The 55,481-nt window shown below is 70.4% G+C and carries 56 protein-coding genes (2 of these 56 only partly in view); 29 read left to right on the top strand and 27 right to left on the bottom strand.

From position 1 onward, the window contains the following. Positions 1 to 90, top strand: the 3' end of a protein-coding gene (locus PV734_RS20800; RefSeq protein WP_319290773.1) for a hypothetical protein. Its footprint begins 426 nt before the window's first position; 90 of the gene's 516 nt are visible here — the last part of the coding sequence; the start codon falls outside the window, past its left edge; the stop codon is at positions 88 to 90. A gap of 9 nt (positions 91 to 99) precedes the next feature. Here the strand turns inward: PV734_RS20800 and PV734_RS20795 are convergent, their stop codons facing one another. Further along, entirely contained in the window at positions 100 to 912 is an 813-nt protein-coding gene (locus PV734_RS20795) for a VOC family protein (protein ID WP_319094456.1), read from the bottom strand. 302 nt (positions 913 to 1,214) lie between these two features. Next, positions 1,215 to 2,075 (bottom strand): SigB/SigF/SigG family RNA polymerase sigma factor, encoded by an 861-nt coding sequence (locus tag PV734_RS20790; RefSeq protein ID WP_319290771.1) that lies wholly within the window; start codon positions 2,073 to 2,075, stop codon positions 1,215 to 1,217. 509 nt (positions 2,076 to 2,584) lie between these two features. Here PV734_RS20790 and PV734_RS20785 point away from each other — a divergent pair. Further along, the gene (locus PV734_RS20785) at positions 2,585 to 3,142 is read left to right on the top strand and encodes a hypothetical protein (protein ID WP_319290769.1); all 558 of its coding nucleotides are present in this window, start codon (positions 2,585 to 2,587) and stop codon (positions 3,140 to 3,142) included. Positions 3,143 to 3,244: 102 nt separating this feature from the next. Here the strand turns inward: PV734_RS20785 and hemC are convergent, their stop codons facing one another. Further along, positions 3,245 to 4,180: a hydroxymethylbilane synthase gene (gene hemC, locus PV734_RS20780; protein ID WP_319094453.1), complete on the bottom strand. Its 936-nt coding sequence runs from the start codon at positions 4,178 to 4,180 to the stop codon at positions 3,245 to 3,247. A gap of 173 nt (positions 4,181 to 4,353) precedes the next feature. Then, positions 4,354 to 5,397: a zinc-dependent alcohol dehydrogenase gene (locus PV734_RS20775; protein ID WP_319290766.1), complete on the bottom strand. Its 1,044-nt coding sequence runs from the start codon at positions 5,395 to 5,397 to the stop codon at positions 4,354 to 4,356. Between the two features lie 685 nt (positions 5,398 to 6,082). Here PV734_RS20775 and PV734_RS20770 point away from each other — a divergent pair. The 6 genes from PV734_RS20770 to PV734_RS20745 all read left to right on the top strand — a co-directional run bounded on the left by PV734_RS20770 (position 6,083) and on the right by PV734_RS20745 (position 11,674). Further along, positions 6,083 to 6,646 carry a MarR family transcriptional regulator gene (locus tag PV734_RS20770; protein ID WP_319290765.1) on the top strand — a complete coding sequence of 188 codons (564 nt, stop codon included), beginning with the start codon at positions 6,083 to 6,085 and terminating at the stop codon, positions 6,644 to 6,646. After that, on the top strand, positions 6,643 to 7,368 hold the full coding sequence (locus tag PV734_RS20765) for a response regulator transcription factor (RefSeq protein ID WP_319290764.1): 726 nt from the start codon (positions 6,643 to 6,645) through the stop codon (positions 7,366 to 7,368). Before PV734_RS20770 ends, PV734_RS20765 begins: the two co-directional genes overlap by 4 nt. A 124-nt stretch (positions 7,369 to 7,492) precedes the next feature. Then, positions 7,493 to 8,014, top strand: a complete 522-nt coding sequence (locus tag PV734_RS20760) for a MarR family transcriptional regulator (protein ID WP_319290762.1) — start codon at positions 7,493 to 7,495, stop codon at positions 8,012 to 8,014. A 340-nt stretch (positions 8,015 to 8,354) separates the two neighbouring features. Continuing rightward, positions 8,355 to 8,735 carry a hypothetical protein gene (locus tag PV734_RS20755; RefSeq protein ID WP_319094449.1) on the top strand — a complete coding sequence of 127 codons (381 nt, stop codon included), beginning with the start codon at positions 8,355 to 8,357 and terminating at the stop codon, positions 8,733 to 8,735. Continuing rightward, entirely contained in the window at positions 8,732 to 9,196 is a 465-nt protein-coding gene (locus PV734_RS20750; protein WP_319094448.1) for a peroxiredoxin, read from the top strand. The genes PV734_RS20755 and PV734_RS20750 overlap by 4 nt, the downstream gene beginning before the upstream one ends. 114 nt (positions 9,197 to 9,310) lie before the next feature. Continuing rightward, positions 9,311 to 11,674, top strand: a complete 2,364-nt coding sequence (locus tag PV734_RS20745; RefSeq protein WP_319290759.1) for a SpoIIE family protein phosphatase — start codon at positions 9,311 to 9,313, stop codon at positions 11,672 to 11,674. 51 nt (positions 11,675 to 11,725) lie between these two features. Here PV734_RS20745 and PV734_RS20740 read toward each other — a convergent pair whose 3' ends face one another. Next, positions 11,726 to 12,160, bottom strand: a complete 435-nt coding sequence (locus PV734_RS20740; protein WP_319094446.1) for a cupin domain-containing protein — start codon at positions 12,158 to 12,160, stop codon at positions 11,726 to 11,728. A 246-nt stretch (positions 12,161 to 12,406) separates the two neighbouring features. Further along, positions 12,407 to 12,829 carry a DUF3291 domain-containing protein gene (locus PV734_RS20735; RefSeq protein ID WP_319094445.1) on the bottom strand — a complete coding sequence of 141 codons (423 nt, stop codon included), beginning with the start codon at positions 12,827 to 12,829 and terminating at the stop codon, positions 12,407 to 12,409. A 108-nt stretch (positions 12,830 to 12,937) separates the two neighbouring features. On the opposite strand from PV734_RS20735, the gene PV734_RS20730 reads away from it, so the two are divergent. Further along, the gene (locus PV734_RS20730; RefSeq protein WP_319094444.1) at positions 12,938 to 13,567 is read left to right on the top strand and encodes a MerR family transcriptional regulator; all 630 of its coding nucleotides are present in this window, start codon (positions 12,938 to 12,940) and stop codon (positions 13,565 to 13,567) included. A 194-nt stretch (positions 13,568 to 13,761) separates the two neighbouring features. Here the strand turns inward: PV734_RS20730 and PV734_RS20725 are convergent, their stop codons facing one another. Continuing rightward, a complete protein-coding gene (locus tag PV734_RS20725) occupies positions 13,762 to 14,580 on the bottom strand; it encodes an AraC family transcriptional regulator (RefSeq protein WP_319094443.1) in 819 nt (272 codons plus the stop codon). A 210-nt stretch (positions 14,581 to 14,790) separates the two neighbouring features. Between PV734_RS20725 and PV734_RS20720 the strand changes: the two genes are divergently transcribed. Next, entirely contained in the window at positions 14,791 to 15,579 is a 789-nt protein-coding gene (locus PV734_RS20720) for an IclR family transcriptional regulator (protein WP_319290755.1), read from the top strand. 6 nt (positions 15,580 to 15,585) lie between these two features. Here PV734_RS20720 and PV734_RS20715 read toward each other — a convergent pair whose 3' ends face one another. Continuing rightward, positions 15,586 to 16,215 carry a hypothetical protein gene (locus PV734_RS20715; protein WP_319094441.1) on the bottom strand — a complete coding sequence of 210 codons (630 nt, stop codon included), beginning with the start codon at positions 16,213 to 16,215 and terminating at the stop codon, positions 15,586 to 15,588. A gap of 269 nt (positions 16,216 to 16,484) precedes the next feature. Here PV734_RS20715 and PV734_RS20710 point away from each other — a divergent pair, with 269 nt between their 5' ends. Next, the gene (locus PV734_RS20710; RefSeq protein WP_319290753.1) at positions 16,485 to 17,486 is read left to right on the top strand and encodes a TauD/TfdA dioxygenase family protein; all 1,002 of its coding nucleotides are present in this window, start codon (positions 16,485 to 16,487) and stop codon (positions 17,484 to 17,486) included. A gap of 14 nt (positions 17,487 to 17,500) precedes the next feature. Here the strand turns inward: PV734_RS20710 and PV734_RS20705 are convergent, their stop codons facing one another. The 3 genes from PV734_RS20705 to PV734_RS20695 are packed head-to-tail and all read right to left on the bottom strand — an operon-like array spanning position 17,501 to position 21,015. After that, positions 17,501 to 18,532, bottom strand: a complete 1,032-nt coding sequence (locus tag PV734_RS20705; RefSeq protein ID WP_319094439.1) for an LLM class flavin-dependent oxidoreductase — start codon at positions 18,530 to 18,532, stop codon at positions 17,501 to 17,503. Between the two features lie 30 nt (positions 18,533 to 18,562). Next, positions 18,563 to 20,113 carry a metallophosphoesterase family protein gene (locus tag PV734_RS20700; RefSeq protein ID WP_319290750.1) on the bottom strand — a complete coding sequence of 517 codons (1,551 nt, stop codon included), beginning with the start codon at positions 20,111 to 20,113 and terminating at the stop codon, positions 18,563 to 18,565. Positions 20,114 to 20,133: 20 nt separating this feature from the next. Further along, complete coding sequence (locus tag PV734_RS20695) at positions 20,134 to 21,015, bottom strand: MHYT domain-containing protein (RefSeq protein WP_319094437.1); 882 nt, start codon at positions 21,013 to 21,015, stop codon at positions 20,134 to 20,136. Between the two features lie 268 nt (positions 21,016 to 21,283). Here PV734_RS20695 and PV734_RS20690 point away from each other — a divergent pair, with 268 nt between their 5' ends. The 6 genes from PV734_RS20690 to PV734_RS20665 all read left to right on the top strand — a co-directional run bounded on the left by PV734_RS20690 (position 21,284) and on the right by PV734_RS20665 (position 28,836). Beyond that, a complete protein-coding gene (locus PV734_RS20690) occupies positions 21,284 to 22,414 on the top strand; it encodes a substrate-binding domain-containing protein (RefSeq protein WP_319094436.1) in 1,131 nt (376 codons plus the stop codon). A 123-nt stretch (positions 22,415 to 22,537) separates the two neighbouring features. Next, on the top strand, positions 22,538 to 23,887 hold the full coding sequence (locus PV734_RS20685) for an ABC transporter substrate-binding protein (RefSeq protein ID WP_319094435.1): 1,350 nt from the start codon (positions 22,538 to 22,540) through the stop codon (positions 23,885 to 23,887). 82 nt (positions 23,888 to 23,969) lie between these two features. Further along, positions 23,970 to 24,959 (top strand): sugar ABC transporter permease, encoded by a 990-nt coding sequence (locus PV734_RS20680; protein WP_319094434.1) that lies wholly within the window; start codon positions 23,970 to 23,972, stop codon positions 24,957 to 24,959. Beyond that, positions 24,956 to 25,819 carry a carbohydrate ABC transporter permease gene (locus PV734_RS20675; RefSeq protein WP_319094433.1) on the top strand — a complete coding sequence of 288 codons (864 nt, stop codon included), beginning with the start codon at positions 24,956 to 24,958 and terminating at the stop codon, positions 25,817 to 25,819. The genes PV734_RS20680 and PV734_RS20675 overlap by 4 nt, the downstream gene beginning before the upstream one ends. 72 nt (positions 25,820 to 25,891) lie before the next feature. Continuing rightward, positions 25,892 to 26,923 (top strand): hydroxyacid dehydrogenase, encoded by a 1,032-nt coding sequence (locus PV734_RS20670; protein WP_319094432.1) that lies wholly within the window; start codon positions 25,892 to 25,894, stop codon positions 26,921 to 26,923. Next, the gene (locus PV734_RS20665) at positions 26,920 to 28,836 is read left to right on the top strand and encodes a DUF2264 domain-containing protein (RefSeq protein ID WP_319290747.1); all 1,917 of its coding nucleotides are present in this window, start codon (positions 26,920 to 26,922) and stop codon (positions 28,834 to 28,836) included. Before PV734_RS20670 ends, PV734_RS20665 begins: the two co-directional genes overlap by 4 nt. Positions 28,837 to 28,940: 104 nt before the next feature. Here the strand turns inward: PV734_RS20665 and PV734_RS20660 are convergent, their stop codons facing one another. After that, entirely contained in the window at positions 28,941 to 29,153 is a 213-nt protein-coding gene (locus tag PV734_RS20660; RefSeq protein WP_319094430.1) for a hypothetical protein, read from the bottom strand. A gap of 108 nt (positions 29,154 to 29,261) precedes the next feature. Then, complete coding sequence (locus PV734_RS20655; RefSeq protein WP_006376425.1) at positions 29,262 to 29,882, bottom strand: L-threonylcarbamoyladenylate synthase; 621 nt, start codon at positions 29,880 to 29,882, stop codon at positions 29,262 to 29,264. A gap of 195 nt (positions 29,883 to 30,077) precedes the next feature. Between PV734_RS20655 and PV734_RS20650 the strand changes: the two genes are divergently transcribed. The 4 genes from PV734_RS20650 (at position 30,078) to PV734_RS20635 (ending at position 32,625) form a co-directional block, all read left to right on the top strand. Next, positions 30,078 to 30,461 (top strand): DUF6479 family protein, encoded by a 384-nt coding sequence (locus PV734_RS20650; protein ID WP_319290745.1) that lies wholly within the window; start codon positions 30,078 to 30,080, stop codon positions 30,459 to 30,461. 45 nt (positions 30,462 to 30,506) lie between these two features. Continuing rightward, positions 30,507 to 31,334, top strand: coding sequence for a methyltransferase domain-containing protein (locus PV734_RS20645; protein ID WP_319094428.1), 828 nt, complete (start codon positions 30,507 to 30,509; stop codon positions 31,332 to 31,334). Positions 31,335 to 31,463: 129 nt separating this feature from the next. Continuing rightward, on the top strand, positions 31,464 to 32,093 hold the full coding sequence (locus PV734_RS20640; protein ID WP_319094601.1) for a DUF6629 family protein: 630 nt from the start codon (positions 31,464 to 31,466) through the stop codon (positions 32,091 to 32,093). A gap of 208 nt (positions 32,094 to 32,301) precedes the next feature. Further along, positions 32,302 to 32,625: a YkvA family protein gene (locus PV734_RS20635; RefSeq protein ID WP_319290742.1), complete on the top strand. Its 324-nt coding sequence runs from the start codon at positions 32,302 to 32,304 to the stop codon at positions 32,623 to 32,625. Between the two features lie 78 nt (positions 32,626 to 32,703). Here the strand turns inward: PV734_RS20635 and PV734_RS20630 are convergent, their stop codons facing one another. Continuing rightward, complete coding sequence (locus tag PV734_RS20630) at positions 32,704 to 34,068, bottom strand: FAD-dependent oxidoreductase (protein WP_319094426.1); 1,365 nt, start codon at positions 34,066 to 34,068, stop codon at positions 32,704 to 32,706. A gap of 318 nt (positions 34,069 to 34,386) precedes the next feature. On the opposite strand from PV734_RS20630, the gene PV734_RS20625 reads away from it, so the two are divergent. Then, on the top strand, positions 34,387 to 36,336 hold the full coding sequence (locus PV734_RS20625) for a DUF1996 domain-containing protein (RefSeq protein WP_415924240.1): 1,950 nt from the start codon (positions 34,387 to 34,389) through the stop codon (positions 36,334 to 36,336). A 19-nt stretch (positions 36,337 to 36,355) separates the two neighbouring features. Here PV734_RS20625 and PV734_RS20620 read toward each other — a convergent pair whose 3' ends face one another. Beyond that, positions 36,356 to 36,646, bottom strand: a complete 291-nt coding sequence (locus PV734_RS20620; protein WP_319290738.1) for a zinc-ribbon domain-containing protein — start codon at positions 36,644 to 36,646, stop codon at positions 36,356 to 36,358. A gap of 105 nt (positions 36,647 to 36,751) precedes the next feature. Between PV734_RS20620 and PV734_RS20615 the strand changes: the two genes are divergently transcribed. Next, complete coding sequence (locus tag PV734_RS20615; protein WP_319094424.1) at positions 36,752 to 37,795, top strand: 2-oxoglutarate and iron-dependent oxygenase domain-containing protein; 1,044 nt, start codon at positions 36,752 to 36,754, stop codon at positions 37,793 to 37,795. Positions 37,796 to 37,963: 168 nt separating this feature from the next. Here PV734_RS20615 and PV734_RS20610 read toward each other — a convergent pair whose 3' ends face one another. Both PV734_RS20610 and PV734_RS20605 read right to left on the bottom strand, forming a co-directional pair. Beyond that, complete coding sequence (locus PV734_RS20610) at positions 37,964 to 38,833, bottom strand: helix-turn-helix transcriptional regulator (RefSeq protein ID WP_319094423.1); 870 nt, start codon at positions 38,831 to 38,833, stop codon at positions 37,964 to 37,966. Between the two features lie 73 nt (positions 38,834 to 38,906). Next, the gene (locus PV734_RS20605) at positions 38,907 to 39,293 is read right to left on the bottom strand and encodes a hypothetical protein (RefSeq protein WP_319290735.1); all 387 of its coding nucleotides are present in this window, start codon (positions 39,291 to 39,293) and stop codon (positions 38,907 to 38,909) included. A 631-nt stretch (positions 39,294 to 39,924) separates the two neighbouring features. On the opposite strand from PV734_RS20605, the gene PV734_RS20600 reads away from it, so the two are divergent. After that, positions 39,925 to 40,779, top strand: a complete 855-nt coding sequence (locus PV734_RS20600) for a LuxR C-terminal-related transcriptional regulator (protein ID WP_319290733.1) — start codon at positions 39,925 to 39,927, stop codon at positions 40,777 to 40,779. Between the two features lie 66 nt (positions 40,780 to 40,845). Here PV734_RS20600 and PV734_RS20595 read toward each other — a convergent pair whose 3' ends face one another. Together PV734_RS20595 and PV734_RS20590 are read right to left on the bottom strand one after the other, a co-directional pair. Then, a complete protein-coding gene (locus PV734_RS20595) occupies positions 40,846 to 41,559 on the bottom strand; it encodes a DUF2993 domain-containing protein (RefSeq protein WP_319290730.1) in 714 nt (237 codons plus the stop codon). Between the two features lie 192 nt (positions 41,560 to 41,751). Next, positions 41,752 to 42,609, bottom strand: coding sequence for an aldo/keto reductase (locus tag PV734_RS20590; RefSeq protein ID WP_319094419.1), 858 nt, complete (start codon positions 42,607 to 42,609; stop codon positions 41,752 to 41,754). Positions 42,610 to 42,835: 226 nt separating this feature from the next. Between PV734_RS20590 and PV734_RS20585 the strand changes: the two genes are divergently transcribed. Then, on the top strand, positions 42,836 to 44,221 hold the full coding sequence (locus PV734_RS20585) for a DEAD/DEAH box helicase (RefSeq protein ID WP_319290728.1): 1,386 nt from the start codon (positions 42,836 to 42,838) through the stop codon (positions 44,219 to 44,221). Positions 44,222 to 44,228: 7 nt separating this feature from the next. On the opposite strand, the gene PV734_RS20580 is transcribed toward PV734_RS20585, so the two are convergent. Genes PV734_RS20580 through PV734_RS20555 form a run of 6 tightly spaced genes read right to left on the bottom strand, consistent with a single transcriptional unit; the run spans position 44,229 to position 50,227 of the window. Next, entirely contained in the window at positions 44,229 to 44,801 is a 573-nt protein-coding gene (locus PV734_RS20580; protein ID WP_319290726.1) for a hypothetical protein, read from the bottom strand. Between the two features lie 33 nt (positions 44,802 to 44,834). After that, complete coding sequence (locus PV734_RS20575; protein ID WP_319094416.1) at positions 44,835 to 45,761, bottom strand: STM4011 family radical SAM protein; 927 nt, start codon at positions 45,759 to 45,761, stop codon at positions 44,835 to 44,837. 10 nt (positions 45,762 to 45,771) lie between these two features. Beyond that, a complete protein-coding gene (locus PV734_RS20570) occupies positions 45,772 to 47,163 on the bottom strand; it encodes an STM4012 family radical SAM protein (RefSeq protein WP_319290724.1) in 1,392 nt (463 codons plus the stop codon). Further along, the gene (locus tag PV734_RS20565) at positions 47,160 to 47,966 is read right to left on the bottom strand and encodes an STM4013/SEN3800 family hydrolase (protein WP_319094599.1); all 807 of its coding nucleotides are present in this window, start codon (positions 47,964 to 47,966) and stop codon (positions 47,160 to 47,162) included. Before PV734_RS20565 ends, PV734_RS20570 begins: the two co-directional genes overlap by 4 nt. A 31-nt stretch (positions 47,967 to 47,997) precedes the next feature. Next, a complete protein-coding gene (locus tag PV734_RS20560) occupies positions 47,998 to 49,200 on the bottom strand; it encodes an STM4014 family protein (protein ID WP_319094414.1) in 1,203 nt (400 codons plus the stop codon). Positions 49,201 to 49,258: 58 nt separating this feature from the next. Next, a complete protein-coding gene (locus PV734_RS20555; RefSeq protein WP_319094413.1) occupies positions 49,259 to 50,227 on the bottom strand; it encodes an STM4015 family protein in 969 nt (322 codons plus the stop codon). Positions 50,228 to 50,463: 236 nt separating this feature from the next. Between PV734_RS20555 and PV734_RS20550 the strand changes: the two genes are divergently transcribed. Then, positions 50,464 to 50,790, top strand: a complete 327-nt coding sequence (locus PV734_RS20550) for a hypothetical protein (protein ID WP_319094412.1) — start codon at positions 50,464 to 50,466, stop codon at positions 50,788 to 50,790. A gap of 80 nt (positions 50,791 to 50,870) precedes the next feature. Next, complete coding sequence (locus PV734_RS20545; RefSeq protein ID WP_319094411.1) at positions 50,871 to 51,899, top strand: DUF6745 domain-containing protein; 1,029 nt, start codon at positions 50,871 to 50,873, stop codon at positions 51,897 to 51,899. A gap of 18 nt (positions 51,900 to 51,917) precedes the next feature. Here PV734_RS20545 and PV734_RS20540 read toward each other — a convergent pair whose 3' ends face one another. After that, positions 51,918 to 52,658, bottom strand: a complete 741-nt coding sequence (locus PV734_RS20540; RefSeq protein WP_319094410.1) for a hypothetical protein — start codon at positions 52,656 to 52,658, stop codon at positions 51,918 to 51,920. 106 nt (positions 52,659 to 52,764) lie between these two features. Next, positions 52,765 to 53,619 carry a PaaX family transcriptional regulator C-terminal domain-containing protein gene (locus tag PV734_RS20535; RefSeq protein ID WP_415924234.1) on the bottom strand — a complete coding sequence of 285 codons (855 nt, stop codon included), beginning with the start codon at positions 53,617 to 53,619 and terminating at the stop codon, positions 52,765 to 52,767. A 326-nt stretch (positions 53,620 to 53,945) separates the two neighbouring features. Here PV734_RS20535 and PV734_RS20530 point away from each other — a divergent pair, with 326 nt between their 5' ends. Both PV734_RS20530 and PV734_RS20525 read left to right on the top strand, forming a co-directional pair. After that, positions 53,946 to 54,923 carry an ABC transporter substrate-binding protein gene (locus PV734_RS20530; RefSeq protein WP_319094409.1) on the top strand — a complete coding sequence of 326 codons (978 nt, stop codon included), beginning with the start codon at positions 53,946 to 53,948 and terminating at the stop codon, positions 54,921 to 54,923. A gap of 80 nt (positions 54,924 to 55,003) precedes the next feature. Beyond that, positions 55,004 to 55,481, top strand: the 5' portion of a protein-coding gene (locus PV734_RS20525; RefSeq protein ID WP_319094597.1) for an ABC transporter permease. The gene runs 278 nt beyond the window's last position; the window shows 478 of its 756 coding nt (coding positions 1-478); its start codon is at positions 55,004 to 55,006; the stop codon falls past the right edge of the window.

Below are 55,481 nucleotides of genomic sequence, written 5' to 3'. Positions count from 1 at the left end.
CGGTGCCACGGCCTGCTGCTCTGGATCGGCCCGGTACACACCCGGCTCCAGAAAGGCGGCGACCGGCACCTGTACTCGTCGGTCCGGTAGCCGCCGGGCTCAGCGCGGGATGCGTGAGGTCACCGTGAACTGCGCCCCGTCCGGATCGCGCAGCACTGCCTCGTAGGGGACGGAACCGGAGTCGTGCCGCAGCACGCTGCCGCCGTTGTCCTGCGCGGCCTTGACGCAGGCCGTCACGTCCTCGACCGCGAAGTGGACCTGCCAGTGCGGCCGGATCGTGGGGTCGGGCGCGGCCTCCAGCGCGCCCGACACGATGCGGGCCACGACATCGCCCCGGCTGCGCAGCACGACCTCGTTTCCCTCGTAGTGGACCTGGCAGCAACCGGGCCGGTCCGAGGCCCACTCCAGGATCTCGCCGTAGAAGATGGCCGCGTCGAACGCGTCACGGGTGTGCAGCCGTACGAACGTCGGCGCCGACCGCCGCCAGGCCTCCCAGCCGGCCAGCAGCTCTCCCTCCCAGACTCCGAAGATCGCGCCGTCGCGGTCGGCCAGCAGGGCCGCCCGGCCGGGCGGGAGGGAGAGCGGCCCGACCGCCGCCGTGCCCCCGCGCTCGCGGACCCGGGCCACCGCGTCGTCCGCGCTCGGCACGGCGAAGTACGGGGTCCAGGCGACCACCATCTGCCATACGGAGGCCACCGCGGCGATCCCCGCGACCGGTGTGCCGTCCACCAGGGCGACCCGGAAGCGGTCGCCCAGCCTGGCCGGACGCCACCTCCAGCCCAGTACGGCGCTGTAGAACGCCTCGGTGGCCCGCAGATCGCGGCTGGTCAGACTCACCCAGCAGGGGGCGCCGAACACGGAATGGGTCGAGACGACGTCCGTCGCGCCGCGGGGATGTGTCGGGTGGTTCATGGCACTCGCGTCCTGACTTCGTCGACCGGCGGGCACCGGTCCGACACCAGTCTCCGACCGAACCCCGTCCCGGTGCCTGTCGAGTACCCCGAACGGGCCTGTTGCCACCTGGGGGGGCACCGGCGACGAGCGATGTCCCGCGAGGGGAGTGTGTTTCAACTCCGGCCCTCCGGTGCAACCGGGAGGGGTGGGTGCGCTGGTGAACCATTCCCGGGAGGGTTCGGCAGTGAGCCCGTCCCCCAGTCGCCCGGCGTTGACGCAATCGCCCGGGCGACTGTGGTGTGTGCGGGTCCGGCCGGCCTTCAGCAGGCGTCGGCGAGCATGCTCCCGTGCCGCGTCCGGCTCCTCCCGGCGTGTTCGACGGACGGCTCGGCGGCGGACTCCTCGTCGAGCTCCTCGCGGATGCGCGCACAGCAGGTGCTGAGCAGCCGGGAGACGTGCATCTGTGAGATGCCGAGTTGCGACGCGATCCGGCTCTGTGTCATCCCGCCGAAGAACCGCAGGTAGAGGATGGTGCGCTCGCGCTCGGGCAGAGCCCGCAGACAGGGACCGACGGCTGTTCGGTCGACGATCAGGTCGAAGCCGGGGTCGGCTCTGCCGATGGTGTCCGTGAGCGCGTATCCGTCGGTCCGCGGCATCTCCGCCTCCAGCGACAGTACGGAGAAGCACTCCAGGGCCTCCATGCCGGTACGCACCTCGCTCTCGCTCAGTTGCGTGTAAGCGGCGATCTCGGCGATGGTCGGAGGCCGTCCCGGGACGGTGGCGGCGAGCTCCCTGGAGGCGGTGCGCACCCTATTGCGCAGTTCCTGGACCCGGCGCGGCACGTGCAGTGCCCACAGATGGTCGCGGAAGTGGCGTTTGATCTCACCGGTGACCGTCGGTACGGCGTAGGCCTCGAAGGCGGCGCCGCGCTCGGGGTCGTAGTGGTCGACCGCCTTGACGAGTCCGACGGCGGCGACCTGGTAGAGGTCCTCCAGGGCCTCACCGCGTCCCCGGAACCGGACGGCGATCCGTTCCGACATGGGCAGCCAGGCCCGTACGAGGTCGTCCCGGAGCGTCTGACGTTCCGGTCCTTCGGGGAGTCGGGCGAGCCGCTCGAAGTCGGCGGTGGTGTCGGGGGCGTCGTCGTGCGGATGTTGCCTCGTTCTGGTGGCGATACGCATCGCGCGCACCTTCCTCGGTTGGTGCTGGATGGACAGACACCGGGGAGGGTGCGCTCACGGACCGGACGGAGGTCGGCCGGAGTCCGGCGAACCGGCTCCCAGGGCGTGCCTCCAGTCCGAAGCACTGAGTGACCAATTCCCGCTCCAGGTGATATGGAAACAAATGGGCATAAAATATGACTCTCTGTTTCCGCTTGGTCGCGAGGTGAATTCACGAAATTCCGAAATGTCACGTGCCGCACAGATGAACGCCCTGCGCGGACTGCTACCGCTCGGACCTCGGCCGACCTCGCCGCCCGGTCCGCTGAACGCCGGTCACCACCATGCACCGGAACGTGATGTGCGGCACGCGTCCACCTGGTGCGGGAAGGCCCTTCGGCGGATTTCCGCTGCACACCGCTTGATCAGTGATCAAGGGGGCGAATTCGCTGGCCACAGCGCATTCTGCTCATTTGACTGTGCGCCGGGCACAAGGATAGGAAGCAGCCATCCGAGTCGAGAGGTGGACTGTGCGCGAGCCGAACGTGGTCGGGGACTGGCACGAGTACGGCGAGCATGCCGGCCTGCGTGTCCGCGTCCACCGTCTGGTGGCTGCCGAACCGCCGCGCGGGCGGGACGACGCAGCCGAGGGACTGACCTATTTCAGCCTCCGGGTGACGGTCGAGAACCGCGGCGACCGGCATTTCGGCGTCCATCTGGAGGACGGTCAGATCGACGTCCGACTCGGCCCCGACGGGGAGGGCGCCTTCATCGACTGGCGGAACTCGCAGTTCATCGAGGGCTTCGACGTGCATCCGCTGCGTCGCGCCACAGCCGTTCTCTACGCGGCCGGTCCGGAAGCCTCGCTGGCGCAGGTGGACGTACAGATCCAGCTGCGGGTCGAGGAGGAGTGGACCTCCCGCCACCTCTGGGCGGGCGGGATCGGGCTGCCCGAGGACTTCACCGGCACCGGCGCGCACCACGGCCCGGCCCGCGACGGGGTGGCCCACCAGGCGAGCGACTTCCTCAAGGAGCAGCGAGAGCTGACGGAGCAGCGGGACCAGAAGGGTCAGACGGAACCCACCTGAGCCGGTGGCCGAACCGGCGGTCCGCCTTCACCGCCGCCGGACGGCCCGCACTCCCGTGAATCGATCTCCGTAGCCGATCTCCTTGCCCTGTTCCCCGGGGCCTCAGTGCGCGATGTCGTCGATCAGCTCGCGCGCGCCCTGCCGCAGCAGCGTCACCGCCACAGACGTGCCGAGGGTGGCCGGGTCGAGGCGGCCCGCCCATTCGTGGGCGTTGAGCTGGACCTTGCCGTCCGGAGTGAACACACAGGCGCGCAGCGAGAGTTCACCGTTACGGTCCACCTTCGCGTACCCGGCGATCGGGCTGTTGCAGTGCCCCTGGAGAACATGCAGGAACATGCGCTCGGCCGTCGCCTCCCGATGTGTGTCCGGGTCGCCGAGGTCGCTGACGGCGTCGATCAGCTCGGTGTCGCCCTCGCGGCACTGGAGGGCGAGGATGCCCGCGCCGATCGGCGGCATCATCGTCTCCGGGGAGAGAATCTCGCTGACCACGTCCATCCGGCCGATGCGCTCCAGGCCGGAGACGGCGAGAAGCAGCGCGTCCGCCTCCCCGGCAGCGAGCTTCTCCAACCGCCGGTTGGCGTTGCCGCGGAACGGCACGCATTCCAGGTGCGGGTGGGACGCGGCCAGTTGGGCGATCCGGCGCACCGAGGACGTACCGATCCGGGTACCGTCCGCCAGTTCGTCGAGGGTGCGGCCGCCCGGGTGGATCAGGGCGTCACGGATGTCGTCCCGCCTGAGGAACGCGGCGAACATCGTGCCGGCCGGGAGCGGCCGGTCGGCGGGTACGTCCTTCACGCAGTGCACCGCGAGATCGGCCTCACCGGCCAGCAGCGCGGCGTCGACCTCCTTGGTGAACGCCCCCTTGCCCTCGACCAGGGACAGATCGCCCATCCACTTGTCGCCGGTCGTCTTCACGGGGACGACCTCGGTGCGGACGTGCGGGTGGGCGACGGCGAGCTCGGCGCGTACCCGCTCCACCTGGGCCAGTGCCATGGGCGAGTCGCGGGAGACGATACGAATCAGTTCAGGGACGGACATGCCGACACGATAGACCCTCGCGACCCCCCTCCTTCTCCGAACCGGTTGCTTCGCCCAGGCGGTGCGCACCCCGCACGCAGGCCCCAGGAGCCCCGCCGTCGACGCTCACCGCAGGTAGGGACGCCTGCTCGACTTCCCGGCTCCCGCCCGCCGGACCGACCGGTCTGTTCGTCCTACTCGGTGTCCTCTTCGTCGAAGGTGACGACGATCTTCTCGGCGGCTCCGGGAGTGAGCGCGAGGTCGAAGGCGGTGTCGACGTCACTGAAGGGGATGCGGTGGCTGATGAGCTTGGCGAAGGTCTCGTGGTGCTCGACGAGTTCGGGAGTGACCTCGAAGATCTCGGTCGGGTAGCCCTGGGAGGCGATGAGGGTGAGTTCGCTGCGGAGCATGCCGCCGAGGTCGATCTGGTCGGACTTCTTCTGGACGGCGACCATGACGAGCTTGGCGCCCCATTTCGCCGAGTCGACGGTGGTGTTGAAGACGGCGGGTGCGCCGGCGGCGTCGATGTAGATGTCGGTGCCGGGGCGGGGCTGCCCGAGGGCGTTGGCGGCCTGGCCGTGGAGTTCGGTGAGCCGCTCGGTGACGTTCTCGGTGCGGGAGTCGATGACGGCGTCGGCGCCGACGGCCAGCGCGGTTTCGAGGCGCTCGGGGATGACGTCGGCGACGACGACGTGCCTGACGCCGCGGAGTTTGAGCCAGATGGTGGCGCCCAGGCCGATGGGTCCGGCGCCGAAGACCACCACGGTGTCGTCGGGGTTCGCCGCGGAGCGGTTGACGCAGTGCCGGGCGACGGCCATCGGTTCGTTGAGGGAGGCCACGTCGAAGGGGACGGTGTCGGGGAAGACGGCGACCGTCCTGCCGACCTCACAGTCGTCGAGGAGCAGGTACTGGCTCATGGCGCCGTGCGCGCCGCCGCAGCCGATGATGCCCGAGGACACACCCTGGGGGTTGACCACGACACGGTCGCCGACCTTCAGGCCCTTCACCTCGGCGCCGAGTTCGATGATCTCGCCGGCGGGCTCGTGGCCCAGGGGGATGGACCGGGTGCCGTCGGCGCCGGGAATGCCGCCGAGGTGGAGGAAGAAGGTGTCGGTGCCGCAGATGCCGCAGGCGCGGACGCGCATGAGGGCGTCCTTGGGGCCGGGCACCGGGCGTTCGACATCGAGGACCTCGACCTTGTCCTTCGCGGTGTGCACGGACCTCATCGTGATGGACATGGGTGACTCGCCTTCTGTGTAGGGGTGTTGCCGGCGGGATGGGTGGGTTCCCGGGGTGCCGGTCGGGCGGCTGGAGGCTTGTCCGCCTCATGAGACACGAGTGCTCGTCCCGTGCCCTTCAGGGCGCGCAGCACGGCGTCGGCCATGCCGCGCTCACCTCGCTCGTTGGGGCGAAGTGGGGCCGCGTCCGCCGTCGGCAGCAGGGGTTCGATCCAGCGGGTGTCCCCGGCCGCGCAGGCGTCACGGCCGACCGACGCCCGTAGGTGTCGACGCACCGCCGTCGAACCGGGGTGGATGTGTCCCCGGACTCGGCGCCGGACGGGGGGAGTTGTCCGGCGCCGAGCCTGGGGAGCGCGCCGGTCCCCGTCCCCACGGGTTCGGCGCGGCGGGGCCTCCTCCGCTCAAAGGCGGCCCCGGTCAGGGTGCCCGCGGCTGTCGCGGCGCGGGCTCGGTGACCTGGTCGGTCACCGGGAGGGTGGTCAGGTGGTGCGGGTCATGGGAACTCCTGCGTTCGTCGAGCGGGGTCCATGAGCCGCCGGGGTGTTGCCGACGCCGATGAACTCCGTTTTGCTTGAGTAAGGCAAGCACATTGAATTACTTGAGTCAAGCAAGCTAATGTGGATCGAGGTCGAGCACGGAAAGGGCGTGGGTGGTTTTGCTCGAGTCGCCTGAGCGGGATGTGGACATGGCGGGCAGGCCCGCACCGCTGTCGCCGGAAGCCCCCGCTCCGGCGGAGAGGGAGGTGGCCGAGGCGGAGAGGGATGTGGCCGAGATCGACCGGAATCTCAACCGGATCGCTCACCTGGCTTACCACGCCAGACAGCACGGGCGGCTGAGAGAGCTGGCGGGTGTCCCTCTGGACCGGGCAGCCGTGGTGCTCCTGCGGCAGTTGGCCGACTCCGAACCCCTGCGCCCGGGGGAGTTGGCGAACCTGCTGGCCGTGGAGGCCTCCCACGTCACCCGGCAGCTGCAGCACCTTCGGAAGTCCGGCTATGTCACCCGGGTCCCCGATCCCGACGACCGGCGCGCACAGCTCGTCCGGCTCACCGTCGAGGGCGCGGAGGCGGTCGCCCGTATCCGTGAGGTCAAGTGCCGCACCATGCGGATGTCGCTGACGGGCTGGTCGTCCCAGGACCTCCGGCGCCTGACCGGCTTCGTGGACCGGTTGGTCGACGACCTGCTCGCCGCCATCGAGGCGGACGACGGCCGTGAGGCCGCCGAGGCACACCGCACCTTGGATCCGATGTGAACGGCCTCTCCCAGGTCGGCAGTTGCGAGAAACTGGCGCAGGCCGACGGCAGCGGTCGGCACATCCTGGTCATCGCCGGTGATCCAGTGATCGCCGAACTGCTGTCGACGACACTGGAGTTGGCGGGCTACCCGGTCGTCATGGCGTGCTCGGGAGCCGAGGCGCTGACCCGGCTCGGAGGCTTCCGGTTCGACCTGGTGGTGCTCGACCTGGCCCTGCCGGACCTGGACGTGCTGGCGCGTCGGCATCGCGTCACCGGCGAGCGTCCGGCTGTGCTCTTCATGGCCGCCCCCGACTCCCTGGGCGCGTTGCTGTCGGCGATGGGGCCGGCCGGGCGGGACTACGTGACCACGCCGTTCCGGATCGCCGAAGTCCTGGTCCGCGTCCAGGTGCTGCTGCGCGGTCGGCGCCCCGCTCAGCGGCCGACGGCACTGTCGTACGGCGATCTGGCCCTGGACGACGCCCTCTGCGAGGCGCGCCGGGGGCGGCGTTCGCTCGATCTGACTCCGGCGGAGTACCGGCTGCTGCGCCACCTGCTGGTCAACTCCGGGAAGGTGCTGTCGAAGGAGCAGATCGCCCGGCATGTCTGGGGCGAGTACCGGGGCGGCAACGCCATCGAGCAGCTCGTCTCCCGGCTGCGCCGCAAGGTGAACCAGGAGACACCGGTACTGATCCACACCCGCCGGGGGTTCGGCTACTGGCTCGGCGGCACCGCTCCGTGAGCGGGACCTGTCCTGGGTCGGCCTTTTCGTGTCCTGCGTGTGCGACGGTTCCCCTGCGGGGACCGGCGGTGTACGGGCGGCGGAATTTACTTGAGTTACGCAACGAGATGGTAAACTGGAGAGTATGTCCACACCGCCACCCAAGACCGCCCCCGCTCCGAAGGACGTGGCTGAGATCGAGCGCGCTCTCACCCGCATCTCCTATCTGCTCAGCCGCGCCCGGCAACACGAACGTCTGATGGCGGTCGCCGGTGTCCCGCTGGACCGGGCCGCCACCGCGCTTCTTCGGCAGATCGCCGACTCCGAACCGATGCGCCCCGGCGAACTCGCCAACCGGCTCGCGGTGGAGGCCTCCCACGTCACCCGCCAGGTGCAGCAGCTCCAGAAGTCTGGCTACGTCACCCGCGTACCCGACCCGGACGACCGCCGCGCCCAGCGCATCGAGCTGACCGCGACGGGCGAGGCGGCCGTCGAGCGTGTCCGGGAGGCGAGCCGCCGGGGTATGCAGTTGGCCCTCGGAGACTGGTCCGCCGAGGAGCTTCAGCAGCTCGCCGGCCTGTTCCACCGGATGGTCGACGATTTCCTGGCCTACTCCCTCGATGACGACGGTGTGGTGGGTCTCGTCGAGCCCCTCCCCGACGCCTGACGCAGTACCTCGTGCCGTGTCGCACCGCGCCCGCGGTGCGATCGGCCGCTCCCCGTCCGCACCGCGGCGACCGTGTGTCAGCCGCTTCGGACCGTGGGGGTACCGGGGCGCCCGGCCGGCTGTCCACCGTGCGGGAGCGGGCTCGGGTTCCCGTGCCGGGCGACGCGATACCGAGGCGGAGGTCTCCTCGCTGCCGACGCGGCCCTCGTACGGCGGTGTCCGGAAAGCTCGCCGACTGTGACGGGCCCGTGGCGGATCATCGGCGCCGGTCGAACACCTGCCTCTCGAACCGGATTTACCGTCCAGTAGGATCGCCCGGCACACCATCCGAGGAGGAAGCGTGCCCCGGTCCCAACGCTCGCCCCTGCTGCTCGCCGGTCTGTTGGCCGCCGCCGGCGTCACACACTTCGTCGCGCCCCGCACGTTCGACGCGATCGTGCCGCGAGCGCTGCCGGGTACGCCCAGGACCTGGACGTACGCCAGTGGCGCCGCCGAACTCGCGCTCGCGGCCGGGGTCGCGCTGCCGCGTACCCGGCGGGTCGCCGCCCTGGCCACGGCGGGCTTCTTCGTCGGGGTGTTCCCGGCCAACGTCAAGATGGCCCTCGACTGGCGTGGCAAGCCCGCCGCCCTGCGGGCCGGTGCCCTGGGGCGGCTGCCGCTCCAGGTGCCGCTCGTCCTGTGGGCACGCAATGTCGCGAAGAACGGAGAAGGCCGGTCATGACCAAGGTGAACGTCGGAGACAAGATCGAGGACTTCGAGCTGCCGGACGAGAGCGGAGCGCCGCGTCGGCTGTCCGAACTGCTCGCCGAGGGGCCGATCGTCCTCTTCTTCTATCCCGCGGCCCTGACACCCGGCTGCACGGCCGAGGCCTGTCACTTCCGGGACCTGGCCGCCGAGTTCGCTGCTGTCGGCGCACGGCCGGTCGGGATCAGCGGGGACTCCGTCGACCGTCAGCAGGAGTTCGCGCAGAGCCACACGCTCGGCATGCCGCTGCTGTCGGACGCCGACGGGACGGTCCGCGAGCTGTTCGGGGTGAAGCGCGGCTTCTCCATGATGCCCACCAAGCGGATCACCTTCGTCATAGCCGAGGACCGGACCGTCCTGGAGGTCGTGTCGAGCGAGCTGCGGATGAACACCCACGCGGACCGTGCCCTCGCCGCGCTCCGCGCCCACCAGGGCTGACGACCGCCGCACCCACGACCGGCCGCCCCACGCACGGGCGGCTCGGCGGGATCGTCGTGCCCAGGTGGGCCGTCGGGGTTGATGCCCCGGGGCCCAGGGACCATCCTGGGGCGTATGAAACAAGTCGCCGCCGCGGTGATCATCGATGCCCGAGGCATGGTGACGGGATGGAGCGAGGGCGCCCGGCGGTTGACGGGGTACACGGCTGAGGCCGTCGTCGGACGTCCGGCCGCCGTACTCCTCGCGGAGGACCCAGCGCCGACTGCGATGACCGAACTGGCGGGCGTGCTCACACTCCGCCACCGGGACGGTCACCGGGTCGCACTCTGCGTCAGTGCGTGCCCCGTGCAGGACGAGAACGGCGACCCGCGCGGACATGTCGTCACCGCCGTCCCCGAACCGGTGACGCCCGTTCCCCCGGGCGTCGAGCGGGAGCCCGCCCCGTTGGAGCGGGCCATCCGGCAGGCCTCCGTGTCGATGTCCGCCTTCGACACCGACCAGCGCTACACCTGGCTCAACGACTCCGCCTGCGACCTGATGGGTGTAGCGGAACAGGCACTCGTCGGACGGCTCTACGGTGAGATCGTGCCCGACGACCGGACCAGCCAGGGCTTCCTGCTCAACCTGCGCGAGGTCGCCCGTACCGGCGTCCCCGTGCGCTACGAGTCCTTCGGCAAGGACGCGGACAGCGGCCTGGAACACGCGTGGAGCATCGAGATGTGGCCGGTGCGCGACGAGCTGGGCGCCGTCACCTCGGTGGGCATCGCCGCGTTCGACAGCAGCGACCAGCACTGGGCCCGACGGCGGCTCGCCCTGCTCAACGAGGCGGCCGCCGCCATCGGCACCACCCTCGACGTCGTCCGTACCGCCGAGGAACTCGTCGAACTGGTCGTGCCCCGGTTCGCCGACTTCGTCAGCGTCGATCTGCTCGACTGGGTGCTCGGCGCCGACGAACCCGCCGTGGCGCAGGCCGACGAGGTCGTCCTGCACCGGGTCGCCCACGGTTCTGTCACCGAGGGCACGCCCGAGGCGGTCATTCCGTTGGGCGCGAAGGACGTCTACCCGCCGTTCACCCCGCCGGTACGGGCGATGGCGGAGGGCCGGGCGGTACTCGGGCGGGTCGGCGAACGGGCGTTCGACGAGTGGGTGGCGGAGCGCAACGCCCGCGAGCCTGTCGGCCGCCCCTACCGCAAGGGCGTCCATTCCATGGTCACCGTGCCGCTGCGGGCCCGAGGCACCACCCTGGGCGTCGCTGTCTTCCTGCGCATCGGCCGCCCCGACCCCTACACAGAGGACGACGTCGTTCTCGCCGAGGAACTGGCCAGCCGTGCGGCCGTCTGCGTCGACAACGCCCGCCGCTTCGAGCGTGAGCGCACGACGGCGCTGGCTCTCCAGCACAGCCTGCTGCCCCGGGGACTGCCGGGCCAGGCGGCAGTCGAGGTCGCCCACCGCTATCTGCCCTGCGGTTCGGTGGCCGGCATCGGCGGCGACTGGTTCGACGTCATCCCGCTGTCCGGCAGCCGGGTCGCCCTCTGCGTCGGCGACGTCGTCGGCCACGGCATCCAGTCCTCCGCGACCATGGGACGGCTCCGTACGGCCGTACGGACCCTCGCGGACGTCGATCTGCCGCCGGACGAGCTTCTCACCCACCTCGACGACCTGGTCACCCATCTGGCCGACGAGGAGGACGGTGCCGACGTCGCCGAACTGGGCGCCACCTGCCTCTACGCCGTGTACGACCCGGTCTCGCGCCGACTGAGCCTCGCCTCCGCCGGACACCCGCCTCCTGCCGTGGTGCCGCCCGGCGGCGTCGCCGAGCTGATCGAGGTGACGGCGGGGCCGCCGCTCGGTGTCGGCGGCCTGCCCTTCGAGGCGACCGAACTGAAACTGCCCGAGGGCTCGCTCCTGGCCCTCTACACCGACGGGCTGATCGAGGACCGTGATCGGGACGTCGACCACGCGACGGCGGAGCTGTGCCGTGCCCTGAACCTGCCCGGGGCCTCGCTCGACGCCGTGTGCGACGCGGTGCTCAAGGCCGTGCTGCCCGAGCAGCCGGGCGACGACGTGGCGCTCCTGCTCGCCCGTACGCACGCGCTGGGCGCCGATCGGGTGGCCGTCTGGGACGTGCCGCCGGACCCCGCGCATGTGTCCGTCGCCCGTCAGGCGGCCATGGAGCGACTGGCCGGCTGGGGGCTGGAGGAGGAGGCCTTCGTCACCGAGCTGGTCGTCAGTGAACTGGTCACCAACGCCATCCGGTACGGCGAGCCGCCCATCCAGCTGAGGCTGATCCGCGACCGCGCCCTCATCGTCGAGGTCTCCGACGGCAGCTCCACCTCACCGCACCTGCGCCGGGCGCACGCCTACGACGAGGGCGGCCGAGGTCTGCTGCTCGTCGCCCAGCTCACCCAGCGCTGGGGCAGCCGGCAGACGGGCACCGGCAAGACGATCTGGGCGGAGCAGCCGCTGCCGGCAGAGTGATCCGGACGACCGGTCCGGACAGTGACCGGTCGACTCCGGTTCACTGACCGGTCACTCGAAGTCGCACCCGGGGTTCGGCGCGTCCTCCGAGAAGGGCGAGCCGTGCGGCAGGACGTACAGGACGTCGAGTACGACGGGCGTACTGCCGAGATTCCGGCCTATGTGGATGTTCCCGGGCCCCGCCGGCTCGCTGATGGCGCTGCCCTGCGGGTACACGCCGTCGGACTCGCAGGTGGAGTCGAAGTGGCTGAGGGTGCCCTCCTTGACGAAGCCGCGGAGGGGGCCGTCGTGGTAGTGCCATCCGGTGGCCTGGCCTGCGGGGATGGTGATCTCCCGCAGGGTGTAGTCGGTGTCGCCGATGGTGGTCTGGACGAGTATTCGGCCCGACACTCCCGGCCCGGGCGGAGTGGCGTGGGCCGTGCCGCAGACGAGGACCGCGGTGAGTGTGACGGCACCGGCCGTGGCGGTGCGAAGCAGGTTGCGCATGCTGGATCCCCTGAGGGTGCGAGTGTGATCACGCCATGACACCTCAGTGTGGCCCTGCGAGGACGTGATTGTCCGCGAGACGCCTGTGAACGCAGCGCCAATGTCATGGCGGGGTGTCATGGCGGGGAGTCTCCGGGGGAGCGGCTGATCCGGCGTTCGAGTTGTCTGGTGGTCTGGTGGTCTGGTGATCTGGTGGTCCTGTGATCCGGTGGTGTTCGGTGTTCGGCCGAAGGTTGCGGACGGGGTTCAGTCCGTCGGCGGGGCGCTGTCCGCGTCCGCGCGCTCCTGGGCGGCCAGCCGGTCGCGCGCGTCCGACCAGTCGACGGGCAGGCCCGCAGCCGGTGTCTCCCAGAAGGTGAAGACCGAGCGGCTCGTCGTGGAGCGCAGACCGGTCATGGCCGACTTGTGGGGCTCGGTCCGTGCGTAGGTGTAGAGGGCCTGCCGGTCCTCCCAGGCCGACAGGGTCCAGAAGGTGCGCTTGAGCGGCTCGGCGATCAGTGAGGCGCCGTATGCGCCGGGCGCGTTCCTGACCTGCTTCCAGGCGGCGAGCGACCGCAGGAAGAAGCGGGGAACGTCCTTCAGGGAGCGGACTTCCAGACGGGACGCCATGACGAACGCCGTCGCGTCCGGAGCGGGCTGGTTGACGGTGGTCCAGGGCAGGGTGGGCATGGCTGCGTCCTTCTTCCGAGAGGCAGGCGGAGCAGAGGCTCAATTGGATACCTCTACTATCCATGTTAGACAGTGAAGGTATCCAATGACCAGAGCGGAGCCCGACCGATGCGCATGTCCGAGCTGAGCCGCCACAGTGGTGTCTCTGTCACGACGATCAAGTACTACCTTCGTGAAGGGCTCCTCCAGGCCGGCCGCCAACTGTCGGCCACGCAGGCCGAGTACGACGAGAGCCACCTCCGCAGGCTCCGGCTGATCCGCGCGCTGATCGGCGTGCGGGGGCTGTCCGTCAGCACCACCCGGGAAGTGCTGGGCGCGCTCGACGAGCACTCCGCCGACACGCACCGCCTGCTGGGGCTCGGGCTCGGGGCGATCCGGCTCGCCTGCGAGACTGAGGCGGACTCTCCGGAACCGGCCGAAGTCGACGCGCTGATCGAGGAGTTGGGCTGGAACGTGCACCAGGCCGCGCCCGCTCGCGGCACGCTGGCCGAAACCCTCGCCTCTCTGCGCACCCTCGGCTCACCGCTCGATGCGCGGGAGCTCCTGCCGTACGCCCGGCTGGCCGAGCAGACCGCGGTCCTCGACCTCGACCAACTGGATGGTATCGAGGACCCGTTGGAGGTCGTCGAACGCGCGCTGCTGCTCACCGTGCTCCTTGAGCCCGCGCTGCTGGCTCTGCGGCGTATGGCCCAGGAGAACGAGTCGGCCCGTCGGCACGAGGACGCGACGGACAACTGACCCGGCCCGGCGGAGAACGGGATCACGCTCGAGCCCGGCACCCGAAGCGTGCGGGCGACAGTCTTGTCCGCTCGCTGAATCCTGGACAACCACTCTTCCGGGGAGTGGAAAGAAGTCGCTGTTTACGGGCGTAGAACGCGCGGCTGAATGTTACTGCCGAGTGAAGTACTGGCCGACGGGCCGCGGTGCCGACGCTAATTCCGGGAATCGTCGGTGCGCCGGAATGCGCCGGGGGTCATATTCACCCGGCGTGCGAAGAACTTGCCGAAGTTCGTGACTTCGGTGAACCCGAGTTGGCGGGCGATGGTTCCGACGGGCAGATCCGTGTGAACCAGCAGACGTTTCGCTTCCAGAGCGACGCGGGCGTCGATCAGGTCCTTGGTGGAGGTGCCGGCGACGATGCGGCAGGCCCGGGACAGGGTGCGGGGCGTGCAGTTGAGCGCGGCGGCGTAGTCCTCGACCAGCCGGGTCGTGCGGTAGGAGGCCTCCAGCTCGCGCCGGAAACGCAGGAAGAGTTCGCTGTTCTCGCCGGCTGGGCTGTCGGCGTGCTGCGGATCCTTGCGCTCGCTGCGGCACATCTGGGCGATACGCATCAGGGCGACCGCCAGCAGATGCTTGAGGATGTCCTCGCCGAGTCCCTGGTCGGGTCGCTCGAACTCCTCCCGCATCAAGGCCAGCACCCGTCCGAAGCAGGCCAGTTCGTCGTCGCTGAGCTGCAAGTGGCTGGGACGCAGGACGTCGTCGATCATCCCCGTCTGGGGGCGCAGCCGCAGGGGAAACGTCTCCGTGAACATGACGAGCTGAGCTTCCATCTGTACCGGCGACGCGAAGTGGATCACCTGGTTCGGCCGGATCCACAGCAGGGAGCCGGTGCGGCACGCGTACCGCGTGGAGTCGATGGTGAAGTCTCCGGCCCCCGCTTCGACGAGCACGAGCTGGTGGTAGGCGAGCCGGTGCGGAGCGCTGGTGAAGGTCGTGCGGAGCTTCTTGCGCACCTCACTGAGCGGGGCCATGGCCAGGCCGACCCCGGGTCTGCACGTGGGCGTGTAGGGGACCAACGGGATCGGTAACGAAGCGAAATCGACCATGAGCGTTCCGGAATCGACCTTTCTGAAGCTTCTTTAAAAATCAATGATAGGCGTGGCGCCCGTAGCCAGATCACTCCTGGCGCATGCACGAGTAAACGTCCCCACATGATGTGCGGGTGAAGGGAAGTAAACGGGATGACCACCCACCCCGGCGCCCCCGAGCGCTCGGTTGTCGACCGCACGCTCAGCATTCTCGGCGTCTTCGACCGTGACAACCGCACCCTGACGCTGAGCGACATCAGCCGACGCTCCGGTCTTCCGGTCGCCACGGTCCATCGCATCGTCAACAAGCTCCATGGCTGGGGCGCACTGGAACGAGGAGAGGCGGGCGGCTACAGCATCGGGCTGAGACTGTGGGAGACGGCCACGCTGGCGCCCCGGTACGCAGGCCTGGCCGAGGCGGCGCAGTCCCATCTCGTGGAGCTCCACGGTCAGTGCGGCGGCGCGGCGGTCCTCGCGCTTCGCGACGGGACGGAGAGTGTCTGCCTGTCCTTCGTCTCCCACGACCCCGTCCTCAGGGCGCATGGGGGCGACCTCGGCTGGCGGCTCCCTCTGCACGCCACCGCGGCGGGTCTGGTGCTATTGGCGAACGCGGGCGTCGTGGAGCAGGACGAGATCTGCGCCGGCCCCCTTCGCGCCTACACCGGCGCCACGCCCACCGGCGGCGCCGCCCTGCGGAATCATCTGGCCAAGATAAGACGCGAGGGTTACGCGCTGGCCTGCGGCACCCTGTTCGAGGGCCGGGGAGGGATCGCGGCCCCGGTGCGCGACGCGCGCGGCACGGTGGTGGCGTCGGTGGGTTTCGTGGGCCCGCTGAACATGCTCCAGCCGTCCCGGCTGGCGCCGCTCGTCGTGGCCACGGCCGAGGCGGTCTCCCAGCAGGACCGGACGGAAGGGTGGCGGCTGGCGGGGGTGGGTGCTTAGCCCGCCCTACCCCACGTACGCCGTCCCGCCTCCGGCCGCCAACGTCCGCGCGATCAGCCGATGGGCCCGCAGTCGTTCCGACTCCGGTACCGGGGGCAGGAGTTCCTCCCACAGGGCGAGGAACATACCGCGCAACTGGGTCAGGCCCGCCGGGCGGGCCAGCAGCCAGAAGTGGAGGTGGGCGCCGCCGTCGCCCCACCGGTTGACGTGCACCCGTGCGACGCCGTCCACGGCCAGGACGGCCCGCTCGGCGCGCTGCAGCAACGGGCCCAACTCGGCAGACCGGGCGGCGGGCAGGTCACCCAGGTCGTAGTGGCCGCGTGGCTGCAGCAGCACGACGGCCGGCAGCCGCACCTCGCCGACCGCGTCCAACCGCCAGTGGTCGTCCGCCCAGAGCGCGTCCGTCACGGGCTTGCGGCAGACAGTGCAGTCCTCCGGCCCGGCCTCGCCGTCGCGATCCGGCTCGGGCAGCACCGGAGGCAGCAACGGCTTGATCCGCAACTCCCCTTCGAACGGCTCGAAGGGGAAGGTCTCCCACGCGGTGACCGGGGCCGCGGGCATCGGCAGCCGTTCACCGGCAGGCAGCCGCCGGACGAAGGCACTGGGCTCGGGGGCATCGGACACGCCATCGGTCATCGTCGCAGTCTGCCAGCCACGCCGAAGCGCCGTGGGAAGTCCTGCGGCAGTGGTGCCGGGCCTGTGGGTGGATGTGTCGGGTGTGCGGCGAAGGGTGACGTCCGCCTGTCGTGCCGAAGTCCTGTGGGAAGTTCCGCGGCCGGTGCTGCCGGGCCTGTGGGTTGACGTGTCGGGTGTCCGGCGGAGCACGACGCGCGGTCGCCACGCCCGCCGAATACTGGCACGCTCACCTGCGAGACCGACACGACGGACCCACGATCGGAGCGTGCATGCGGACGGACCGGGCCACGAACGGCGAAGTACCGCCGACCGCACAGGAGCCGGCGGAGACGAACACCGCCGGAGTGGAGGTGGCGCCCGTCGCCGGGCACATCGGCGCCGAGATCTCGGGAGTCGATCTGACCGAGCCCCTCGACGACACCGTGGTCGCCGGGATCAGGGCCGCCGTCCTGCGCTGGAAGGTGGTGTTCTTCCGCGGTCAGCGGCTGGACCACGCCGGGCACATCGCCTTCGCGCGCCGGTTCGGTGAGCCGGTCGTCCTCGGGCGGCGCGGTGGCGCCTCGCCATCCGGCTTCCCCGAGATCGAGACGACCGCCGACCGGCTGGAGCTGGGCGGACGCTACGGCATGGAGCACGCCGAGTGGTTGGAGCGGCGCCGCCACTCGTTGCTGCGCGGCTGGCACTGTGACCACGGCGCCCGGATCGACCCACCCGCCGCGACGATCCTGCGCGCCGAGACCGTCCCGCCGTACGGCGGCGACACCATCTGGTCCAACCTGGCAGCCGCGTACGCCGGACTCTCCGCGCCCGTACGGGAGTTCGTGGACGGTCTCCGGGCCGAGCACCGGCTGGGCGTCGGCTACCAGGCACGGCCCGGCGACGACGCGTACCTCCGGCATCTCCTCGACCACCAGACCGCCTCGGTGCATCCGCTGGTACGGGTCCACCCGGAGACGGGGGAGCGGGTGCTGTTCGTCAACGGCTACTACCTGGAGCAGATCGTGGACGTCTCGCGCGCGGAGAGCCGGCTGCTCCTGGAGATGCTTCTCGAACAGGCGACCAGGCCCGAGTACACGGTCCGTTTCCGCTGGGAGCCCGGCAGTGTCGCCTTCTGGGACAACCGGGCCACCATCCACCTCGCCCCCAGCGACAACGCCCATCTCGGCCACCCCCGGGTCATGCACCGAGTGATGCTGACCGGCGACATACCGGTGGGTGTGGACGGCAGGCCGTCGGAGGCGGTCATCGGAACCGAACCCGGGCGGTGGTGAGGGACCCGCGCGCTTCAGCCGGTGGCCGGCTGCCAGCCCAGGGCGGGTCCGAGGCGGGTCGCGATGTCGTTGAGGATCTGGACGTAGTCCTCGTGGTCGAAGGTGAACGGCAGCGCGAAGGCCACCTCGTCGATCTCCTGGAACGCGACGTGCGCGTACAGGCGTTCGGCGATCTCGGCCGAGGTGCCGACGAGGTCCGGCGCGAACATCAGCCGCGCCGGACCCTGCGGAGTCGCGGTGCGCGGCAGCCGCTTCGCCGCGTACTCCTCGTACTTCGCGCGCTGCTCGGGCGAGGCGCTGTCGGTGGGGATGACGACGAGACCCTGGGAGACCCGGGCCCGCTCGCCGTCCGGGTGCGCGGCGCGGAAGGCACGGACGCCCGCGAGCTGGACCTCGGCGAAGTCCGGCGACTCCTCGCCATCCTCGGCCTTGACGACGCTGCTGGTCAGGAAGTTCATACCGTGCTCCCCGGCCCACCGGGCCGACCGCACACTCCCACCGCCGTACCACAGCCGGCTTCCGAGTCCCGGGGAATGGGGCTGCACCCGGTCCGAGAACACCTCGAACCCCTGTACCCCGCTGAAGTCGCTGGCCGCCTTCCCGCGTACGTGGTCCAGCAGCCGCTCGACGCGCTGATAGCTGAAGTCCTCGGTGTCCGCCGTGTCGGGATACAGGGCCCCCTTGACGTGGTCGTAGTTCATCGGCGGGCCGACGCTCAGACCCGGGTTGAGCCGGCCTCCGGAGAGGATGTCGACGGTCGCCCAGTCCTCGGCCAGGCGCAGCGGGTTCTCCCAGCCTAGCGGGGTGACCGCGGTGCCCAGTTCGATACGGCTGGTGCGCTGCGAGGCCGCCGCGAGGACGGCCACGGGGGAGGAGATCCCGTACTGGAGATGACGGTGACGCAGCCACGCGCTGTCGAAGCCCAGCCGCTCACCCAGCTCGATGATCTCCAGCGTCGACTCGTGCCCAGCGCGCGGATCGTCCCCGTCGAACAGTCCGATGGTGAGAAAGCCCAGTTTGCGCAGCGGCTGTGAGGGGGACGGCACGAGCTCCTCCAACGATCGTCGTACGGATGTTCACGCTTCGTCGATTGTGCCAGCCGGCCGGATCAGCGGGATGACGACCTCGTCCTCGACCGGGGGATCCATCTCCTGCCTGAGCTTGCCGGTCGCGGAGAAGCAGCGCAGCCGGATCGCCTCCGGGGAGACGTCGAGACGCAGGAAGCTCTTGAAGAACGGCGGGCTGTATGTCGCCGAGCCGGGCGAGAACAGTTGCGTGTACGCCTTACGGACCGGGAGCCGCAGACGTCGGGCGCGGTCGGGACGACTGGCCGTTCCCAGCAGAGCGGCGACCAGCCGGATGCGCCGGGTGAGGCGGACGGACTCGCCCGGGTCGCGCGTCGGACGGATGCCCAGGCGCTCGGCGATCACGGCCGTCGCCTCGGCCTCGGTGAGGGTGAAGAAGCGGCGCAGGCGCAGCCGTCGGCCGTAGAGCCTGCTGTAGAAGGCCAGCGAGTCGCCGCGCAACGGGTAGCAGCGGAAGTCGTCCTCGGTGACATCGGCGACCGACACGCGCTTGATGGTGTGGGTGGCGTGCATGAACGCGCCACCGCCGCCCGAGACCAGGTACTGAATGGTCCGGCCGGTGGGACCGGGCACGCTCACCGGGTAGCGCTGGTAGTTGTGGATGTCGCCGCCTATCGCGGCCACGAAGTTCCGCTCCGGATCGCGGACGAGGTCGTCGACCGTGCCGCCGCCGTCGATGGGACAGGGGTGGTGCTCGCCGTCCACGTACAGGGGCGAGCCGGTGATGAGGATCTTCGGGACCGGCCCGGCGGACACCTCCCTCAGCCAGCGGCCCTGTTCGGCGTCGAGGGTGCCCAGCAGCCCGGTGTCGATGCCTATGACGCGTATGGGGCCGGCGTCGATCGCCCAGTACGGGCCGGGCTGGACTGCCTGTTGGGCGGGGTTCGAGCGCAACTTGGCCGCCTCGGCGAGGCGTTGCTCGTCGACGGCGCTCGGCCTGTGCCACAGGAGTGAGCGCAGCCGGGCGGGTGTGAGTGCGCGGGGCGCGGGCTCCGCCGGGAGGGGCGGGGCGTCGCAGAACACGCGCATGAACCCGTTCAGATCCTCGTACCAGTCGTGGTTGCCGGGGATCGCGTAGATGGGTGCGGGGTAGTCCTGGTAGGGGCGGAAGAACTTGGTGCCGTAGTCGTCGGTGGCTCCGACGGGGTAGATCACGTCACTGGCGAGCACGGTGAACGCCGTGTCCTGACCGACCCTCAGGAAGCCCGGGACCACAGCGTACTGGGGTGCGTCGCCCTCGCCCGTGTCGCCGATGACCATGAAGGAGAAGCGGTCCGGGTCGCCACGCCGGACCACTTTGTCGGCGGGCACGCCCGCGGCGGTCCGTTGGTCGGCCCAGCGGCTTCGGGTACGGCCCGTGGGATCCCCGAACCAGGAGGCCAGCACGCCGTTGCGGGCGGGCCACAGTGTCCGGGGGTTGACCCACGAGAGCTTCTCGACCCGACGGGGCATCAACTCCCGGTAGGTTCCCGGGTCCTCGCCGCCCCATCCCGCGCCCTCGGCGGTGTCGCGGGAGGAGTGGGCAGGTGCGGAGTCGGCCATCGGGGCACCGTAGCAATGTCCTACAGTCGAAGATCCGTCCGGGTCGGGGCCGGGGTCCGCTGCCACCGGGGGGAGGTCCGTCCGGTGTCCTGCGAGCCCGACTGCTGCGGGATCTGCGGCGGTTGCCGCACGGGCTGCTGCCGGGAGCTCTTGCCGCCCCACTCTCCGTCGCCCAGCACGAGCAGCGGGTCGAACATCACCACGACCGAGGCGAGCAGCAGGAAGAGGACGGGCCCGATCAGCATCGGCAGCAGCAGTGAGGTCGGTGAGTCACCGGACCAGGTGGTGTTGCCCGGGTCGTGCACGTGCACGCTGACCGCCGCCATCCCCGTGTAGTGCATACCGGTGACGGCCACACCCATCACCAGGCTGGCCCCGAGGCTGGTCAGGAACCCCCGGATGGAGACGACCGCCCACAGGGCGGCGGTGGCGGCGCCTATGGCGATCAGTACGGAGAGTGCCACGGTCGTCGGGTCGTAGTGGATCGAGCCGTTCAGATGGAGCGCCGCCATGCCGAGGTAGTGCATCGCGGCGACACCGAGGCCGGTCACGACGCCCGCGATGGAGAGCGCCGCGGGTGTGGCGCCCCGATACCCGACGACGAACACGCCGACACCGACGACGACGATCGCGACGGCCAGGCTGAAGACCGTCAGGCCGGTGTCGTAGCGGACCGCGGTCTCCTCGACCTGGAACCCGATCATCGCGATGAAGTGCATGGTCCAGATTCCGCACCCGATGGCCGCCGCCCCCAGCGCCAGCCAGCCCGCCTTCGCGGAGTCCTGGTTGAGCAGAGTTCTGACCACGCAGCGCAACCCCAGCGCGCTTCCCAGGCAGGCCATGATGTAGGCGGCCACAGGAGTGACGAACCCGTAACTGAATCCGTCAATTGTCCCTTGCATATGCCAAGTCCCCCCGAGGCGCAATATGTTGAGAGATGAAATTCTCGCCTCGGGTGCGCAGAAATCAAGCGGTTACCGCGAGTACTCGGTGAATTTTAGTTGAGCGTTGGACGAGATCGGTCCATAAGGGGTGCGATGCGACCGGAATCTGTCGCTCCGCCAGTGATGCTGCCGTTCGGCCTGTCGATCGCTATGCTGCGCGGAAAAGCGTTCAAACGAACATTCCGGTGGCGGGTGTGCCGGTGCACGAAGCAAGGGGGCGAACGGTATGCGCGAGCCGGTCGAACTGAGGCGGCAGCGGATCCTGGCCGCCGTGCAGGCGCGCGGCGCGGCCCGGGTGACCGACCTCGCCGCCGAGCTGGAGGTCTCGGTGGTCACCGTCCGCCGGGACGTGGAGGAACTCGCCCGCGAGGGCAGACTCCGGCGCGGCCACGGCGTCGCCCGCTCGACGCTCCCGGTGCCCGACGCCCCGCCGGAGCCCGTTGCCGCGTCCGGGGACGGCGACACCGTCGTCCTGGTCGTCCCCGCCCGCCACTCCTACCTCTACGAGACCCTGCACGGCGCCCGCCCCGTCCTGGAGGAGGCCGGCGTGCGTATCGCGCTGCATATCGCCCCGCAGGTCGCCGGCGCCGAACGGCCCCTGGTGGAGCGGGCGTTGGCTGACGGCGCCCGGGGCGTGCTGATCGCCCCCCGCTGGCGCACCCTCGCTGCCGAGGAGGCCGACGCGGAGTGGCTGTGCGGGCTCGGCGTACCGACCGTCCTGATGGAGCGCCGACCACGCCCCGGCAGCGCGCTGCACGCCCTGGACTCGGTCTGCACCGACCACTGGTACGGCGCCCATCTCGCCGTCGAGCACCTGGTCGCGCTCGGTCACCGCAGGATCGTCTTCGCCACGCGCGACGACAGCCCCACCGCGCGCGCCCTGCGCACCGCTCTCACCGGGATCGGCGCAGCCCATCCGGAACTCGACGCCTGGACCCTCACCCTCAGTTCGCGCGACGCGGGCCCCGACCGCGCGGCCGGCGCGGAACGTCCGGCCGTCGACCTGCCCGGTGTCCTGCGCGAACTCGCCGCCACGGCGTGTGTGCTGCACGGCGACGTGGACGCGCTGATGCTGGTCCAGGACCTGGCAGCGCACGGCGTCCGGGTGCCTCAGGACTGCTCGGTCGTCGCGTACGACGATGTCGTGGCCGCCCTCGGCGGCACCCCCCTCACCGCCGTGTCCCCACCCAAGGGCGAGGTCGGCCGGGCCGCCGCCGAACTGCTGCTGCAGCGGCTGAGGGACCCGCGCGGCGGCGGGGCGGGGCCGGCGCGGCGCATCGAGCTGCTGCCGGAGCTGAAGGTGCGCGGGTCGACGCGGGCGCTGACCTCCCGGGCGGCGGTGCCCGACATGAAATGAGCGTTTGACCGTTTGGTTTTCTTCTGATCGTTCTATTGACCGTTTCTGTTGGGTCGATCAGGATTCCCGTATCTCGAACAGGACGTGACCCGAGAGGTCACACCGGAGCCGCGGGAGGCACCCATGCCTGGTCGACAGAACCACCGTCGACGAAGCCGCCGGTCCGTGCTCGCCGCGATGGCCGCACTGCCACTGACCGGCGCCGTGAGCGCCTGCAGTGGGGGAGCGGACTCGGCGTCGAGCGGTGCCGGCGGAAAAGTCACCCGCATCACCTTCTGGTCCGCGCTGCGCGGCAGCCAGGAGGTGGTGGACGCCTTCAACAGCACCCACGACAGCATCCAGGTCGACTTCCAGCAGATCCCGTCCGGCGGCCAGGGCGGCTACGCGAAACTGAGCAACGCGGCCCGCGCCGGCAACGCCCCCGACGTGGCCACCATCGAGTACCCGCAGGTGCCCGGCTTCGCCATCGACGGCGTGGCCCGCGACCTCACCTCGATGATCAGTGACGAACTGCGCGCCCGGTTGCTGCCCCAGGCGCTGGGTCTCACCACCTTCGAACAGCGCGTGTTCAGCGTGCCGTTGGACGTCGAGCCGATGGTGATGCACTACCGCGCCGACCTCTTCGCCCGGCACGGCTTCGAAGTCCCGCGCACCTGGGAGGAGTTCGAGGACCTGGCCCGGGCCGTCCGCCGCAAGCTGCCCGGCCGACGGCTGGTTCTCTTCCCCACGGACGGCGGCACCCAGTTCGCCGCCTACGCCTGGCAGGCCGGCGCCCAGTGGTTCGACACAGCGGGCGGCGCCTGGAACGTCTCCCTCGCCGACGCCCCCACCCGACGGGTCGCCGCCTACTGGCAGCGGCTCATCGACGAGGACCTCGTCTTCGTGAACGCCATCGAGAGCAGACAGTCCGACGCGCAGATCGCGAACGGACTCGTCCTCACCCGGCTCAGCGGAGCCTGGGACGCCGGCGCCCAGATGAAGGCGCGGCCCGCACAGGCGGGACAGTGGCGGATCGCCCCGCTGCCCCGGTGGGACACCGGCCACCCGGCCGTCGGGACCCACGGCGGTTCGACCTTCGCGGTCACCAAGGACAGCCGACACCCGGAAGCCGCCCTGGAGTTCATCGCCTGGCAGGTCTCCCACCCCGACTCGCTGCGCGCCCGCCTCTCCAGCGGGACCAGCAGCCAGTACCCGGCCGCGTCCGCACTGGTCGCCGTGGGCCGCGAGGCGTTCGACCGCACCTACTACGGCGGCCAGGACATCTACTCCCTCTTCGAGGAGGAGGCCCACAGAATCCGAGACGGCTGGGTCTGGGGCCCCCGCTTCACCGCCACCCAGCGGGTGATGCAGGACAACTTCGCGCGCGTCGGCGGCGGTCAGGGCTCCCTCATCGACTCCGTACGCGCGGCGCAGGACGGCACCATGCCCGACCTGAGGGCCCTCGGCCTGTCGACCACCGAGCACACCACATGAGCTCGCGCCTCATTCCGCTCCCCTTCCCGCACGGCACCCGAGCGGCCCGAGCCGCCCGAAAGGCAAAGGCAGGTGACACCCCATGACCGCGACCACGCAGGCCCACCGCACCGCGCCCGCCGCCGCTTCCCGCACCGCCACCACGGCCTCGGCGCACCGCGCCCGCAAGACGGCCCGCCGACGTCGACTCGCCGCGTGCGCCGTCCTGATGGCACCGTTCTTCGCCCTCCTCGTCACCGTCTTCCTGATCCCCGTCGGCACGGCCGTCTACCTCAGCTTCTTCAGCGACGACCAGCCCGGCCTCGGCTTCGGCCCCGAACGCACCGTCTTCGTCGGCCTGCGCGGCTACGCGGCGGTCCTCACCGACCCGACGTTCCTGTCCGGGCTCGCCACAGTTGCCCTGTACTGCCTGATCTACATCCCCCTGATGGTGATCGGCGCCCTCGCCCTGGCCCTGCTCCTCGACTCAGGCGTCGTACGACTGCGCGCCTGGGCCCAGCTCGGCCTGTTCCTGCCCCACGCCGTGCCCGGCATCATCGCCGCCCTCATCTGGCTGTACCTCTACACACCCGGCATCAGCCCCGTCATCGACCTGTTCGCCAGGGCCGACATCACCATCGACTTCCTCGGCATCCACACCGTCCTCCCGTCGATCGTGAACATCGCCCTGTGGAGCAACCTCGGCTACAACATGGTCGTCTTCTACGCCGCGCTCCAGGCAGTACCCCGCGAGGTCGTCGAGGCGTCGGTCGTCGACGGCGCCGGCCCCGTCCGCACGGCGCTCCAGGTCAAGACGCCCCTCGTGCGCACGTCGATCGTGATGGTCGCCATCTTCACCCTCATCTGGGCGCTGCAGCTGTTCACCGAGCCCGTCCTGCTCAGCCAGTCCTCCCCGATGATCAACTCCCGTTTCTCGCCGAGCATGTACATCTACGACGCGGCGTTCACCCGCAACAACTACAGCCTCGCGGCAGCCGCCTCGGTCGTCCTGCTCCTGTGCACGATCGCCCTGTCCTACGGCGTCACCCGCTGGACCAGCCGCGCCAACACCCCTGAGGAGACGGCCCGATGAGCACCGGCGACAGCACCCTCATGCGCCCGCGTCTGCTCGGCCGGGCCACGGTCAACGTGGTGGTCGCGCTCTCCGTCCTCTACACCCTGCTGCCCGTCCTGTGGCTGGTCCTCGCCGCCGGCAAGAACCGGGACGCGCTGTTCAGCAGCAACATCCTGTCGCTGAGCGACTTCTCGTTCGTCCAGAACCTGCGCGACCTGTTCGCGATGGACGACGGCCTGTACAGCCGCTGGTACGGCAACAGCCTGCTGTACGCCGTCCTCGGCGCCGGCATCGGCGCCCTGGTGAGCGTGGCCTGCGGCTACGCCTTCGACAAGTACCGCTTCCAGCACAAGGAGAAACTGTTCGGCCTGGTCCTGGCCGCCGTCATGGTGCCGCAGACGGTACTCGCGCTGCCGCTGTATCTGATGGCCTCGAAGGCCGGCCTCGTCAACACCTTCTGGGCCGTCTTCATACCCGTCCTGTTCAATCCGTTCGGCGTCTATCTCGGCCGTGTCTTCAGCCAGGGCTATGTCCCCGACGAGGTCCTGGAAGCCGCGCGGGTGGACGGCGCGGGCGAACTCACCACGTACGTACGGGTGGCGCTGCGGATGCTCGGACCCGGTCTGATCACCGTCTTCCTGTTCCAGCTCACCGCCATCTGGAACAACTTCTTCCTGCCCATGGTGATGCTCTCCGACCAGGACCTCTATCCGGTCAGCCTCGGCCTGTACCAGTGGAACAGCTCGGCCTCCGTGTCGCCCGAGTACTACCCCGTGGTGATCATGGGATCGCTGCTCGCCGTCCTTCCCCTCGTCCTCGCCTTCGCTCTGCTGCAACGCTTCTGGCGCAGCGGTCTGACCGCGGGTTCCGTCAAGTAGTCGATCGGACGCACAGTCAAGTAACGCTCGCGCCACCTGAGTTACCGACCAGCAAGGAGCAACCGACCCCGAATGACCGTGTCCTCGCCGGGCCCCGGCTTCCGCCCCCGTGCAGCCCTCGCCATGTCCCCGGACGCCGCGGCGGCCGTCCTCGACCCCGACTCGCTGGCCGCCCTCGCCGCTGTCTGCGACCTCGCCCCGCTGCCGGTCCTCGACGACTTCGGCACCGGGCGCGCACGCGAGATCCTCGCCGACGTCGACCTTCTCGTCACCGGCTGGGGCTGCCCCGTACTGGACGCCGACGCCCTCGCGGCGGCGCCCCGGCTGCGAGCGGTCGTGCACACCGCGGGCAGCGTCCGGCCGCATGTCACCGACGCCTGCTGGGAGCGCGGCATCGAGGTGTCGTCCGCCGCCGCCGCGAACGCCCTGCCGGTCGCCGAGTACACCCTCGCCATGATCCTGCTGACGGGAAAGCAGGTCCTGGAACGGGCCCGCGCCTACGCCGCCACCCGCAACCGCGACAACTGGCTGCGCACCTCCCACGAGATCGGCAACCACCGCCGGACCGTCGGTATCGTCTCCGCCTCCCTGATCGGCCGCCGCGTCATCGAGCTGCTGCGCCCCCACGACTTCGACATCCTGCTGTACGACCCCTACGTCACTGATGCCGACGCGGCCGAACTCGGCGTGGAGCGCGTCGAGTTGGACACCCTGTTCGCCCGTTCCGACACGGTCAGCCTGCACACTCCGCTGCTGCCCACCACCCGGGGCCTGGTGAGCCGCGCGCTGCTTGACGCCATGCGTCCCGGCGCCGTGTTCATCAACACCGCCCGGGGAGGCGTCGTCGACCAGGACGCGCTCACGGACGCGGTCCGGGAGCGCCGCGTCCGTGCGGTCCTCGACGTCACCGATCCCGAAGTCCTGCCGCCCGAACACCCGTTGTGGGACTGCCCCGACGCGCTTCTCACCCCCCACCTCGCCGGATCCCAGGGCAACGAGTGGCGCCGGCTGGCCGATGTCGCCGTCGCCGAGACGGAACACTGGGCATCCGGCGCGGGTTTCCGCCATCCCGTACGACGCGAAAGGCTGGCCTTCCTCGCATGAGCAGCACAACCCGTATCAGCAGCAGGGGCATCCCCTTCGAGTTCCCGCCCGAGGATCGCGCGTCGAGCCCGTACACCGGATACACACGGGCCCACTGGGAGGCCGTGGCGGACGGGCTGCTGGCCGCCGCGTGGCGCTGGAGCACCCCAGGCGGCGCCCTGCTCGACCTGCCCGGCGTCCCGTCACGGTCGGGTGTGCGCTCCGACGGGCTCGAAGGCTACGCGCGCACCTTCCTCGCCGCCGCCTTCCGTGTCGCGGGCGCGAACGGGGACGACCCGCACGGCTGGCTCGACCGGTACGCGGAGGGCCTCGCGGCGGGCACCCTCACCCCCGGCCGCGACGACACCGAGTCCTGGCCGCTCATCCTCGACCACGACGTGCAGGGCCAGCCGATGGTCGAGTCGGCGTCCGTGGCCCTGGGCCTCAGACTGACGGCGCCCTGGCTGTGGAAACGGCTCGACCCCGCCGTACAGGACCGGGCGGAGGAATGGCTGCGCGGCTCGCTGCGGCACTCGCCGGCGCCGAACAACTGGTACCTCTTCCCCTACACGGTCGCCGGCTTCCTGGAGTCCGTCGGACGCGGCGACGCCGAGACGGCCCGGGCACGTCAGCGGGCCCTGGAGCTGATGGAGACCTGGTACCGGGGCGACGGCTGGTACGCGGACGGGGACGGCCGGGCCTTCGACCACTACAACGGCTGGGCCCTGCACCTGTACCCGGTCCTCGACGCCCACCTCGGCGACGACCGGGAGCTGTCCGCCCGTTACGGCCCCCGCCTGCGCGAACACCTCGACGGCTTCGGGCTGATGTTCGGCGGGGACGGCGCCCCGATCCACTTCGGCCGCTCCCTCTCGTACCGCTTCGCCGCCTCCGCCGCCGTCGGCCTCGGCGCCCTCACCGGCCACACCCCGCTCACCCCGGGCACGAGCCGCCGACTGATCAGCGGCAGCCTCCGCCACTTCCTGGAGCGCGGCGCGCTGACCGAGGACGGCCTGCTCACCCTCGGCTGGCACGGCCCGCACCAGGCCACCCTGCAGACGTACTCGGGCCCGGCATCCCCGTACTGGGCCTCGAAGGCCTTCGTGTCCCTCCTCGCCCCCGCCGACGCACCGCTCTGGACGTCCCGCGAGGAGCCGGCGCCCGTCGAGGAGCGCGACCGGGTGCTCGCGCTGCCCGCACCGGGGCTGCTGGTGCAGTCGACCAGCGCGGACGGGATCGTACGGCTGCACAACCACGGCAGCGACCACGTCCGCCCGCACGAGGGCGAGACGGCGGCCGAGGACGATCCGCACTACGGCCGCCAGGCCTACTCGACGCACTCCGGCCCGACAGCCCTCGCCAACATCGCCGACAACCACCTCTCCGTGGAGATCGGCGGCCGGGGCAGCGTCCGGCGCCGTGTCCACCCGCTGGGCGCGGGCCACGGGGACGGCTGGGGCTGGGCCGCGTCCTGGCACCGACCCGTCTTCACCGCCGGGCCGCCCATGCTGCCGGGCCTGCGGGTGGAGAGCGTCACGGTGGTACGGGGCCGCCACGAGGTGCGCGTCCACCGCGTGACCGGCGCCCCCGCCGGGGCACGGGTGACCCACACGGGCTGGGCGACGGGCCCCGAGGAGGAGGTGACGTCCACCCTGCACGGCCTGTACGGCTGGAACCCGGACCCCGAGGAGACACGCGCCCCGCAGGGCACCGCCTACACCCGCTGGGCCGTGGTCCCACGTCTGACCGCCGAGACCGCCGGCACCTCACTCCACGTCGCCCTGGCAACCCTCACGGCGGACCCACAGCCGTTCGTCCCCGACCGGGTCGTGTCCGACGTGGAGGTGACAGACACGGCGGTCGCGATTCACTGGACCGAAGACGGCACCCGAACACGGATCACCTTCGAGCCGGTGGCCGTGCAGCACGGCTGAGGCGCGCCCCATAGGGGCGCGGGGAACTGCGCGACCAGCCCCCACCGGGCCCGCGGCCGAAGAGCCCCGCACCCCGGACACCCGGACACCCGGTCAACCAACGATCACGGCAACAACTTGTCCAACGCCGAGATCCCCTCCTCCGCCAGCTTCCGCTCCGCCCAGGCAAGGCTGCGCGGAGTGAGGTCACGGCCAGTGGCGAGCACCAGATCCTCGGCCGAAGCGCCGTGCTCCGCACCGGTGTGCAGCAGCGCGTCGGGGGTCGTGGTGTCGTCCGACAGAGAGGGCGAATCGGAATCGGAGTGCTGGATCGGCATGACGTCTCCTTGCTCGACCGGACCTCCTACCACCATGCACAGCCCGCGCCCCGAGCGCACCCCGCACCGGCGACCGCCACCGTTCCCCAGGCCGAACGGAGAGCCGGGTCACTCGAACCGTGATGTGTCTCCCGCGCCCCGCCGCACGATCTCGGCCTCCCCGCTGGAGAAGTCGATGACCGTCGTCGGCTCCGTACCGCAGTCCCCGGAGTCGACGACGGCGTCCACGACATGGTCGAGCCGCTCCTTGATCTCCCAGCCCTGCGTCAGCGGCTCCTTCTCGTCGGGCAGCAGCAACGTGCTGGACAGCAGCGGCTCGCCCAGCTCGGCCAGCAGCGCCTGCACGACCGTGTGATCGGGGATGCGCACACCCACGGTCTTCTTCTTCGGGTGCAGCAGTTTGCGCGGCACCTCGCGGGTCGCCGGGAGGATGAACGTGTAACTGCCCGGAGTGGATGCCTTCACGGCCCGGAACACATCGTTGTCGACCTGCACGAACTGGCCGAGCTGCGCGAAGTTCTGGCACACGAGAGTGAAGTGGTGACGGTCGTCGAGCTGCCGGATCGACCGGATGCGGTCGATGCCGTCACGACTGCCGAGCTGGCACCCCAGCGCGAAGCAGGAGTCCGTCGGATACGCGATCAGCGCGCCGGAGCGGATGCTGTCCGCGACCTGACTGATCGTGCGGGGCTGCGGGTTGTCGGGATGGACGTCGAAGTACCTTGCCATCCGTCGAGCCTATGCCCTCGGTGGGGTAGGTCCCGGCCGGTGATGCCCTGAGTAGCTGATCGACCGGGGGAAGCCGTCGAGGAGGACCTGGCGGGTCCGGAACCGCGCTCGGTCGTCGGCGAACACCCGGACACCTTCATCGGCGGCAGCGTGAGCGGTGCGAATAGCCCACGGGTTCCGGGGCACTCGGGGGCCATGAAACTGGCAGAAGCAGCAGACGCGGGACAGGTACTCGCCGCATCGAGCAACGTACTCAATGTGATCGCCGCCTTCGCCGGTGGCCTGATCGTGGTGGCCCTGCTGATCTGGGCCGTCCGGCTGGGGGTGAAGGCCAAGGAGGCCGAGTCGCCCCCGCCCAGGCCGGACGAGCAGCCCAGGCTGCCGGAGTCCGGGCCGGTGCACGAGGAGCGCGAGATGCGTGAGGCCGACGAGGTCCCGCACACCGTGGAGGAGAGCGAGCGGCTCAATCCGCACAACCTCCACTCCGCCGGCACGAAGCGCGGCGAGGACCAGACCCGCCCGCGCTGGTCGCCCGGCAACAGCGGCTCCTTCGGCAGCGGCGGCTCCGGTAGGAAGTGACGTTTCCGATCGTCGGCGCGTGGCCCGGCCCATAGAGTGGGCCGCATGGGGGAATCACCTGACACGCGGCCCAGCTCGGAGTTCCACGCCCGCAACTTCTCCACGGCGGACGTCGGACGGCTCGTGGCGGCCCTCGACGCCCAGGACAGGTCCGACGGCGTACGACGGCTGCGCGCCTGGACACAGAGCGCGCTGAACCCGGGCCCCGGCGAACACGTGATCGACGTGGGCAGTGGCGCAGGCTCGCACACCCTGGCACTGGCGGCGGCTGTAGCCCCGTCCGGCGACGCCATGGGCATCGAGGCGAACCCGGCTCTGCGGGAGGTCGCCGAGCAGCGGGCGGCGGCGGCCGGCAGCACGGCCCGCTTCGTGGACGGCGACGCGCTCGCCCTTCCGCTGCCCGACGCCACGGTGGACATGGTCTGGTGCGAACGTGTACTGCAGCATCTGTCCGAACCGGACAAGGCCGTCGGTGAGATCGCGCGGGTCCTGCGTCCCGGGGGGCGCGTGGCGCTCATCGACTCGGACTGGGCCACCGCCCTTCTGCACCCCGGTGACCCGGACGTGGTGGCGGCGTTGATGGCGGGAACCGTGGCCGCGGCGGCCAACCCGTACTCCGGACGTCGACTCGCGGACCAGTTGTCCGCGGCGGGGCTGGTCGTCGACGACCGGGGCTCGCAGGCACTGCTCCAGGACAACACGACGGTGCCCTGGCCCCTGGTCCGGATGATGGGCGAGTCGACCGTACGGCGTGGACTCATGACCGAGGAACAGCGCGACCGCCTGTACGCGGAGCTGACCGAGGCCGCGGAGCGTGGCGCGCTGCACATGTCGGTGACGATGTTCGCCGTGGTGGCCCACCGGCCGGCCTGACCCGCCCAGGGTGCCGCCGGGCGTTCCCGGGCGTTCGCCGGGTGTCGTCGACGCTCGGCGTGCGGCCCGAGCCCGGCCGTGGTCCGCTGTGAAGCCGAGGCAGGCGACGACGGACCCCGTGGCGGTGTGATGTGCTGGAGTGCGACGGCTGACCTGGCGGCCGGCGTGGGCATCGCCGCCGTGGGTGTGGCATGCGTGACAGCGGTGGCCCGGGCAGGCCGGGTCCGTGATCTGCCGCTGGCCGCGCTGCCCCTGCTTCTGGGGGCCCACCAGATCGTGGAGTCCCTGGTCTGGCGGGCGGACGGCGGAACCGGCCCGGCGACCGTGGCGTGGACGGTCATCGCCCTTCCGTTGCTCGCCCTGTGGGTGCCGGCGGCCGTTCTGTGTGCCGCACCCGGAAGGGCGCGGCACCGCCTTCTGCTGCCGCTGGCGGCGGGCGTCGTGACCAGCGCGGCACTCGCGTACAACCTCTCGAACCACCGGGGGACGGCGGACATCCGTGGCCATACGATCGGCTACGGCATCCGCCTGTCCCACTCCGGACCACTCCTCGCGGGCTATCTGATCGCCACGGTCGGCGCTCTCCTGCTCTCCGGCGACCACCGGCTGGTGGTGTTCGGGCTGCTGGTCGGGACGGGCGCGCTGGTCTGTTGGGCGCTGTGGCGGCTGGAGTTCGTGTCGACCTGGTGCGCTCTCGCCGCGCTCTGCTCCCTGGTCCTGCTGGGCTGGGCGCGCGGACGCCCGCCGCCACGCCGCTGACCCGGCCGAGGAGGAAGCCCGCCGGGAGCAGAGCGGACGCGGCGATGGCGAAGGCGAGGAAGGCGAGCACTGGCTCAAATCTGCCGTACTGACGTGCTGTAAGGAGAGGTGCGGGTGTGCGGTGTGGAGACATCGTGGAGGGGAAAGCGATGGGGAGGAAGGTCGCGGCGAAGGCCGATCTTGAACGGCCTTGAACGGCGGAGGGGTGATGGATTCCACCACGACACTGATCCTGATCGTCGCGGTCCTGGCGGTGGCCGCGCTGGCCGTGGCGGGCACCCTGTTGGTACGGCTGGTCCGCACCCGGCGGGACCTGCGCCGCGCGGGGCTGCCGACGGGTTCGCGCTGGGTCTTCTGGGGCGCGGTCGCCTATCTGGTGCTGCCGACCGACCTCGTGCCCGACCCCGTCTACCTGGACGACATCGGCGTACTCCTGCTGGCCCTGCGCAGCCTGCGCTCACAGGCGCGGGAACTGGGCGACGGGCAGGATCTCGACTCCGCGCCGACCGTCCGCCCCGACAAGAACTGGTGAGAGACGACGGCGGGGCTCGGCTCGCGGAATGCCGCGAGCCGAGCCCCGCCGTCGTCTCTCTGGTCCTGCTGGTCCTGCTTACGCCTCGCTGGCCCGGAGCATGTCCTCGCGCTCGACGAGCTTCACCCGCTCGCGGCCCTGGGGCTCGCCCAGGGCCTTCTCCGCAGCGTCCAGCCGGTACCAGCCCTCCCAGGTGGTGAACCGGACGGCCCGCTCACCGAGGAACGCGTCCACCGCCTCGGGGGCGGGCGAAGCCGGCTCGGGAAGGCGGCCGTTGGTGTAGTCGTCCAGGAGGTTGGCGACGGTCTCGTTGGCGTCGCCCTTCGTGTGCCCGATCAGCCCCACGGGGCCGCGTCGGATCCACCCGGTGACGTACATCGACGGGAGGTGCTCGCCGGTCTCCTGGAGCACTCGGCCGCCCTCGTCGGGAACGGTGCCCGACTCGACGTCCCAGGGCAGCTTGGGCAGCTTGTCGGAGAGGTAGCCCACCGCGCGGTAGACCGCCCCGAGGTCCCAGTCCTTGAACTCGCCGGTGCCCTTGACATTGCCGGTGCCGTCGAGAGCGGTCCGTTCCGTCCGCAGGCCGACGACCCTGCCGTCCTCGCCGAGGATCTCGGTGGGTGACTCGAAGAAATGCAGGAACAGCTTGTGCGGTCGGTCGCCGATGTCGCGGATGGCCCAGTTCTCCAGCGTCTTGGCGACCATGTCGGCCTGCTTGTTGCCGCGCCGGGTCGCGATCGAGCCGTCGTCGTAGTCGATGTCCTCGGGGTCGACGATGACCTCGATGTTGGGGGAGTGGTCCAGCTCGCGCAGTTCCATCGGGCTGAACTTGGCCTGCGCCGGGCCGCGCCGGCCGAAGACGTGCACCTCGATCGCCTTGTTGGCCTTGAGTCCCTCGTGGACGTTCGGCGGGATCTCCGTCGGCAGCAGTTCGTCCGCCGTCTTGGCCAGGATGCGCGCCACGTCGAGTGCGACGTTGCCGACCCCGAGGACCGCGACCTTCTCCGCGTCGAGGGGCCATGTGCGCGGCACGTCCGGGTGTCCGTCGTACCAGGAGACGAAGTCCGCGGCGCCGTACGAGCCGTCCAGTTCGATGCCGGGTATGTCGAGGGCCCGGTCGGCCGTGGCCCCCGTGGAGAAGATCACCGCGTCGTAGAAGGCGCGCAGGTCGTCCAGGTTGATGTCGCCCGGGTAGTCGACGTTTCCGAAGAGGCGGATCTGCGGCTTGTCGAGCACCTGGTGCAGGGCCGTGATGATGCCCTTGATGCGCGGGTGGTCGGGGGCGACGCCGTACCGGATCAGGCCGAACGGGGCCGGCATCCGCTCGAAGAGGTCGATGGACACGCCGGGCTCCGCGGCCACTGCGGACTTGAGCAACGCGTCGGCGGCGTAGATCCCGGCCGGGCCGGCTCCGACAATGGCCACCCGCAGTGGGCGAGGCATGATCAGGTTCCCTTCGAGCGATGACAAGAGATCTTCGAAGGAAGCCTAAACTAAGGCAAGCCTAAGCTGGTACGGGGGTCGGGGTTATGGGCTCATAAAGTGGACTTATGAGTCTGGATGCCACTCCCGATGACCTTGTTCTCTGAGAGCTTCCTATGAATCCGAGTGGCGCTTGAACACCCGGGCGTCCGCCCGCGTATGACGCTGGGGGCATTCATATGCCGAACCGGCCATGCAGCGCAGGAGACTTCCGTGGGACGTAACAAGCGCAGACGCCCGACAGGTCCACGCCGTGCCACCTTCGCGGCGGTCGCCCTGATGCTGGGCGGAGGTGGACTGGTCGTCGCGAACGTCTACGCCTCGGCCACCGAGAACGGCCCGAGTGGCGACTCCTCTCAACAGAGTTGGGCCGACCGGACTCTTTCCTCCGGGGCCGCGACGATCGACTGCCCCGATGTCGGCGGCCAGTTGGCGGCCGTACCGGACGAGGCGCGGTCGGAGGTCGACCAGGAACTCGCCGCCCTGGACCAGCAGATCGCCGAGGCCTACCAGCGGCTGCAGAACTCGGCGCAGGCGATACGCGAGGACGGCGGCTTCGCCGACTCCGCGATCATGAACCCACTGAAGGAGAAGCGGTCCGCGACCATCGAGCGGATCGCGATCGCCATCGACCGGGTGGGAGACCGCCCACAGGGACTCGAGAACCTGGCCGCCTGCACCTTCCGCGCCTCCGACGACCAGTCCGAGGAGGGGCAGGACCAGAACGGCGACCAGAACGACGGCGGCCAGGACGGTCAGAACGGCCAGGAGCAGGGCGATGGTCAGGGTGACGGCCAGGACCAGGGTGACCAGCAGAACGGCAACGGCGGCCAGGCCGGAAACGGCCCGGTCGCCGACGACTACGCGGACATCACCACCGTCCAGCCCACCGCGCAGAACCCCTCCCCGCAGGACAACGCCTCCCTCGGCACCTTCGCCACGAGCTGTGGTGTGAACGCGAACGGTCTGTTCAACTCGGACAACGTCATCGTGGCCCCGGGCGTGTCCAACGGCGCACACCACTTCCACGACTACGTCGGCAACCAGTCCAACAACGCGTTCGCGAGCAACGACGACCTGGCCGCGGCGCAGACGAGCTGCGTGGACCAGGGCGACAGGTCCTCCTACTTCTGGCCCGTGCTGCGCCTGCAGAACGGCACGCGGGAACAGGACGCCGCCTCTCCCGGCGGCGGCATCGAAGGCAACGCCGGCGAGATCGTCACGGCCGAGCAGGTCACGATGACGTTCGTGGGCAACCCGCGCGGCCGGGTCGTGGCCATGCCCAAGCTGCTGCGCATCATCACCGGCGATGCCAAGGCGTTCGTCAACGGCACCGCCAACGCCAACGCCTCCTGGAGCTGCACCGGGTTCGAGGACCGGCAGCTCAAGGACAAGTACCCGCTGTGCCCCCAGGGCAGTGACGTGGTGCGCACGTTCAGGTTCCAGAGCTGCTGGGACGGCCGGAACATCGACAGCGCCAACCACCGCACCCACGTGGCGTTCGCCGACGCCGACGGCAACTGCGGAGAGGGCTTCCAGGCGATTCCGCAGCTGGTGCAGCGCATCGTCTACGACGTCGACGCACCGAGCCTTCAGGACGGCGGCCGTACGACGCCCCTGTTCGCGGTCGACTCGTTCCCCGAGCAGCTGCACAAGCCGGTCACGGACCACGGTGACTTCATCAACGTGTTCGACGAGAACCTGATGCGTGACATGGTCGACTGCATCAACTCCGGACGGCAGTGCGGCGCCGGCTCCTCGAACGGTGAGGACCCGGAGAACACCCCGACGCCGACCGCGACTCCCGCCCCCCCGTCCGGAGGCACCGACGAGCCGACCGCCGACCCCACGGTGACCCCGAGCGAGGACGAGACGCCCGAGCCCTCGCTCTCGCCGTCCCCGAGCACACGGACCCCGGACCCGGCGAGCGCCACTTCCTCGAAGGAGCCCGTCGAGGCGGAGCCGAGGGTATACACGTCACCGCCGGCCACCCAGCGGGCCGAGACGGCCGCGTCCCCGACGCGGGACACCAACGCCGGCGGCGACACAGGCGGCGCGGCGACCGCGGGCGAGGGCGACGGTGACGCCTCCGCCGCGCGGCCCGAACCGCAGGCCGTCACCGGCGATCTCGCCGACACGGGAACCCAGCTGTGGCCGGCCGGAATCGGGGCGCTTCTCCTGATCTCCGGCTTCCTGCTGCTTCGCCGCATCAGGCACGCGACACGATGACGACCGCGGGCGCCTGGGGTCAGGGGCGATAGGTCTGCTGCTGCGTCGGCGGCGTGTTCGTCCGGTCACCGGCGCCGCCGCCGACGCCCAGCATCTGCTCCGCCTGTTCCTTGGTCACCTTGTGCTCCGCACCGCAGAAGGTGCACTGCGTCAGGTACTTGGTCGAGAAAGGAAAAAGGGGCACAAAGAACAGGGTGAACTTGGTGACGCGCTTCCGCAGCGCGTGCGCCGAGGGATTTCCACACTGGCCGCACACCAGTGTGAGTATCGCGAGCTGGTACAGATATCCCTTGGTGCCGAAGACAATCATTCGTAAGTCCCTTTGTCGGTACGTGTGTTGCCGGTACGTCTTTTATCGGCCCGGCCCCCTCAGTAGGGGGTAGTGGATCGCTTGCGTCCGGTTCATGGTGGGGACATGACCGAACTGCAGACCTTCCCACTCCCTTCGACCGTCGAAGGCGGTGAAGCCGACCGAGAACTCGGTCGGGCACTCATCGCCGCCTGGCAGGTCGACGGTATCTTCCAGATCCAGGCCACTCCCGAACAGGATGCTGCCACCGGACGGGCCCTCGACGCATCCAGGGCCTTTGTCGGCCGGCCGCTCAAGGAGAAGGCCCAGTACGTTTCCGACCTCACCTACAGCGGCTATGTCGCATCCGGCGAGGAGGAGACGGCCGGCGAGAAGGACGGCTCGGAGATCTTCACCGTCTGTCCCGACATCCCCGCCGACGACCCCCGCGTCCTCGACAGGTGGCCGTGTCACGGTCCCGCCCCCTGGCCGTCCGACCAGTACGCCGCCGCCATGAAGGACTACATGGACGTCGTCGGAGACATCGGCCACCGACTGCTCCAACTGACCGCACTGGGCCTCGGCCTGGACGACATGGAGCACTTCACACGGCTCACCGAGGACGGCTGGCACCACATGAGGGTGCTGCGCTTCCCGCCGGCGGACGCCACCTCCGAGCGCGGAATCGGCTCCCACACCGACTACGGTCTGCTCGTCATCGCCGCCCAGGACGAGGTCGGCGGCCTCTACATCCGCCCGCCCGTCCCCGGCGAGTCCCGGGGACGCAACTGGCTGCCCGACGAGTCCATGGCCGGGCGCTACGAGAACGAGGAGCCCTGGACCTTCGTGGCCCCGACGCCCTCGGTCTTCACCGTCTTCCCCGGCGACATCATGCAGTTCATCACCGGCGGAACCCTCCTCTCCACCCCGCACAAGGTGCGCCTCGCCGACCGTGAGCGCTTTACGATGGCGTACTTCCACGAGCCGTCCTTCCAGGCCGTGGCCCGCCCTCTGGACGCGCCCGAGGCGGACGAGTTCATCCACTACGGCACGCACTTCACGAACATGTTCATGCGCTGCTATCCCGACCGCTCCACCACCGCGCTGATCGAGCAGGAGGACCGGCTGGCCGTCCTCGAACGGCTCCGCAAAGAAGCACTCGCTTCTTGAACCGTATCCCCTCGCGGAACAACCGAGGCCCGGCGCGTACTGTTCCCAGAATGCGCCGGACCACCCGCAGGTGTTTGCGACTTCCTGTTCCGGCCCCTCAACTCTCAGATTTCCCGGATCTCTCTGATTTCTCGGTTCTCTGACATTTCGGGGTGGCCTTTTCCACTCTCAGGGCAGCAGGCCCAGTTGGCGGGCGGTCATGACCGCCTCCAGCCGTGAATGGCAGCCCAGTCTGCGCATGGCGCTGCGCAGATAGCTTTTCACCGTCTCGGCCCGAAGCCCGAGTTCATCCGCCACGTCGGTATTGGTCCGCCCCAGTGCGACGCACGACAGGACGTCGAGTTCTCGTGCCGAGAGGGCCGGGCCGGACGGACGCCGGGAGGCGGGTGCCCCGGCATCGGCCAGTCTGTCGCTCAACGCGGCGACCCGCTCGCGCAGGTCGGTGTCCGTGACGTGCTGGGCGAGCACCCGAAGCTCGGCGTATGCCTCGCGAATCGCCTCCCAGCGACGGGATGCCGGCTCGGGCGGGCGCTCGCCGACCGCCACGGGCTCGTCGAGAAGGCCCAGGCGCCGTACCACCTCGTCGCGCACCGCCAGGTTCTGTTCCAGGGCGCGGGCGGTGTCCATGACGGCGTCGACCGTCCGGTCGCCCAGTCCGACGGACTGGCGGACCGCGCCGTACATCACCGCCCTGACCGTGCGGTTCACCACCACGGGGGCCGCCACGACGGCCTGGATGCCCTCTGCGGCGACCATGAGGTCGTAGTGATGGCTGATCCGCTTGGAGTTCGCGTAGTCGTTGACCGCGATGGGGCGGTGCAGAGCCACCGCCTTGCCGCCGAGCCCCATACCGAACCCGAGAGTCAGCCCCATGAGGGCTCTGGTCGAGTTGCCGGCGAACTCGGTGAGCTGCGCGTGCCGGCCTCTGGTGACGACGCCGCCGAAGGTGAGATCCACGTCGGTGGTGTGGCGTAACTCGTCGATGGCACGCTTGAGTTGGCGGTCGTCGTCCGAGACGGGGGGTGATTTCGCTGTCATTTGTTTCCTCGGTCTGCGCGGGAGCACGAGTGCTCCGGTGGTGCGTTTCCCTTGGGGGCGGGAGCGGCCGGGGTCAGTGGCCGGTGGGTGCTGTGAGGACGCGGTCCTCGGTCCGGTCCGCGGTCGGTTCCCGGCGGATGAAGCGCCAGGTTCTTGTCGTACGCCGGTAGGAGTCGCGACAGCGGATGGCGCGTACGCGCGTTCCGGCGTCGCCGTCGGCGTACGTCTCGTGCGCGAGACAGCCGGTCTCTCCCGTGGCGCTGTCGTCGGCGCTGTCGTCGTCCGGGGAATCCAGGATCAGCTCGCCGTCGTCGCCGAACAGCGAGGCGAACGCCTTTGGGTTGCGCCGGTCCAGGGCGGCCGCGTTGGTCTGGACGAGCCGGCGCGGTTCCAGCCGGTCCCGTACGTCCTGGCAATCGGTTTTCGGTTCGGGGGAGTTGCTCGGATCGGTGTGTGTCACATGTACCGCCAGACGGATGTCGGGCCCCGTGTCCGTGGCGCCGGGTCAGCCGGCGAAGGTCCGCCAGAGCGCGGGCGGAGGCATCCCGGACCCGTGGAGGCCGGCGGCACGGACCGGCGCGTGGCGCGGGTCGACGACAGCGCTTTCTTCGTGGACGGCAAGAAGCGGAAAGCGGGAGAAATCCATGGGGGAGGGGTTCCTCTCTGGTGGTGCGGGGCTCGGAGCCGAAGGGTGCACACGACGACCTCGGGCTCGGCGGGCCTCGCGCTGGGGTGGTGCGCGCGGCCCGGGCGACGGGTCATACGGTTGTACATCCCGTTCTCCGGACCGGGAAGCGGCTTTCTACTGGCACCAAGATTGAGTCAAATCGGGCCGCACAGCTACCCCCGGATGAGGGGTCGCCGAAAGTCCTCCGCACCGTACTGGATCCCGAGGGCGGGTGCGCCACTCCTGGCGAAGCTGAGAAACAGTCAACTACCTCTTCCCGCAGGGGACTTGACGCCGCAGAACAGTTGCAGAACTGTTCTCCTGGCGGCAGCGGAGCGACCCCCTCCGCGCACCAGGAGAGGCAGGGAACCGCCGTCCCGACGGAATCGTTGACGCTGTGCTCGGACAAGGAGTCGACCCCCTCGTGTTGCCGGCGGAGGACAGTGCGGAGGCCGCCGCCGCCCGTGCCGCGGTGCTGGCGCTGCGCAGGGAAAGCGGTATGGCCGTCGCGGGTGTGGCCTGGGTCGACGGCCCGCAGCTGCTGCGGATCGGTGAGACCAGCGGGGCGAAGGCGCAGGGACGTCGAGGGTTCGCCGTGACCGCGGGCGTGGGACTGATGGGCAAGGTGCTGACGACACGTCGGCTCGCAGCGGTGACCGACTACCGGGCGGCGCAGCAGATCAGTCACGAGTACGACTGCTTCATCGCGGAGGAGGTACGGGCGATGGTGGCGGCGCCCGTGATCGTGGGTACGACGGTACGAGCCGCACTCTTCGCGGGGTCACGGGACGCGGTACGGCTGAGTGACCGCGTACTGACGGCGGTGACGGCGGCGGCTCGCGACCTGGAGCAGTTCCTCGCGTCCCACGAGCACGCGCAGCGGCTCCTCTCCGAGGCGCGGGGCGTGCCGAGCACTCCCTCGTCCCATGACGCGGCGGCCCTGGAGCAGGTGCACGCGGTCCACACGGAGTTGCTGGACCTGACGGAGACGATCGGTGAGGGCCACCTCAAGGAACGCTTCCACGAGGTGTGTTCCCTGCTGGAGTCGGGCTGCTGCGCGGAGCGGACCTTCCCCGGACCGGCGGCGAGTCTCTCGCCGCGTGAACTGGACGTCCTGGCCGCGGTCGCCGGGGGCTGCACCAACCTGGACATCTCCGACCGACTCGACATCGGCCTGGAGACCGTCAAGGGCTATCTCCGCTCGGTGATGCGCAAGCTCGGCACCAGCACCCGTCTCGAAGCCGTCACCGCGGCCCGCCGGGCGGGCCTGCTCCCTTAGGGCCCCGAATGCGGGAGCGTGCGGTACGGGAGCCGCGCGACCCGGTCCGCATCCGGGGCCGGCACCTCAGCCGTCGAAGCGCGACGAGCCGAGCAGCACCTGGTGACCGACGAGGCTGATCTCGACACCGTCCGCCGTCGCACGTGCCGCCTCGAAACCGACGCCGTACGGGAGGTCCACCCGCCAGGAGAGGCCGGCCCTCTCGACTCCAGGGACCGTCATGGAGAGTTCCGTGCCCTGCGCCAGGAGTGTTCCCGTGCTGTTCGACGACGTCCCGCCCACCGTGCCCGAGACCTTGACGCGTGCCGCCTGGCCGTTGGATCCGGGCGCCCGTGACACCTGCAACGGGGCGCCCTTGCCCGCGAGTCGGGTCAACACCCCGGACAGTTCCTTGTACGAGAGGGTCAGGGTACCGGTGGCGGTGTTCACCTCGGCGCTGCGAGCGGTCAGCGAGTTCACCGTCACACCCCGTAGGTCCAGGTGGAGACGGTCGACGTTGAGATAGCCACCCTGGGCGTTGTTCGTGGTGTCGATCAGAAACCGCTCGGCGGTCAGCGTCACATGGTCGAAGCTCTGGGCGGCGGCCTGGGTCAGGAAGGGAAAGCCCTCGATCGACACGTCCATGTGGCCGTCGGTGGTGTTGGCGTAGCCGTACTTCTCCTTGGCGAGCTGTGTGATCTCCTTGTCGGCGTAGTGCACGGCTGTGCGGTCGGCCGCTGTGAACAGTGCGGCGAGCACAACGACCGTGATCAGCAGAACCTTCACCCATCGACGTCTCACGTCGATCCCCCCATGTCGCGGTGCACCGAGTACGAGGCGCTCACACGGAGGCCAGGGGGAGACTCTAGGTCGTTGTTGACCATGAACACGCGTCGGGAGGTTCAAACTCGCGTCAAACCGCGTCGAGTTGTCCGTCCGCGACAAACGAAGAGAGAAGGGCGCCGGGTCCGGGCGGGCCCGGCGCCCAGCGGCTCAGACGGCGTCCAGCTCCGCCGACTCCTCGGCGGAGAGCGTCAGTCGAGGAGCGGCGGCGGAGTCACGGATCGTCTCCGGACGGCTGGCGCCGGGGATCGGCACGACCACCGGTGACTTGGCGAGCATCCAGGCCAGACACACACGCTGCGGACTGACGCCGTGGGCCGCGGCGATCCTGGCGAAGGGGGCGTACGCCGAACCGAGGTCGCCGGCCCGGGAGATACCGCCGAGCGGACTCCAGGGCAGGAACGCGATGCCCAGCTCGTCGCACAGCCGCAGTTCCGGCTCGCTGGAACGGAATGCCGGGGAGAACTGGTTCTGCACGGCGACGAGACGTCCGCCGAGGATCTCGTTGGCCTGCCGGATCTGATCCGGGTCGGCGTTGGAGATTCCGGCCATACGGATCTTGCCCTCGTCCAGTAGATCCCGGACCGCGCCGACCGACTCCTCGTACGGGACCTTCGGGTCGGGGCGGTGGAACTGGTACAGCCCGATGGCCTCCACGCCCAGGCGGCGCAGCGAGGCCTCGCACGCCTCCCTGATGTGTGCGGGGGAGCCGTCCAGGGTCCAGCTGCCGTCACCGGGACGCAGATGTCCGCCCTTGGTGGCGACCAGGACGTCCGGACCGCGCTCGTGGGAGGCGAGCGCCTTGGCGATGAGGGTCTCGTTGTGCCCCACATCGTCGGCGCGCAGGTGGTAGGCGTCCGCCGTGTCGATCAGGGTCACGCCCGTGTCGAGCGCGGCATGGATGGTGGCGAGCGAACGGGCCTCGTCCGGCCGTCCCTCGATCGACATGGGCATACCGCCCAGACCGATCGCGCTGACCTCCACGTCACCGATGCGTCGAGTCTGCATTGCTCGTGACCTCTTCCGGGTGTAGCGACGTAAGGATGTGCCCCACCACCCTTGCTCGCCGAGGCCCAGAGGTCCAACAGGGGAATGCGAACGCATTCAGCACCCGCACAACTGAATCACGATGCCACCGCTGATAAAATGGGGTCACGCTTCGACACCGCCGGGGCCCGTGCCCATGGGGTACGGGCCCCGGCGCGTTGCGGGCGTCAGACCAGGAAGGCTCCTCATGAACGCCAAACCGTCGGCTCACAACGCGCCGCAGGGTGAGCTCACCACCCCGCGGACGGTGTCCCCGGGCCTGCCGCCGGCCGTGTCCTTCGACGCGCTCGGGCTGCCGCCGGAGCTCACGGAGACGATGGCGGGCCTCGGGGTGACGGAGCCCTTCCCGATCCAGGCGGCGACCCTTCCGAACGCACTGGCCGGCCGTGACGTCCTCGGCCGAGCGCGGACCGGCTCCGGCAAGACGCTCGCCTTCGGGCTCGCGCTGCTCGTCCGGACGGCGGGTCGCCGCGCGGAGGCCAAGCGCCCGCTCGCACTGGTGCTGGTGCCGACCCGGGAACTCGCGCAGCAGGTGGGCGACGCGCTGGCCCCGTACGCGCGGACACTGAACGTACGACTGGCGACGGTGGTCGGCGGTCTGTCGATCAACCGGCAGCAGGCCGAGCTGCGGGCCGGCGCCGAGGTGGTCATCGCGACCCCCGGGCGGCTGACGGACCTGGTGTCGCGCCGGGACTGCGTCCTGAACCACGTGCGGATCACGGTGCTGGACGAGGCGGACCAGATGTGCGACCTGGGGTTCCTGCCCCAGGTCTCGGACCTCATGGACCAGCTCCCCGCCGACGGACAGCGGCTGCTGTTCTCGGCCACGCTCGACCGCAACGTCGACCAGCTCGTACGCGACCACCTCCACGACCCGGTGCTCGCCACGGTCGACCGGCTGGCGAGCTCGGTCGCCACGATGGAACACCACGTCCTGAACATCCACGCCGCCGACAAGTACGCGACCGCGACCGAGATCGCCGCGCGCGACGGCCGGGTGCTGATGTTCCTGGACACCAAGACCGGTGTGGACCAGTTCACCCGTCATCTGCGGGCCAGTGGGGTACGGGCCGGAGCCCTGCACAGCGGTAAGTCGCAGCCGCAGCGCACGCACACCCTCGGTCAGTTCAAGGACGGTGCGATCACCGTGCTGGTGGCCACCAACGTCGCCGCACGGGGCATTCACATCGAGGCCCTCGATCTCGTCGTCAACGTCGACCCGCCGGCCGACGCCAAGGACTATCTGCACCGTGGGGGGCGTACGGCGCGTGCGGGGGAGTCCGGGAAGGTGGTCACCCTGGTCACTCCCAACCAGCGGCGCGACGTCAATCGGATGATGACGGACGCCGGGATTCGCCCGACGGTCGCACAGGTGCGCTCCGGCGAGGAGAAGCTGACCGCCATCACCGGCGCGAAGCGCCCGCCGACCGAGACGAGGACGAACACCGGTAACGCTCCGTTCCGCGGTATCGGCACCCGCCCGGGACGCCCGGCCAAGGAGTCCCGCAAAGCAGCCGAGGCCCGCAAGGCGGCGGAGGCCCGAGCGGCCGCCCGAGTCCGCAAGGGCCGCTGACCGGTCGTCAGAGGGCGAACGACTCGGTCAGACGCACGCTGTAGCCGTCCTCCTCCATCAGGACGACGGTCACCCCGAAGGGCGAGGGGTGGTCGATGTCGAGCGGGATGAAGGAGTAGTCGACCGCGGCCCGGACCGGGGGGATCAGCTCGCCGCCCGGCAGCGGCTCGGGTACGGGGAGCCACTGCGGGGCGGCCGTGGCAGGGCCCGCCGGGGAGTCGGTGGGGGCCTGCTCGGCGTAGGGGAACCGGTGCAGGGTGTGGCCGTCCTTCGTGGCGTGCACCAGGTTCAGGCACGGCGACGGGCCGGTGACCGGCAGCTCGCAGGTGGCGGCGACGTCCTGGGTCTCCCAGGCGAGGACGACCTCGTCGGCGCCGGCCGCCGCCGCGATGTTCGACAGCTGGGCGATGCCGGTGAGCGCGTCCTTGCCGGTCTCGACGGGACGCAGCCAGATCAGGCCGACCAGTTCACCGCGGACCAGCGGCATGATGACCGGGCGGGGCAGCTCCCCTTCGCCCGGGCCCGCGATGTACGCGTTCCTCATCGATGCGGCCAGGGCGTCCCAGGTCTGCGTGTCCACGAACTTCCTCTCACCAACTGCACGTTCACACGTTCACGATCGATGCGACCCTGTCACGGCAGCCGCGTCGACGCCAGTTCGTTCGACCGGGACCAGCCGCAGGAGTGGCCGGTCGGGCAGCGCCCTCGGGACCCGTTCCAGGACGCCGCCCGCGAACACGTCGTACAACGGCAGTGTCTCCAGGTGCACGTATCCGATGTGGCAGTCGCACACCCCCGAGGGGCAGACCCGTGGGCGCAGCGCGTCACGGTAGGAGCCGTCGTACAGATTCCCGAGTTCCGCGCGGACGAAGTGGCAGCGGCGCACGGCGCCCTCACCGTCCACGGAGAGCACCGACTCCCCGGTGCGGCACGGCAGGCCCGCCGAGCGGTGCGGATGGCGGCTGAACGGGAAGAGCGGGTCCAACGCGGTCCACTCACCGGCCTGTTCGTCGGTGTAGGTGTGCCCGTCGGCCGCGTTCACCCACAGATAGACCTGTTCCGGGAGTTCCGCGCGAAGCCGCCGCGCGTGCTCCAGGTGGTCCGGTACGCCGACGATGCCGACGCTGAAGCGGATCCCGAGCGCCGTCAGCTCGTACGTCCTGGCCAGGAACCGTTCGTAGGGCGTCTGCCCGGGGTGGTAGGTGCACCACAGGGCTACGGTGTCGCTGTCCGCGTCCGCGAGCCAGTCGGTGCGGCAGCTCAGATTGGTCTGGATGGCGACCCGGCGTATGTGCGGCTGGTGGGAGAGCTCGACCAGGGCACGCCGATACCAGGAACGGACCAGCCCCTCGCCCCACGGGGTGAAGAGCACCGACAGCTCGTCCTCCCGCTGCTCGCACGCCCACGCGGTGAAGCGCTCCAGTGCCGCACGGTCGGCGCGCAGTTGCGCGGTGCTGTCGCGGCGCTTCGCGAACGGGCAGTACGGGCAGTCGTAGTCGCAGGAGGCGAGCGGCCCGCGGTACAGCAGCGTCAGATCCACCGCGTGCCTCTCACTTCGTCTCGTAGGCGGCCATGGCGTCGCGCACGTCCGGTGAGAAGAACTCCGGGCCGATGGCGTCCGAGTGGGCCAGCCCCTCGGCGGACAGCCGCAGCCTCTCCGTCCCGTCACCGGCGCTCCCGCCGTCGTCGAGCCAGCCGCGCGCGGCGAGGGTGTCCAGCTCGGCGGGAAAGTCGTCGTATGCCCGGGAGCCGAACCGGAGCCGGTAGTCGGCGAGGGGCATGCCCTCGGCCTGGAGGAGGGACTGCAGCAGGTGCCGGCGCCGTGCCTCGTCCTCGTCGACCCGTCTGCCGTGGAGCGCGCGGGAGAAGTCCTCGGTGGCGGTGTAGTCGTCGACGATGCCGCGTATCTCCCGCATCGAGACCGCGTAGTCGAAGGAGTAGTGCAGCCGGGAGGTGTACGAGCGGGCACCGCAGCCCAGACCGATCATGCCGTCGGTCTGGCACGCGTAGTCGTCCGGACCCTGGGGCGGCGCGTCCGAGCGCCGGAACATCCGCATGGACACCTGCTCGTAGCCGCGGGAGAGAAGATGGTCACGGCCCTCCCGGTAGCGGCGCAGACGCTGCTCGTCCCAATTCCGGTCGGCCACCCCTCGGTCGCTGTGGCGGCCGAGGCCGGTCAGCGGACGGATGTAGAGGGGATAGAGGTAGATCTCCTCCGGGTGCCAGGCGAGAGCCGCGTCGAGGGAGTAGCGCCAACTGGCCGCCGTCTGCCCGTCGATGCCGTAGATCAGGTCGATGTTCAGGACGGGCACGGCGGCTTCGCGGATGCGGGCCAGGGCTGCCTCGACATTGGACCGGTGCTGCGGGCGTACGGCGGCCCGCGCCTCCTCCTCGACGAAGCTCTGCACGCCGAGGCTGAGACGGGTGGCGCCCCGCTCGGCGAGCACGGCCAGCCGGTCGGCGGTGGCCGTGGACGGTGACGCCTCCACGGACAGGGGGACCGCCCGCAGATCCACTCCCATCTCCTGCTCGGCGATGTCGCACAGCCGCTCCAGCTCCGCTGCCTCCAGGAAGGTCGGAGTGCCGCCGCCGAACGCGGCGTTGACGAACCGCGGGGGCCGCGCGTCACCCAGGGCCTCGCGGACCGCGACGGCCTGGCGGCGCACGGCGTCCAGATAGCGGCCCGTCAGACCGTCCGGCGCCCCGATCCGGGTGAACAGGTTGCAGAAGCCGCAGCGGACCTCGCAGAACGGTATGTGCAGGTACAGCGACAGCGACTCGCGGGACTCCCCGGCCCACAGGTCCGCGAGCCGGGGCCCGGGGGTGAGCGGCCGGTAGGCGGTCTTGTGCGGGTACGCGTACGTATAGCTCTGGTACGGCCGCGGCGGTTGGCCGACGCTGTCCGAGTCGGAGGTGTCCGTCGAGGTGGCGGTGGGGCTCATACGGACGGCTCCAGGAAGAAGTGGCCGTAGGGCACGGTCCACACGGATTCATGGCCGAGGCGGTGACCGGTGTGACCGTCGTCCCCGTAGGCGGTGCCATGGTCGGAGCAGACGATGGCGAAGCAGCGGCGACGCGAACTCATCGCCGTGAACAGCCGCCCGACATGACGGTCGACGTACTCCAGCGCGGCGGCGTGGGTGAGCCTGCTGTCACCCGCCTCCCGGGTCGCGCCGGGCAGGTGGAACCAGTTCGGCTGGTGCAGCGCGGAGACGTTCAGGAAGAGGAACAGCCGCTGCTCGGGCGGCAGTTCGGACACCGTCTTCTCGGCGCGTGCCACCTGTGCCTCGAAGGAGGTCGGGGAGGCCACGGAGAACTCCGGCTCCCAGTGGCTCTCCTGGAAGAACCCGGGCAGTACGTCGCCCAGGGCACCCTGCTTGTTGAAGAAGCCGACGCCGCCGATGCACACCGTTCGGTAGCCGTGCGAGGCCAGGCCGGACACGAGGTCGGGGGTGTCGAAGACGTACGTGCCGTCCGCTGTCGTCTCGCTGCCCGCGAACCGGGCCGCGAACAGCCGGGGATGCGGCCCCGGCGCCGCCGGTGTGGGCAGGAAGCCCGCGAACATCGCCTGGTGGGAGGCGTAGGTGAAACTCCCGGGCGCGTGCCGCTTCTCCCAGGTGCCGTCCGGCAGATGGGCGGTGAGGTTGGGCAGCCGTCCGGCGGCGGCGAGTTCTACGGCCACGTCGTGGCGGAGGGTGTCCAGGGTGAGCAGCAACAGGTCGTCACGGCCCACCACATCGTTCATGTCCGGCCCGGCGGCCGGGGCGGGAAGGGGCTCAGACGGTGGCATGGGCGGTCCTCGAAAGCTCGTGCGGTGGAACGCGTGGAACGGGTGATGCCGGTGGTGTCGCCGGCCCTGGCCCTGGTGTCTGTGGGAAGTGGCCGGGGGCGAACGACGTTGCCGCGGCGACCTGTGCGGCGTACGTGTCCAGGCCCTCGGCCCCACTGCCGGGGAGGCCGGTGAGGCGGGGGAGCAGATCACCGAACGCGTTGACCTCTCCGACGGCGAAGCGGCGCCAGCCGACGGCCGGCAGCAGATCGACACCGACGCACAGGGTGCCGGGGAAGCAGGCCGCGGCCCGCTCACTCGTTTCGAGGGCGGTCGCCCAGCGGTCACCGGCGAGCGCCCGTACGGCGGCCAGGTCGCCGCGCGCCCCGCCGAGATGCAGATTGGTCAGCGGAGAACGGCTGGTGCGGACCACGACGTGGGTGGCCCGGCCGCCCACGACCACGATGCGCAGATCCGCCGACCGGCCGCCGAGCGACGCCTTCGGCAGCCATCGCTCGATGTGCAGCCCGTCGGGGGCGAGCGTGTCGACGATCGCGGCGATCTCCCCCTCCTCGGTGTAGCGGCGCACCCGCAGGGAGTTGTGCAGCCGGCCCTCCCCGGTGCGCTCCACGGACGTGGTCGCGCGGATGCGGCCCGACGCGGTCGTCTCGATCGCCAGGACGCCGGAGGCGGAGGAGCCGTGCGCGAGCTTGACGAACACCCGCCGCAGGCCCGCCTCCGCCATCCGGGCGCGTACGTCCGCCCAGTCCCGCACCGGCGCCACGCCCCCGGAGGTGGGGGAGGGCGGTACCGGCACGCCCGCCCGGACGAGCCGGTCGTGACACAGCCGCTTGTCGAACATCACGGCCAGATCCACCGGGTCGTCGAGCCGCCGCCCGCCGCGCAACGAGGCCACACCCCGCAGGAACCGTCCGTACCAGCGCGCGGACCCCTCCACCCGCGTCGGATCGTCCACATCGCGCAACAACACGTCCACCTCGGCGCTCTCCCCGGGGGAGTCGAGGCGGACGAACTCGTCGGCGGCGAAGTCGTGTCCCCCTTCGCGCAGGACGTCCCGCCACTCGACCACGCGAGGCGTGCCGTGACCGGCGGCCCGGGCGGCCGCGCCGAACAGGCTCACCCGGCGGTTGTCCCCGTTGGCGACCACCGCCCACCTCGGTGAGACGCTCCCCGCCTCCGTGTACCGCATGCCGCTCACCCTCCCCCTGTCCGCCTGCCGTGCTCTGCTGCGTCCGGACGCCTCCGTGTTACTCGCCCACCGAGACGAAACGCCACACTGTGCCGTCGTCCTCCTCGTCGGACTCGGCGTCGCCGGGATCGGCGTCGACCTCCACACCGGCGGGCTCCAGTGTCTGGAGCAGCCGTGTACGCAGCGCCTCACTGAGGTAGTTGTGGTGCAGGTCGAGCTTCTTCAGATGGGTCAGCGGCTGACCGCTCAGCAGCGCGGTCGCACCCTCGTCGGTCAGCACGCCCATCGAGACGTCGAGAACCTCCAGACGAGCCACCACCGGCGCGGACGCGAGCGCCGAACAGACGGCGTCCTGGATCTCGCTGTTGCGCAGGGCGAGCCGCCTGAGGCCGGGCAGCCTGGTGCCGGCCAGGAAGGGCTCCAGGTCCGTCACGTCGGCATCGCCCCCGTACTCGGACGTGCCCAGCCACAGGTCGAGTTCGACGAGGGCGGGCAGATCGCTGCCGGCGATGCCGCGCACCACCTCGACGGGCAGGCCGCCGGTCTCGACGGTCAGTGTGCGTAGCCGCTCGTGCCGGACGGCGGGGAAGGACAGCTGGTTTCCGCCGCGGACTCCGAACTCCTCCAGGTCGGGAAAGGCCTCCAGCAGGGGAGTGACATCGCCCTGGGTGATCCAGGAGATCTCGCATTCCTCCGACAGGACATCGGCCAGGAACAGACCGCGCAGGGCGGGCAGTCGGTCGCGGGCCGCCACCAGCGCCCCGATCACCTCGTCGGGGCCGCTGTCGTACATGTCGCTCCACGCACCGACGATCAGCGCCCGCACCCGCCGGGTGTCGACGGCCTCCAGGAAGCGGGCGAAGGCCTCCTCCCACTGCTCCTTGGCGTCGTAGGAGTCGGCGGAGATGCGCCAGGCGACGGACTCGGGCGACGGAAGAGCGGACATGTCCGCCGAAGTGTCACCGGCTTCGGGAAAGGTGAAGGCCGACAGGCCGTGGAATTCCCCGAGGTGGTTACCGACTGTCATGCGTGCGTGCTCCCTGATCCGGAGGCCGGTGGATCGGCGGTCGTGGTCCCACGCCCGGCGCGCGCCGATCGCGTCCGGGTAGAGGAGTTCTACCAAGCCCCACTGACAACGCCGCGAACAGGGGGGCCCACCGAGGCAGCCCCGACCACCGGAACCCGCTTACGAGGATCAATGTCAGTGGTCGCCCCTACGGTCGTTCCCATGGCACACGGGGTGCCGCATCGGGAGGGAGATCCATGTACCGGCAAGGAGACGTACTGATCGTGTCGTTGGCCGAGGACGCGGTGCCGGAGTACGCGCTCGACGCGGCGTCCGAACCGCGTGACGGCCGGGGCAGACTCGTCCTGGCCCTCGGTGAGGTCACCGGCCACGCCCATGCGGTGGCCGGTCCGGGGCGGCTGATCCGCGAGGCCGGCGTGTTCGGGCCGATGCTGCTGCACGTACCCGAGGGCGCGCGTGTCGTGCACGAGGAGCACGCGGCGATCTCCCTGCCGAAGGGCTGGTACCGGGTGATCCGGCAGCGGGAGTACATCCCGGGTTCGGTGCGCGTCGTCGCCGACTGACACACCGAGGCACACGGGCGAAGCGTAGGACCGGGCGGCACGGGGATGCGGCCCGGCACGGTACTTGGAGAGGAACGGCGTTGACGGATCAGGGCAGTTGGCGGACCGCGGCAGCGGCGACGGGACCGGGGGACCGGGCGGCGGCCGAAAGGGGTGTCCGGCTCGCGTACCGGCGTGCGGGACTGGCGGAGCCGGATCGCATCCTGTGGACGCGCTCGCCCCGCGAGGCGGTGCGGATGCTCATGACGGGCGCCCGGCCGGACGGTTCGGCGCTGGGGCCCCTCGGTGCCGGGGTCCGCGACGCCGTGCTGGGCGCGCCCTGGGCGGCAGAACGGGAGCGGCTGCACGCGGAGTTGGGCCCGGAGCGGTGGAGCGGGCACTGGCGGGCCACCGGAGCGGGCCTGTGGGACTCGACCCGCATGCTGGTCGACCGGGTACGGGCGGGAATCGTCGAGGAACTGGCCGCCGACCGACGGCAGGAGGCGCAGGTCCGTCTGCTGCTCCTGGACGCCGCGCTGGGACAGCACGACGCGGCCTGGCTGTGCGCGTTCGAGTCGGGTGTCGACAGCCCCCTGGCGGGCCTGGCCGCCGTGGCGCGTGAAGCCGGCTGGTGGTGGCCCTACGAGAAGACGGCGATCGTCAGCGAACGCCCCCTGACCCTGCACCGCGACGAGGCGGGCCGCCTGGACAGCGGCGACGGTCCGGCCCTCGGCTACTCGGACGGGTTCGAGCTGTACGCCTGGCGTGGCATGCCGGTGCCGCGGGACTTCCTGGACGAGCTGACCGCGCTCACCCCGGCGCGGATCCGTGCCGAGGAGAACGCCGAACTCCGGCGCGTGATGCTGGAGTTCTACGGCTATGACCGGTACCTGGACGAGTCCGGCGCGAAGCCCGTCCACCGTGACGAGACCGGGGTGCTGTGGCGGGTCGTCCTCGCCGGCGACGAGGACGTGGTGATGGTCGAGGTCGTCAACTCCACACCCGAGCCCGACGGTACGAGCCGTACCTACTGGCTGCGGGTGCCGCCGACGACCCGCACGGCCCGCGAGGGCGTGGCCTGGACGTTCGGCCTCGGCGCGGACGTGTACGAGCCGCTGCGGCAGACATGACCGCGGTCGGGCCGAACGTCAGGCCCGCTTCAGCTTCCCGAGTTGGGCGGAGACCAGTTCGGCCGGTACCTCGGCGGGCGAACCGGTGCCGCTCACCGCGTAGAACATGACGACTGTGGCGCCGCTGCGGACGACCACGAAGGCGTCCGAGGAGTCGCCCCGGGTCTGCAGCTCGAAGGCGACGGCGTCGTCGCCCGCGTCGGGTGCGGCAGCCGGCTTGACGGTGGTCCGGGCGGGTACGCCGCCCTCGTAGGCGGTGCAGTCCTTCAGGGCGGTGCGCAGGCCGTCGAGGATGCCTTCGGCATCCGGCTGGTCGTAGGCCATCAGGCCGATGGTGGTGGCGGAGCCGGCCGACGAGCCCGATGTGGCGTAGGCGAGGAGGCCGAGGAACTGCTTCGGGGCAGGCTTGGGGGACGCGGTGCGCATGTTCTCCAGCGGCTGGCAGACCGCTGGACGGGCGGTGCCGCCGCCGGCGGGCTTGGCGGGGAAGTCGGTGATCTGGAAGCCGTCCACCTCGGTCCCGGACAGTGCCGCGGACTTCAGCTCGGCCGCGTCGAGCGGGTCGGCGGCAGCCTCCGGCTCCTGCGCGGACGCCGAGGCGGACGGGGACCCGGACGCCGGGACGGACGGGGATCCCGAGGAGGTTCCCGACGGTGAGGCCTTCGCGTCGGAACCGTCGTCACCGCCGCCGCCCCCGCATCCGGTCACCAGCACCGCTGCGCAGAGGAGTGTCGCCAACTTGACCTGTCTTATGGGCACTTGGTGACTCCCTGATCTCGATTCCGAGCGAATGGATCAGCATTGCCTCATACGTGCGGTGATGGGGAGATTTTGCCGACACGTGATCTTTGGGCGGGGTCGGCGCTCAGGGCACCTGTACCGGTGTGGTCTCCAGGAGTTCGCCGGCCATCCGGCGGGCGGGGGCCTCCGTCTGTCGCGCGATGCGGTGGAAGGTCTCCTGGGCCGAGCGGGCCGGCCATTCGGGAGGCAGATGGCCGGCGGGCAGCCTCGGGTCCGTGCGGATGGTGTCCAGCCATTCGCTGATCACGCGCAGCCGGACACCGAGCGGATCGTCGGCGCCGGTGCCGGGCCAGCCGGACCAGCGCTGCTCGAACTCGGCGTACCGGGCACCCACGCCGGCCAGGTCCCAGGTGTCACGGATCATCAGACCGATGTCGGTGGCGTCGTCGGCCCTGGCGTGGAAGATCTTGACGTGGGCGGCCAGGCCCAGTTCGGAGACGAGCGCGGAGGCGTCGATGTCACCGGGCGCGATCCACAGCCCGCTGTACAGGGCACCGAAACCCGACCAGGTGAGCCGGGAGCGCAGATCGTGCCGCTGGCGCTGCCAGGATTCGGGGAGTGAGAAGCCGAGCAGTGTCCAGGTGCCGTCCCAGTCCTCGTTGACGGCGTCGGTCTGCCAGAGGCGCTGTTTGCCGTCCATGAGGATCTCGGCGGTCTGCTCGGTCAGGCCGAAGTACATCCTGCGCCCGTGGCGCTGACGCTGCAGCAGACCCCGGTTGACCATGCGGGTGAGGGTGGACCTGACCGCGTGCTCCCCGACTCCGGCGCGGGCGAGGACGTCGATGATGCTGCCCGAGTAGACGTGTCCGAGCCCCTCCTCCAGAACGTAGCTGCCGAACAGGGTGAACATGAGCGACTGGGGGCGCGGCTGCGGTCCGGCGGAGGTTTCCTCGGCGGCCTGGGTGATCTCGTCGTGCACGTCGGAAAGGGTACGGCCGCCCGGCGGATCCCCGGCGTCAGGGGGCGCGGACGGGGTCACGTGGATGTCGGGCCGACGGGGCCGCGGATCGTCATGCGGGGCTGCACAGACAGAACTCCCTTTTGGCTGAGCCTTGTTGGCGGAGCCGCGCTCATCGAAGTCGTCGGGGCCTCTCTTGTCCTGAGTACTGACAGCGCGAACATAGGTGTGTACATTGCGGCCGTCAAGAAAGTGCACAACATTTGGGTCGCAGGTCCGCGCGACTCCGTCTGTCACTTCGGGGCGGTCCCCTCCCCGTTCACCGTTGATTCCGTCAGGAGAGGCCCATGCAGAGGCGTGTTCTCGGGCTTGCGGCAGTAGTGATCACGGTCGTCGGCGCGGCCGGATGCGGGTCGTCGGACCCGGCAGGCAGTGGTTCGTCGTCCTCGGACGGCTCCAGGACCACGAAGGTCAAGGTCGGCATCATCCCCATCATCGATGTCGCCCCGCTCTACCTGGGGCAGAAGAAGGGGTTCTTCAGCAGCAGGGGCATCGAACTGGAGATGGTGCCCGCCCAGGGCGGCGCGGCGATCATCCCGGGTGTGGTGAGCGACCAGTTCCAGTTCGGGTTCAGCAACACCACGTCACTGATGATCGCCCAGGTCAAGGGCGTACCGATCAAGTCCGTGGTCAACGGCGCGGCCTCCAACGGCAAGGTCGGGGCGGATGTCACCGGTGTGGCCGTCAAGAAGGACAGCTCGATCAAGTCGGCCAAGGACCTCGCCGGGCGGACGGTCGCCGTCAACACCCTGCAGAACATCGGATCCACCACGGTGCGTGAGTCGGTCCGGCTGGCCGGCGGCGACCCGTCGAAGGTCAAGTTCGTCGAAATGCCGTTCGATCAGATGCCGGCCGCGCTGGACGGCGGGCGCGTGGACGCCGCCTGGATGGGCGATCCCGCGATGACGATCGCCAAGGCGCAGGGCGCCCGCGTGGTGGCCTCGCCGTTCGCCGAGACGGACCCGAAGCTCACCGTGGCGACCTACTTCACCTCCACCCAGGTCGTGAAACAGAAGCCGGATCTGGTCAGGAAGTTCGTCGCCGCCATGAGCGAATCCCTTCAGTACGCCTCCGACCACCCGGACGAGGCACGCCAGATCCTCACCACTTACACCAAGCTCAGCGGCGACGTCCTGAACAAGGTCACGCTGCCCGACTGGCCGACCGAGGTCAACCTGGCGTCGTTGGAGAAGCTGGCCTCCCTCGGCGAGCAGGACGGGCTCTTCGACGGCAAGAAGCCCGACCTGAACGCCCTGTTCTCGTGACCCGCGTCGCCGCCGCCGTCGATGCGTCGGGCCCTGCCGAAACCTCCGCCCGGCGGCTCCCGCAGCGGGCCGTCGCCCCGCTGCGCGGACTCGCCGGAATCGCCGGGCTCGTCGCGGTGATCGAGGTCCTGCCGCACACCGGCCTGGTGTCCGCCGACTACCTGCCACCGGCGTCGGTGACCGTCCGCGCCCTGTGGGCACTGCTCGCCGAACAGGCGTTCTGGACCGCGCTCGGCGACACCCTCACCGGCTGGGGCCTGGGCCTGGCCATCTCCGTCGTGGCGGGCGTGGCGGCCGGACTCGTCATCGGCTCCGTGCCCGCCCTGCGTGCGGTCACCGCCTCCACCATCGAGTTCCTGCGCCCGATCCCCTCCGTCGCCCTCATCCCCGTCGCCGTCCTGCTCTACGGCGCCGACCTCAGGTCCGAGCTGCTGCTCGTCGTGTACGCCGCCTTCTGGCAGGTGATCGTCCAGGTACTGGCAGGCATCCAGGACGTCGACCCGGTCGCCGACGACACCGCCCGCAGCTATCGGCTCGGCACCTGGGGACGGCTGCGCC

The sequence above is a fragment of the Streptomyces sp. AK08-02 genome, assembly GCF_033795085.1.
Lineage (GTDB): Bacteria > Actinomycetota > Actinomycetes > Streptomycetales > Streptomycetaceae > Streptomyces > Streptomyces echiniscabiei.
This window is presented reverse-complemented; position numbering and strand designations above follow the sequence as displayed.

Bases quoted from the DNA above. Each gene is read 5' to 3' on its own strand.
- PV734_RS20660 (WP_319094430.1), bottom strand. From the start codon at position 29,153: ATGCCGATCCAGCACTCCGATTCCGATTCGCCCTCTCTGTCGGACGAC.
- PV734_RS20635 (WP_319290742.1), top strand. From the start codon at position 32,302: ATGGATTCCACCACGACACTGATCCTGATCGTCGCGGTCCTGGCGGTG.
- PV734_RS20745 (WP_319290759.1), top strand. From the start codon at position 9,311: ATGAAACAAGTCGCCGCCGCGGTGATCATCGATGCCCGAGGCATGGTG.
- PV734_RS20760 (WP_319290762.1), top strand. From the start codon at position 7,493: ATGTCCACACCGCCACCCAAGACCGCCCCCGCTCCGAAGGACGTGGCT.
- PV734_RS20730 (WP_319094444.1), top strand. From the start codon at position 12,938: ATGCGCATGTCCGAGCTGAGCCGCCACAGTGGTGTCTCTGTCACGACG.
- PV734_RS20650 (WP_319290745.1), top strand. From the start codon at position 30,078: ATGAAACTGGCAGAAGCAGCAGACGCGGGACAGGTACTCGCCGCATCG.
- hemC (WP_319094453.1), bottom strand. From the start codon at position 4,180: ATGTCCGTCCCTGAACTGATTCGTATCGTCTCCCGCGACTCGCCCATG.
- PV734_RS20680 (WP_319094434.1), top strand. From the start codon at position 23,970: ATGACCGCGACCACGCAGGCCCACCGCACCGCGCCCGCCGCCGCTTCC.
- PV734_RS20615 (WP_319094424.1), top strand. From the start codon at position 36,752: ATGACCGAACTGCAGACCTTCCCACTCCCTTCGACCGTCGAAGGCGGT.
- PV734_RS20670 (WP_319094432.1), top strand. From the start codon at position 25,892: ATGACCGTGTCCTCGCCGGGCCCCGGCTTCCGCCCCCGTGCAGCCCTC.
- PV734_RS20700 (WP_319290750.1), bottom strand. From the start codon at position 20,113: ATGGCCGACTCCGCACCTGCCCACTCCTCCCGCGACACCGCCGAGGGC.
- PV734_RS20715 (WP_319094441.1), bottom strand. From the start codon at position 16,215: ATGACCGATGGCGTGTCCGATGCCCCCGAGCCCAGTGCCTTCGTCCGG.
- PV734_RS20645 (WP_319094428.1), top strand. From the start codon at position 30,507: ATGGGGGAATCACCTGACACGCGGCCCAGCTCGGAGTTCCACGCCCGC.
- PV734_RS20625 (WP_415924240.1), top strand. From the start codon at position 34,387: ATGCTGGGCGGAGGTGGACTGGTCGTCGCGAACGTCTACGCCTCGGCC.
- PV734_RS20790 (WP_319290771.1), bottom strand. From the start codon at position 2,075: ATGCGTATCGCCACCAGAACGAGGCAACATCCGCACGACGACGCCCCC.
- PV734_RS20570 (WP_319290724.1), bottom strand. From the start codon at position 47,163: ATGAGCCCCACCGCCACCTCGACGGACACCTCCGACTCGGACAGCGTC.
- PV734_RS20710 (WP_319290753.1), top strand. From the start codon at position 16,485: ATGCGGACGGACCGGGCCACGAACGGCGAAGTACCGCCGACCGCACAG.
- PV734_RS20685 (WP_319094435.1), top strand. From the start codon at position 22,538: ATGCCTGGTCGACAGAACCACCGTCGACGAAGCCGCCGGTCCGTGCTC.
- PV734_RS20590 (WP_319094419.1), bottom strand. From the start codon at position 42,609: ATGCAGACTCGACGCATCGGTGACGTGGAGGTCAGCGCGATCGGTCTG.
- PV734_RS20735 (WP_319094445.1), bottom strand. From the start codon at position 12,829: ATGCCCACCCTGCCCTGGACCACCGTCAACCAGCCCGCTCCGGACGCG.
- PV734_RS20740 (WP_319094446.1), bottom strand. From the start codon at position 12,160: ATGCGCAACCTGCTTCGCACCGCCACGGCCGGTGCCGTCACACTCACC.
- PV734_RS20555 (WP_319094413.1), bottom strand. From the start codon at position 50,227: ATGACAGTCGGTAACCACCTCGGGGAATTCCACGGCCTGTCGGCCTTC.
- PV734_RS20655 (WP_006376425.1), bottom strand. From the start codon at position 29,882: ATGGCAAGGTACTTCGACGTCCATCCCGACAACCCGCAGCCCCGCACG.
- PV734_RS20550 (WP_319094412.1), top strand. From the start codon at position 50,464: ATGTACCGGCAAGGAGACGTACTGATCGTGTCGTTGGCCGAGGACGCG.
- PV734_RS20560 (WP_319094414.1), bottom strand. From the start codon at position 49,200: ATGCGGTACACGGAGGCGGGGAGCGTCTCACCGAGGTGGGCGGTGGTC.
- PV734_RS20565 (WP_319094599.1), bottom strand. From the start codon at position 47,966: ATGAACGATGTGGTGGGCCGTGACGACCTGTTGCTGCTCACCCTGGAC.
- PV734_RS20795 (WP_319094456.1), bottom strand. From the start codon at position 912: ATGAACCACCCGACACATCCCCGCGGCGCGACGGACGTCGTCTCGACC.
- PV734_RS20620 (WP_319290738.1), bottom strand. From the start codon at position 36,646: ATGATTGTCTTCGGCACCAAGGGATATCTGTACCAGCTCGCGATACTC.
- PV734_RS20720 (WP_319290755.1), top strand. From the start codon at position 14,791: ATGACCACCCACCCCGGCGCCCCCGAGCGCTCGGTTGTCGACCGCACG.
- PV734_RS20675 (WP_319094433.1), top strand. From the start codon at position 24,956: ATGAGCACCGGCGACAGCACCCTCATGCGCCCGCGTCTGCTCGGCCGG.
- PV734_RS20725 (WP_319094443.1), bottom strand. From the start codon at position 14,580: ATGGCCCCGCTCAGTGAGGTGCGCAAGAAGCTCCGCACGACCTTCACC.
- PV734_RS20530 (WP_319094409.1), top strand. From the start codon at position 53,946: ATGCAGAGGCGTGTTCTCGGGCTTGCGGCAGTAGTGATCACGGTCGTC.
- PV734_RS20695 (WP_319094437.1), bottom strand. From the start codon at position 21,015: ATGCAAGGGACAATTGACGGATTCAGTTACGGGTTCGTCACTCCTGTG.
- PV734_RS20690 (WP_319094436.1), top strand. From the start codon at position 21,284: ATGCGCGAGCCGGTCGAACTGAGGCGGCAGCGGATCCTGGCCGCCGTG.
- PV734_RS20750 (WP_319094448.1), top strand. From the start codon at position 8,732: ATGACCAAGGTGAACGTCGGAGACAAGATCGAGGACTTCGAGCTGCCG.
- PV734_RS20775 (WP_319290766.1), bottom strand. From the start codon at position 5,397: ATGTCCATCACGATGAGGTCCGTGCACACCGCGAAGGACAAGGTCGAG.
- PV734_RS20640 (WP_319094601.1), top strand. From the start codon at position 31,464: ATGTGCTGGAGTGCGACGGCTGACCTGGCGGCCGGCGTGGGCATCGCC.
- PV734_RS20770 (WP_319290765.1), top strand. From the start codon at position 6,083: ATGGCGGGCAGGCCCGCACCGCTGTCGCCGGAAGCCCCCGCTCCGGCG.
- PV734_RS20585 (WP_319290728.1), top strand. From the start codon at position 42,836: ATGAACGCCAAACCGTCGGCTCACAACGCGCCGCAGGGTGAGCTCACC.
- PV734_RS20665 (WP_319290747.1), top strand. From the start codon at position 26,920: ATGAGCAGCACAACCCGTATCAGCAGCAGGGGCATCCCCTTCGAGTTC.
- PV734_RS20630 (WP_319094426.1), bottom strand. From the start codon at position 34,068: ATGCCTCGCCCACTGCGGGTGGCCATTGTCGGAGCCGGCCCGGCCGGG.
- PV734_RS20610 (WP_319094423.1), bottom strand. From the start codon at position 38,833: ATGACAGCGAAATCACCCCCCGTCTCGGACGACGACCGCCAACTCAAG.